Here is a 54223-nt window from a genome sequence, read left to right on the forward strand (position 1 = left end):
GCATCAACCCCATCAAGGTGAAGAAGCAGTCCACCTTCGGCCGCAGCCGCAAGATCACGGAAAAGGACATCACCATGTTCACGCGGCAGCTCGCCACCATGATGAAGTCCGGCGTGCCGCTGCTGCAGGCCTTCGACATCGTGGCCAAGGGGCACAGCAACCCGGCGGTGCAGAAGCTGCTCGGCGACATCCGCAACGACATCGCCGCCGGTTCCAGCCTGTCCCAGGCCTTCGCCAAGCATCCCCTCTACTTCGACCAGCTCTACTGCAACCTGATCAACGCCGCGGAGCAGGCCGGTATCCTGGATACCATCCTGGACCGGCTGGCCACCTACAAGGAAAAGATCCTGGCCATCAAGGGCAAGATCAAGTCGGCCCTGTTCTATCCGGCGGCGGTGATCGTGGTGGCCTTCATCATCACCGCGGTGATCATGATCTACGTGATCCCCGCCTTCAAGGACCTGTTCCAGAGCTTCGGCGCCGATCTGCCCGCACCCACCCTGGTGGTGATCGCCATCTCCGATTTCTTCGTGCAGTACTGGTGGGCCATCTTCGGCGGCATTTTCGGCGGCATCTGGGCTTTCTTCTACGCCTGGAAGCGGTCCACCAGGATGCAGGATTTCATGGACCGGCTGTTCCTCAAGCTGCCCATCTTCGGACCCCTGATCGAGAAAGCCGCCATCGCACGCTGGGCGCGCACCCTGTCCACCATGTTCGCTGCCGGCGTGCCCCTGGTGGACGCCCTGGACTCGGTGGCGGGCGCGGCCGGCAACCGGGTCTTCTACCTGGCCACCAAACGCATCCAGAACGAGGTGGCCACCGGCACCAGCCTGGCCGTAGCCATGCAGAACAGCGAGCTGTTCCCCAACATGGTGATCCAGATGACCCAGATCGGCGAGGAATCCGGTTCCCTCGACGCCATGCTGAGCAAGGTGGCGGACTATTACGAGCGGGAGGTGGACGAGGCGGTGGAAGCCATCTCCAGCCTCATGGAGCCCCTCATCATGGTGGTGCTGGGTGTGCTCATCGGTGGCATGGTGATCGCCATGTATCTGCCCATCTTCAAGATGGGCCAGGCGGTCTGAGTCCGGCAGGCCACCGGTGCCCGCACTGCCGCCGCGCGCGCCGCACCCTGGGGGCGGCGCATGAACCTCGCCGGTCTCTACACCCACAGCCCCTGGACCTTCGTCGCCACCTGCGCGGTCCTGGGGCTGGTGGTGGGCAGCTTCCTCAACGTGGTGATCCACCGCCTGCCGCGCATGCTGGAACGGGCCTGGCGGCGCCAGTGCGCCGAACTGGAAGGACGACCGGTGGAGCCGGGCGAGCGCTACGACCTCCTCCTGCCCCGCTCCACCTGTCCCCATTGCGGCCACCGCATCGGTGTGCTGGAAAACATTCCGCTCCTCTCCTACCTGTGGCTGCGCGGCCGCTGCCGGGCCTGCCGCGCCCCCATCGGTCTGCGCTATCCCGTGGTGGAAGCCCTCACCGGACTGCTCAGCGCCTACACCGCCGGGCATTTCGGTTTCGGCTGGCAGGCGGCCGCGGCGCTGGTGCTGGTCTGGACCCTGATCGCCCTCACCTTCATCGATCTCGACACCCAGCTTCTGCCGGACGATCTCACCCTGCCCCTCCTGTGGCTTGGGCTGGGCGTGAACCTGTCGGGGCTGTTCACCAGTCTTGCCTCCAGCGTCATCGGCGCCATGGCCGGCTATCTGTCCCTGTGGTCCATCTACTGGCTGTTCAAGCTGGTGACCGGCAAGGAAGGCATGGGCTACGGCGATTTCAAGCTGCTCGCGGCCCTGGGGGCCTGGCTGGGCTGGCAGATGCTGCTCGCCGTCGTGCTGCTTGCCTCCCTGGTGGGGGCGGCAGTGGGCATCGCCCTCATCCTGTTCGCCCGGCATGAACGGCACGTGCCCATTCCCTTCGGTCCCTATCTCGCGGCGGGGGGACTGGTGGCCCTGTTCTGGGGCGAGTCCCTCACCCGTTTCTATCTGATCCAGCCGTAATGCCCTTGGTCATCGGGCTCACCGGCGGCATCGGCAGCGGCAAGAGCACCGTCGCGGAACGTTTCCGCCAACTGGGGGCGACCATCATCGATACGGATGCGATCGCCCATGCCCTCACCCGCCGCGGCGCACCGGGCCATGCCGCCATCGTCGCCGCCTTCGGCCCGCAGGTGCTGGATGCCGCCGGGGAGATCGACCGCGCCGCCCTGCGCCGCCGGGTGTTCGCCGACCCGGCCGCCCGTAAACGCCTGGAAGACCTAATCCATCCCCTGATCCGCGAGGAGGTGGACCGTGCCCTCGCCGTCGCCCAAGGCCCCTACGTGATCCTGGTGGTACCCCTGCTCGTGGAAAAGCCGGGCTGGCGCGAGCGGGTGCAGCGGGTGCTGGTGGTGGACTGTCCGGAAGAGGAGCAGGTGCGCCGGACCATGGCGCGCAGCGGCCTGTCCCGGCAGGAAGTGCTGGCGATCATGGCGGCCCAGGCGAGCCGGGCCACCCGGCTGGCCGCCGCGGACGACGTGCTCAGCAACGACGGCGACCTCGCCCGCCTCGAGGAAGGCGTCCGCGCACTGGACGCCCGCTACCGCGCCCTGGCCGCCGGTCGTTGAGCCCGCCCGGTTTGTATTTTCGGGGCTTCTGGTCCAGAATACCCCATTTCCGGGCGGGCTTTCTCGTGATCGTCTACGAATATCCTCTCAACGAACGCATCCGGACGCTGATGCGGCTCGAGGATCTGTTCGCCCGCTTCGAACACTTCGCGGCCCGGGACGAAGCCCTGGACCACCATGCCGCCATGCTGGCCCTGTTCGAGGCGCTGGAGGTGGCGCGGGGCGATCTCAAGTCGGACCTGATCCAGGAGCTGGAGCGCCAAAAGGCCACCCTGGAACCCCTGCGCCACAACCCGGGGGTGAAGCAGGACACCCTGGACGAAGTGTTGCAAAGGATCAGCCGGACCGTGACCGAGCTGCAGACCCTGCCGGGCAAGCTGGGCCAGCACCTGCGCGACAACGAATGGGTGATGAGCATCAAGCAGCGCGCCTGCATTCCGGGTGGGGTGTGCGAGTTCGACCTGCCGTCCTACCACTACTGGCTGAACCTGGACGCGGAAGTGCGCCGCGCCGACCTTTACGGCTGGCTCGCACCCTTCCAACCCCTGCGCAACGCCATCGACATCGTGCTGCAAATCCTGCGCGACAGCGGCGAGCCGGTGCAGAAGATCGCGGTGCAGGGTGCCTATCAGCAGATGCTCTCGGGCCGCGTGGCGCAGATGTTGCGCGTGACCCTGCTTGCCGACCTGCCCTGCTTTCCGGAAATCAGCGCCAACAAGTACGCCATCAACATCCGCTTCACGGCCCTGGGCGGCACCGAGCGGCCCAAGGCCTGCGACGTGGACGTGCCCTTCGAACTCACGCTCTGCTCCCTGTGACGACACCCCGCCTGGTCAACTGCCCGGTATGCGGCAAGCCGACGCCGTTTGACGCCAGCAATCCCTTCCGGCCCTTCTGCAGCGAACGTTGCAAGCTCATCGATCTGGGCCAGTGGGCGAACGAGAACTACCGCATTCCCGGACCCGGGCTGCCGGAAACGCCCGCCGGGCCGCCATCGGACGAACAGGACTGACAACGCTCCCACCGCCTCGGCTGCTAACGGGTCTGGAAGGCGAAGCCCACCCGTTTGCCGTCCACGCTGAGCCACAGCACCCAGTCGCGCCGCCCGCTCACGCACACAGGCAGGGTCACCCGGGCGGTGAACCGCCCTCCGCCGGCGGACTGCAGGCGATAACGGTTCAGACCCATGTCCATGCCCACCATCACGAACTCGGCCACCACCTCGCGCGCCCCGGGCGCGACCACCGTGAGGGTGAAAGGCGTGAGGGCCGAGGGTGGGGCATCCGTGTCCACCCTCACCCCCGCGCCGGTGCAGCCCTGTTGCAGATCGGCGCAGGGCATGGCGGGTGCCTGCGGCCCGCTGCAGGCGGCAAGCCCCAGCAGGAAGGCCAGCCACGCCGCCCTCACCATACCCGCCGCATCATGGCAATGCCGTGGGCCCCATGGGCCCAGGCAGTCTCCAGCTCCTCGGGACGCATGCCGCCGATGGCATACACCGGCAGAGGATAGTCGCGCACGAGCCCGGCAAAGCCCTCCCAGCCGAGGGTGGCGGCACCCGGGTGGCTGAGGGTGGGCAACACCGGCCCCAGCACCACGTAGTCCAGTCCCAGCCGTGCCGCGTGATCCAGCTCCTCCCGGCTGTGGCAGGACGCGCCACACCAGGCCAGTGCCGGGCGTTCCCTGGACGCCATGAGCCGCCGGCTGGTGAGGTGCACGCCATCGGCTCCGAGTTTTTCCGCCATGGCCGGCTCCCCGTTGACCATCACCCGGGCACCGTGACGGTGAGCCACTGCCACGGCCTCCCGAACCAGCAGGGCGAACTGCGCCGGGGTGAGATGCTTCTCCCGCAGCTGGATGAGGCGCAGACCAGAATCCAGGGCCGCCTCGAGCCGGGCCAGAAAATCCCCCATTCCCAGCTCCGCCACGTTGCTCACCCCCATCACGGGCGGCAGGGCCAAGGCACGCAGGATGGGCCCGTTGGCGGGCAAGAGGGGGGTCACACCGGGATCTTCGGCCCGCGCCCAGGCGAGCGCCTGGCCCTCGCGCGGTGTGGGCTCGCCCAGCCAGGCGGTGACGCGGTGGAAATGCAGGCGCACGGTGGCATGGCTGTAGGCGAAGACACGGGTGAGCCAGGGATAGGCCTTTTCCACGCGAATCCCCAGTTCCTCCGCGAGTTCCCGCGCCAGCGCCTGTTCGGGCCGCTCCCCCGGCTCGATCTTGCCGCCCGGGAATTCCCACCAGCCGGCATAGGCCCGTCCGGGCGGGCGCCGGGCCAGGAGAAAGCGGCCATCCGCTGCCAGCAGCACGCCGGCGGCCACGGGCACGATGTTCACGTCCCCTGCCGTCCCACCCAGTCGCGGGCGAACTGCCAGGCCACCCGGCCGCTGCGCGAACCCCGCCCCAGCGCCCAGTTGAGGGCGGCCCGGTGCAGCGCGGCCCGGTCCGCGGGCAGCGTGCCCAGCACGCCCACCCAGTGCTCGACGATGCGCAGGTATTCCTCCTGGTCGAAGGGATAGAAGGACAGCCAGATGCCGAAGCGCTCGGACAGGGACACCTTCTCCTCCACTGCCTCGGCCGGATGCACCTCGCTGTTGACGTGGCGCGTGAGCGCGTTCTCCTCCAGATATTCCGGCATCAGGTGGCGTCGGTTGGACGTGGCATAGACCAGCATGTTGTCGCTGCTGGAGGCAATGGAACCGTCGAGCAGGGCCTTGAGGGCCTGATAGCCGGGTTCGTCCGCGGCAAAGGCGAGATCGTCGCAAAACAGGATGAAACGCTCGGGACGGTCGTAGATCAGGTCCACGATGTCCGGCAGGTCGTTGAGATGGGCCTTGTCGATCTCGATCAGGCGCAGGCCGCGCTTGGCATACTGGTGCAGCACTGCCTTGACCAGGGAACTCTTGCCGGTGCCGCGCGCACCCGTGAGCAGCACGTTGTTGGCGGGCCGGCCTTCCACGAACTGGCGGGTGTTGCGGTCGATGATCTTCTTCTGCTCGTCGATGCCCTTGAGATCGGCGAGCCGGATGCGATGGGGATGGGCCACCGGTTCAAGCCGTCCCCCGCCGGCGGACGCGCGCCAGCGGAAGGCGATTGCGCTTTCCCACGCGGGTGGCCGCGGCGCGGCGGGGAGCACGGCCTCCAGCCGGTCGAGCAGGGTCTCGGCGCGGGTGAGCAGGCGCGCGAGCTCCTCCATCAGCTGCGGTACTCCGCGTTGATTTTCACGTAGTCGTAGGAGAAGTCACAGGTCCACACGGTGGCCGAGGCGGGACCGCGCTCGAGCTCGACCCGCACCAGGATCTCCGGCGCCTTCATCACCGCCGCGCCCTGTTCCTCGCGATAGCCCGGGGCGCGTCCGCCCTGTTCCGCCACCAGCACGTCTCCCAGGTAGAGACGCAGCCGGTTCACGTCCAGATCCTCGATGCCGGCGTAGCCAATGGCGGCGAGGATGCGTCCCAGATTGGGGTCGGAGGCGAAAAAAGCCGTCTTCACCAGCGGCGAGCGGGCGATGGCGTAGGCCACCTGGCGGCATTCGCCACGGCTCCTGCCCCCGTTCACCTGGATGGTCATGAACTTGGTCGCGCCCTCCCCGTCGCGCACGATGGCCTGGGCCAGCCAGCGCGCCAGCTCCGTCACCGCCTCGCGCAGCGCGGCGTAGGCCGGGGCGTCCGTGTCGGTGATTTCCGGATTGCCGGCGCGGCCGCTGGCCATGAGGACGAAGGAATCGTTGGTGGAGGTGTCGCCATCCACCGTGATGCAGTTGAATGATTCGTCCGCCGCGTGCCGGACGAGCGCCTCCAGGGCAGCCTGGCCGATGGCCGCATCGGTGGCGATGAAACCCAGCATGGTGGCCATGTTGGGATGGATCATGCCGGAGCCCTTGGCCATGCCGGTGACGGTGATGGTGTGGCCGTCGATGGTGACGCGGGTGGACCGGGCCTTGGGCACGATGTCGGTGGTCATGATGGCCTGGGCGGCCGCGCCCCAGCGATCCGGGGCGAGATCCGCCACCGCCGCGGGCAGTCCCGCCAGCAGCCGGTCCAGGGGCATGGGCTCCAGGATCACGCCCGTGGAAAAGGGCAGGACCGCCGCCTCGTCGCAGCCCAAGAGGCGCGCCACTTCCGCGCAGGTGCGGCGGGCATCGGCCAGCCCCTGGCTGCCGGTTCCGGCATTGGCGTTGCCGGTGTTGATGACCAGGGCCCGGATGGCCTGACCCTGGGCGAGCCGCTCCCGGCACACCGTCACGGGCGCGGCGCAGAAACGGTTTCGGGTGAACACGCCAGCAACACGGCTGCCCGCGTCGAGGGCGATCACGGTGAGATCGGGTCGTCCCGGTTTCTTGATGCCGGCGGCGGCAACGCCGAGGCGCACGCCGGCCACCGGCGCCAGCTCATGGGGGGGCGTGGGTGTGAAATTGACGGGCATGGGGCTTCCTTTCCGGAAGCCGCCATTTTAGCCGAAGCGCCGTGGCCTCAGGCCCGGGTGTCGATTGTTTGGCCCAGATGGGGCGGATTGCTCGATGCCACCGGCTGCGGCGCAGGCACGGCCTTGATCAGGGCCAGCGCCGCACTGGCCTCGGCCTCCAGGGCCTTCTTCAGCACCAGCACCTGGCGCACCTGGTCAGCGGGCTGGGTGACCGCCCCACCGACGATGGAGGAAGAGATTTCCATGTTGCACTCCACGGGGACTCTGCAGGCCCATTATCGTCCCGTCCGTGGGCGTCCTGAAGGGTCGCGCCCCACGCCGAACGTAGCCAGCCCCCGTACCCGGGACCGGGGCTGCTACACTGCGGACATGCCCATCCACAACGCCGACATCGCCGCCATCTTCGAGGAAATCGCCGATCTCCTGGAAATCCAGGACGCCAACCCTTTCCGCGTGCGTGCCTACCGCAACGCCGCGCGCACCATAGGCGAGTTCGGCCGCGAGGTGGCAGGCATTCTGGCCGCCGGCGAAAAGCTGCCCAAGCTGCCGGGTATCGGCGCCGACCTCGCCGCCAAGATCGAGGAAATCGCCACCACCGGCCGCTGCCGCTTCCTCGAGGAACTGCGCAGCCAGCTGCCGCCCACCATCACCCAGCTCTTGCACATCCCGGGCCTGGGACCCAAGCGGGTGAAAATGCTCTACGACAGTCTGCAGGTGCAGACGCTCGATGAGCTCGCCCGTGCCGCCGAAGCGGGCCGCATCCGCGAACTGCCGGGCTTCGGGGAAAAGACCGAACGCGCCATCCTGGAAGCCATCCGCGCCCATGCCTCCCAGGAGCGCCGCTATTCCATTGCGGTGGCCACCCAGTATGCGGAAGCCCTGATCGCCCACCTGCGCCGGGCGCCCGGCGTAAAGCAGGCCGTCGTCGCCGGCAGCTACCGCCGCGGCAAGGAGACGGTGGGAGATCTGGACATCCTGGTCACCGCGGAGCAGGGGCCGCCGGTGATGGCCCACCTCATGGCCTACGACGAGATCGCCGATGTGCTGTCCCACGGCGACACCCGTTCCAGCGTGGTGCTGAAGAGCGGCATCCAGGTGGACGTGCGGGTGGTGCCGGCGGAAAGCTTCGGCGCGGCGCTGCACTATTTCACGGGGTCCAAGCCCCACAACATCGCCATCCGCAAACTGGGGCAGGAACGCGGGCTCAAGATCAACGAATACGGTGTGTTCCGGGGAGATGCACGCATCGCCGGCGAGACCGAGGAATCGGTGTTCGCCGCCGTGGGCCTGCCCTGGATTCCGCCGGAACTGCGGGAAGACCGGGGCGAGATCGAGGCCGCCCGCGCCGGGCGTCTGCCCAGACTGGTGGAACTGAAGCAGCTGCGGGGAGACCTGCACGTGCACAGCAAGGCCTCGGACGGCCGGCACGACCTGCGCGAACTCGCCGCGGAGGCACGCCGCCGGGGCTTCCAGTATCTGGCCATCACCGACCATTCGCCGCGCCTGGCCGTCACCCACGGGCTGGATGAGAAACGCCTGGCGCGCCAGATGGAGGAAATCGACCGCCTCAACGAGGAACTGCAGGGCATCCGCCTGCTCAAGGGCATCGAGGTGGACATCCTCGAGGACGGCTCGCTGGATCTGCCGGATGCCGTGCTGGCCCGGCTGGATCTGGTGGTGGCCGCGGTGCACAGCCATTTCAACCTGCCGCGGGACAGGCAGACCGCGCGCATCCTGCGCGCCATGGACCATCCCCACTTCACCATCCTCGCCCATCCCAGCGGCCGGGAGATCGGCGGACGCGCCCCCATGGACGTGGACATGGAACGCATCATCCGCCACGCGCGGGAGCGGGGCTGTTACCTCGAGCTCAATGCCCAGCCGGAACGGCTCGATCTCACGGATCTCCACTGCCAGCTGGCGAAGGCGGAAGGCGTCCTGGTGGCCATCAATTCCGATGCCCACACCCTGCTCGATTTCGATCACCTGCGCTTCGGCGTCGGCCAGGCGCGCCGCGGCTGGCTGGAAGCCGGCGACGTGCTCAACACGCGCACGCTCAGGCAGCTTCTGCCGCTGCTCAGGAAGACGATGTAGTCAGGCGAGCCGCAGCGTCGCCGCCCCGGCAGCGACCAGCAGCGTGGCCAGCCAGCGCACCGGTCCGAAGCGCTCCCGGAGCACCACGGCACCGATCAGCAGGCCGAAGATCACGGCCGTCTCGCGCAGCGCCGCCACCAGGGCCACGGGCGCGCGCGTCATGGCCCAGAGGGCCAGCCCATAGGAGGCCACCGCCAGCGCCCCGCCGAGCAGGCCGCCGCGCCACGCAGCCAGCACCGCCGGCAGGTGCCGACGCTTCTCCTGGGCAAGCAGCGTCCAGAGGAGAAACGGCACGGCGTTGAGCAGGAACATCCACAGCGTGTAGCTCAGGGCCCCGCCCACGCCAGTTCCCGCAAGCCGCACACCGCTGCCGTCGATCACGGTATAGCCGGCGATCACCCCCGCATTGGCGAGGGCGAAGCCCGCGCCGCCGCGCCCCCCGGCGGCCAGCACCAGCAGGCCCCCGCTCAGGAGCAGCAGCGCGAGCCAGCCCGGCGCCGAGAGGGTTTCATCCAGGAAACACAGGGCCACCAGGGCCGTGACCAGGGGCGCACTGCCGCGCATCAGGGGATAAGACCGCGACAGTTCCCCGCGCTGGTAGGCGCGGGCGACGAGGATGAAATAGACGAAATGGGTAACCACGGAGGCGGCGATGAAAGGCCGGCTCGCCGCGGCCGGCGCCGGCAGGAAAGGCAGCGCGACGGCGGCCACGGCGGCGCTGCCCAGGGTGAGCGCCACCATTTGCGCGAACTTGTCGGGCGCGGCCCGGATCGAGGCATTCCATGCCGCGTGCAGCAGCGCCCCCAGCAACACCAGCAGCATCACCTCGGTCGCCATGCCGGCGTGGGCCCCTCACGCGATGAGCCAGACCGTCATCGTCAGCCAGGCGAGGAAGGTCGCCACCATGTGCGGATCGAGCAGCAGGTCCGAGGCTGGATCCTCCCCCCGCTGGCGATGGTGCAGCAGGTGGATGTAGCGGAAGATGCCGTAGAGCACCAGGGGCACGGTGTAAACCAGGCCGGTGGTGCCATGGCGGGCGATGGTCTCCGGGCTCATGGTGTAGAGACTGTAGCTCATCACCACGCCCGCCGCCGCCACCGACAGCATGTGGTCGAGCAGCTCCGGGCCGTACTGGGCGAGCACCCTGCGCTGGGCCGCGCCGCTGCCGGCCGCGGCCGTCCATTCCGCGCGCCGCTTGGCAAAGCCCAGAAACAGGGTGAGGAACAGGCCGGTGAGCAAAAGCCACTGGGAAGGCGCGATGCCCACCCCCAGCGTGCCCGCCAGGATGCGCAGCATGAAACCGGCGGCGATGAGGAACACGTCCAGGATCACCACCTGCTTGAGCCCCGCGGAATAGGCGAGGTTGAGCACGGCATAGGCGGCGGTGAGCCATAGCACGGTGGAGGAGGCCCAGGCCGCGACCGACGCCGCCGCCACGGTGAGCAGCGCCGCCAGCAGGAGGGCGGCAGGCACGCCGACCGCGCCGCTCGCCAGGGGCCGGTGCCGCTTCACGGGATGGCGGCGGTCCGCCTCGCGGTCGGCGAGATCGTTGATCACGTAGATGGCGCTCGCCATGAAGCTGAAGGCCACCGCCGCCGCCACCACGCGCAGCACCAGGGCGGTATCGCCCCAGGCATGGGCAAACAGCAGGCCCGTGAACACGAACAGGTTCTTCACCCACTGGCATGGGCGCATCAGGCGCAGAAGGGGCGGCATCGCCACGGCGTTCACCTCTGCGGTGCCCGGCAGGCTTCCCCGGGAAAATACTTCTCGCAGAAGTAGCAGCCCCCCATGGGCAGGAAGCGTGGCACCGCGTAGTACCGCTCCTTGACCGGTCGCAGCACCTGCTCCCGGTAACGCGGGTAATCGAAGCCCTCACCCAGCACCAGGTAGAAGCGCGCCCCCTCCACGTCGAAGCTTTGGAAGCTCACGCGCCGGAAGTAGGGGCCGAACTTGTCGAACTCCGGCTCCTTCTTGAGCAGGACGAGGACGTTGCGCCCGTCCAGGGCGCGAAAATCGGTGGCGATGTCATCGTGGCGGGCATGACTGGAGGCCTCGCCAAACACCGCGAAGGGGCGCCGGGCGTGGTAGGCGATGATGGCGGAGGCGGAATACCCGTCGGTGGCGAACGCATAGCGGTCCTCGTAGGGCGCGAGTTCCGCCAGGATGGCCTGGGGACGCAGCATGAACACCATGCCGTCATACTTGCTCCAGCCCTGGAAGGCCTTGAGGGGCAGCAGGGCGAACACCAGTATGGCCAAGAGATGCAGGCCGGTGAAGGCCAGCATGAACTTCAGGGCACGGCGCAGGACAGGGGCCTCCAGCACCAGGGCGGCCGCCAGGAAGAAGAAGGCGTGGAAGGACAGCAGCCAGTGCAGGCCGATCACCTTCACGAAGGAAAGCAGTCCGAACACGGCAAAGGGCACCCCCCACAGCAGCACGAACTGGCGGCTGCCTGCCGCGGCGAGCCGGCTGCGGGCGCGCCACAGGGCGATGATCAGGGGCGGCGTGAGCAGGTAGAAAAGCAGCGCCAGGTAGATGAGCGGCCGCTGCGGCGCGAAGCCCGCATCCCCGTGCCGGTTGAACACGTTGAACATGATGTTCGCCCAGCAGTGGCCGTAATTCCAGTAGAGGTTGAGGGCGAGGAAAGGCAGGGCCGCCGCGAACAGCAGCAGGAAGCGACGGTTGCGCGCGCCATCGCGCGGGCCCAGCGCCCAGTGGACCAGATAGGCCAGGGTGAGCAGCGCTGCGAAGTATTTGGACAGCCAGGCCAGGCCCAGGAACACCCCCGCCCACAGGTAATCCGCGGTCCTGCCCTTTTGCTCGCCCCGCCACAGCAGGGCGCCGGACAGGAAACTCCAGATGATGAGGCCGGTATCGGTGGTGATGATGACGTTGAGCAGGCTCGTGGGCGCAAGCAAATAGAGCAGGGCCGCCAGCGGGGCCTTCTCCCGGTCCGCCTCGCGCAGCAAGCGATAGATGCCATAGCCCACCAGCAGGGACGCCAGCACGGCCGGCAAACGCACCACCCATTCCGCATCGGAAAACTGCAGCATCAGGGCGAGCAGCCAGCCCACCATGGGTGGATGGTCGTAATAGCCCAGAGCGGGCGTGCGGCCCCAGATCAGGAAATAGGCTTCGTCCCCGGACATGGGGGCCACCGCCGCGAGCCCCAGCTTGAGCACCAGCGACAGCCCCAGGGCCGCATGAAACGCCCGCATCAGACGCGCCTCAGCCGTGTCCATGGACCTATCCATGCTCCCCCCGCTCGAAGCGCAGCAGGCGGAAGCGTTCCCGCTTCTCCCCGGGCCGGCTGCCTTCCCAGAGGGTCACCCAGCCGGGACCCGGCCGCGTCTCCGGCGTGCGCGGGTTCCACTGCAGCAGAAACAGATCGCATTCGATGCCCTCGAAGTCCTCCACGCTGCGGGTGCGCAGTCCCGCGTGGTAATCCAGCAGGGCGCGGTGGGCGGGACTCAAGCCCGCCCCGGCGATGCAGGTGTAGCCGGCGGGCACATGGGCCTTGAGATCGGCGAACAGCCTGGCATAGCTGCGGCCGTGATTGAGCCAGGGCAACCACAGGGTGGCGAGCAGGCCCCAGAACAGGGTGATGCCGGCGGCCCAGTTCACCACGGCCCGCCGGCCCGAACGGAAGGAACGGCGCAGGGGCAGCACCCAGAACAGGGTGAAGCACACCGCCACCAGGAAGGGCAGCCAGGCAAAGCGCGGCACGTAACCCGGCGCAAGTTCGAGCAGATGGGTGGAGAAACGCGCCGGCACGCCGGTCATGAGGGCGAACCAGGCGGCCCACAGAAACAGCGCCGCGGCGCCGAAACCCATGATGCCGAACCAGCCCAGGGCATTGGCCGCCCCGCGGCGCAGGGTGTCGATGCCGGCCGCCGCCAGCAGGGCAAGCGGCAGCAGCAGAGGCAGGGCCAGGGTGTCACTGCGCTGGGGCATGCCCGCCAGCAGGAGCAGAACCACGGCGAAGAACACCAGGGGCAGCTGGTAGCGCGGCTCGGTGAACAATTTGCGCCGGTAGCCCCACAGGGTCCAGAGGGCCAGCGGCAGGGCCGGCCAGGCGAACCAGGTGAGCAGTTCCCCGTACCAGGCGAGCTGGGGCAGGACCTGATTCAGGGAAAAATGCAGCAGGCCGTGGGCGCTCTCCTGCCAGAACCGTTCCACGAGTTCCGGCGCGCGCCGGGCGAGCAGGGCGGGCCAGATCAGAAGCCAAGGCAGGCTGCCCAGGACCGCCAGGATGAGCCCCCGTCCCAGGGTCCGGCCGCGCCACTGGGGAAACGGGAGCAGAAGGAGCGCGGTGAGTCCCAGCACCACCAGGGGCACGGGTCCGCTCGCCAGGAAGGCGACCCCCATGCCCTGGCCCAGCACCAGCCCGCCGGACAGCCGGCCCCGGGCGAGCAGGGCAAAGCCCGCCAGCGCCAGGGCATAGCCCGCGAGCAGCGCCGTGTCCGGCTGCATCTCGTGCCCATTGGTGAGCAGGCCCACGCAACCCAGGAGCACCACCACGGTGGGACGCCCCAGCCCCGGGCCCATGAGCACCCGCCCGGCATGGCCCAGGGCCAGGAAGGTGCCCGCCACGAACAGGCCGCTGGCCAGCCGGGCCGCGTCGTGCACGGGCAGCCAGCCGCCCAAAAGCCGCGCCAGCATCGCCGCCACCCAGTAATAGAGCGGGCCATGCTCCAGGGTGAGCTCGCCGGCGATGGCGGGCACCAGCCAGTCGCCGCCCGTCAGCATGTGATGGACCACGCCGAAGGTGGCGGCATCCCGGGGCTTCCAGGGATCGTGTCCCACCAGGCCCGGGACCAGCCAGGCACAGGCGAGAAGGAGGAGCAGCACCAGCTTGCTGGCTTCCGTCTGCTCGGCCTGCGCCGGGGCGAAGGACGCGCCTGCCTTCATTCGCTGCCCGCCGCGGCGGCCACCGCCGGCGGAATGCGCTCGATGAGACGGGGATCGAAGGGCTTGGGCAGGATGTAATCCCGTCCAAAGGAAAGGGCGCTGAGGCCATAGGCCGCCAGGACTTCGGGGGGCACCGGCTCATGGGCGAGGGCGGCCAGGGCCTTCACCGCTGCGATCAGCATGGGCCGGGTGATGCGCCGGGCGCGGGCATCCAGGGCACCGCGGAAAATGAAGGGGAAGCCCAGAACGTTGTTCACCTGGTTGGGATAGTCGGAGCGGCCGGTGGCCATCACCAGATCGTCGCGCACCCCATGGGCCTGCTCGGGCCGGATTTCCGGGTCCGGATTGGCGAGGGCGAACACCACCGGCCGCGGCGCCATGGCGCGCACCATCTCGGGCGTCACCAGATTGGGGCCGGACACGCCCACGAACACGTCGGCACCCACCATGGCCTCGGCCAGCGTGCGCCGGTCGGTGTCGCGCGCGAAGGGCTGCTTGTAGGGATTGAGGTCGGTGCGGCCGCTGTGGATCACGCCCTTGCTGTCCACCACGAGGATGTTCTCGGGACACGCGCCCATGGCAATGAGCAGATTCAGGGACGCCAGCCCCGCCGCACCCGCCCCGAGACACACGATGCGCGCGCTGTCCAGGGTCTTGCCCTGCACTTCCAGGGCATTGATGAGGCCGGCACAGATGATCACCGCGGTGCCGTGCTGGTCGTCGTGGAAGACGGGGATGTCGAGCCGCTCCGACAGGGCCTTCTCGATCTCGAAGCAGTGGGGCGCGGCGATGTCCTCCAGATTGATGCCGCCGAAGGTGGGCGCGATGGCCGCCACCGTCTCGATGAAATGCTCGGGGGAGCGCGCCGCCACCTCGATGTCATAGACGTCGATGTCGGCGAAGCGCTTGAACAGCACCGCCTTGCCCTCCATCACCGGTTTGGAGGCGAGGGGCCCCAGGTTGCCCAGGCCCAGGATGGCGCTGCCATCGGAAATCACCGCCACCAGATTGCCCTTGTTGGTATAGCGGTAGGCGGCCTTGGGATCGCGCGCGATCTCCCGCACCGGCTCGGCCACACCGGGGCTGTAGGCCAGGGTCAAATCGGCCGCCGTGGTGCAGGGCTTGGTGGGCGTGACCGACAGTTTGCCGGGACGGGGAAACTCGTGATAATCGAGCGCGGCTTGCCGTTTGTCGAAGCCGGAATCGGGCTGACTCATGGGTGGACTTCCTGTGGCGCAAAGCCGCCATTCTAGCGTGTCCGCCCCTGCTCCGGCGGCCTAGCCCAACGCGGCCCTGTCTCAGGCGGGAATGTCGGGCGTGAGCAGCATCTTTAGCCGCACGATCTCGTCCTTGAGCCACAGCTTGCGCTTCTTCAGGCGACGCAGGCGCAGCTCATCCGGAAAGGGTGTGGCGGCGAGCGCGCTCACCACCGCGTCCAGATCGCGATGTTCCAGTGTGAGCTCGGCGATGCGCCGGCGGATGGCTTCGGCTTCTTCTTCGGTCATGGCTCCCCTGCGCCCCATTATGCGCAATGGCCCACCTGCGTCAATCCGGGGGCGTAGAATCGGAACGCCATGCGTCCCCTGTTCCATCCGCAACTGGTCAATGACCCCTTCGGCGACCCGGCGCTCTACGTGGACTGCCTGTTCGAGGGGCGCGCCCTGTTGTTCGACCTGGGCGATCTGCGTGCCCTGCCGCCCCGCAAGCTGCTGCGCGTGAGCCACGTGTTCGTCTCCCATGCCCACATGGACCACTTCATGGGTTTCGACTGGCTGCTGCGCATCTGTCTCGGTCGCGACCGCGCCATGCACCTGTTCGGTCCGCCCGGCTTCCTGGATCAGGTGGGACACAAGCTCGCCGCCTACACCTGGAACCTGGTGCACAACTACCAGACCGACTTCACCCTCCACGTCACGGAGATCGAGCCGGGACGTGTGGCGCGGCGCGCCCGTTTCCGCTGCCGCAATGCCTTCCGCCGCGAGGAGGAAGCGAGCGTGCCGGCCACCGATGTGCTGGTGGAAGAACCCCTGTTTCGGGTGCGCTGCACCCTGCTCGACCATCGCACGCCCTGCCTGGCCTTCGCCCTGGAGGAACGGGCCCACGTCAACGTCTGGAAAAACCGCCTCGCGGAAACCGGGCTGGCGCCGGGGCCCTGGCTGCGCACGGCGAAGCAGGCCCTGCTGCGGGGCGAGCCCGACGAAACCCCCATCGAGGCCCTCACCCCTGCGGGCACGCTGCGCCCCGTGACCCTGGGCGCCCTGCGTGGGGACGTGCTGCGCGTGGTACCGGGCCAGAAGATCGTGTACGTCACGGACGCGGTGTATCACGAACAGAACGCCCGGCGCATCGTCGAGCTGGCGCGGGGCGCGGACCTGCTCTTCATCGAAAGCCCCTTCCTCGACGAACTGGCGCAACGCGCCCGGGAAAAATGCCACCTCACCGCCCGCCAGGCGGGCCGTCTCGCCCGCGCCGCGGGCGTGGCCCAGGTGGTGTCCTTCCACTATTCCCCCATCTACCGCGGCCAGGAAGCGCGCCTGCGCCGGGAACTGGACGAGGCGTTCCACACCGGCGCCTGACCGGCGCCACGGCTCACAGGTTCGATGGTGGCACAAGGCTCACCGCAACGCCCGCGGGCCGGGACTCGATCTCCACCTGCAGCGGGATGAACTGGCGGAGGAGCCAGAGGGCGGTTTCCGCGTGCCGGGACAGGTGACGTGCCCGGAAGCGCGACGTCCCCTGCGCCAGGGCGAAGTACACGGGCAGTTGGTCGGCGGCGTGCACGTCCAGCGTCGCGCCGGCCGCGAGCTCGGCCAGCAGCGCCCCGGCCGCCGTCTCGCCCAGGACTTCCGCCGGCACGCCCCGGCGCGCCAGGGCGGAGGCCCCCAGCCGGGTGTGTTCGCAGTCCGCCACGAGGACGAGGCCGCCGCCCGGCCCCAGCGCGGTTTCCGGCGGCCAGAGGGTGGTCTGCACGGTCACGGGGGCGGTGAGCTGCGCCGCCAGCGTCTGGCGCGCCGCCTCCGCCATGCGCTGCGCCACATGGTCCGGCAGACGGGCGGTGTGGGCATGAATCCCGACTGCACGCAGCGCCCCCGGCCGGTCCAGCACCAGCGCCTGCAGGGGGCCGCCCGCGGCCACCTCCACCTGCACCTCCCCGCCGCCGCGGGGATAGTAGCCGCGCCGCAGGAGACGCAGGTCCAGTCGCGCACCCATGCGGGCAAGCAGGGGCAGGAGCACCTGCGCCAGGTAATCGATGGGGGGCGCATGCTCCACGTCGGTGCCCCCCGTCAGGTGAAAGGCAAAGGGCGCGCGGCTGGCCACCGCCACCGGCAGCAGGGCCTGCAGAACCAGGGCGATGCTGCCGGCGGTGCCCACGTCGAAACGGTAGCGGCCGGGGCGCACCGTTCCCGGCTCAAAGAGGATCTCGCGGGAGCCGGGCGTGAGCCCCTCCACCCTTGCCCCGCACACTTCCGCCAGGGCGCGCACGGCAGTGAGATGCTGGGCGGCCAGACCGGGCCGGGGGCGGGCGGCACGAATGTTGAAGACGCGCAGCGGCCTTCGGCACAGCACGGCCAGGGCCACCGCGGTGCGCAGGAGCTGGCCGCCGCCCTCGCCGTGGGCGCCGTCGATCGCCAGCGGTGTGCCTGCCTTCATGCCCGAAGCGTAGCAGCGAACGAACCGGGCAGGGGCCGGTCACATGGATGAGGGTCCATCCTTCCGCCGCGGCTTTATCCCATGCTGGAAATGTGGAACAATCGGACCAATAGCTGAATGAGGATTCGGAAATGATCGACCGTGACGGGTATCGCCCGAACGTCGGCATTATCCTGGCGAACGCCAAAGACGAGGTCTTCTGGGGCAAGCGCATCCGGGAGCATTCCTGGCAGTTTCCGCAGGGCGGCATCAAGCGCGGCGAGACGCCGGAGCAGGCCATGTACCGGGAACTCTACGAGGAAGTAGGGCTGCGTCCGGAACACGTGCGCATCCTGGGACGGACCCGCAACTGGCTGCGCTACGACGTGCCGAGCCAGTGGGTACGCCGCGAATGGCGCAGTACCTACAAGGGGCAAAAACAGATCTGGTTCCTGCTGCGCCTGATCGGGCGCGACTGCGACGTCTGCCTGCGGGCCAGCGCCCACCCGGAGTTCGATGCCTGGCGCTGGCACGAATACTGGGTGCCGCTGGACAGCGTGATCGAGTTCAAGCGGGAGGTGTACCGCCTGGCCCTCACCGAACTGGAGCCCTATTTGCAGCGGGACAAGCCCCACGGCCGCCGCAATTTCTCCGGGACCGCCAAGGTGGGGGCCTGAAACCTCCACCCGCCCCATCATCGTCTATGCTGAGAACGTGTGCCTGCCCCTCGGGGAGAAAGGAGCGCCCGTGCTCAGCGAGTTCCATCCCCTGCCCCGTCACCGGCTCGATGCCGGCACCGGGCTGGTCCGTCCGGACCGCCATGCCTACCACCAGACCCGTCTCACCGACCCCGCCCTGGTGGTGATGACCGACCTGCGCGTGGTACCCGCCGCCACGGTGGGGCCTGAGGTGCCCCTGGACCAGGCCCATCAGCAAATGATGCGGCGCGGCGTGCGCCTGCTGTTCGTGCTGGACGGCGACGACCGGCTGCTGGGGCTCATCACCGCCACCGACATCCTGGGCGAGAAGCCGCTGCAGCACATCGAGCAGCGGGGCGGCACCCGGGGCGACATCCGGGTCCGGGACATCATGACGCCCCACGATGCCCTGGAGGCCCTTAGCCTGGCCGACGTGCTCGCCGCCCGGGTGGGGGACATTGTGGCCACCCTCCAGGCCTGCGGGCGCCAGCACGCCCTGGTGGTGGAGCGGGAGGAGTGCAGCAGCTGGCAGCAGGTGCGGGGCATCTTCTCCTCCACCCAGATCGCCCGGCAGCTGGGCATGGAGATCCCGCTCACGCACAAGGCGCAGACCTTCGCCGAGCTGGAAGCGGAACTGGGGAAATAGATGGCGGGGCCGCCACGGCGCGCGCCGCTGCTCCTCGCCGGGGAGCCCCTTTGGAAACAGGTGCCCACCCGCGACGAGACCGGACGCCCCCTGGCGGATTTCATGATGCTCATCCCGGGGCTGCGCGACCGGCCCCGGGCGAGTCTTTCCGCCGTGCTGGCCCAGGTGCAGCTCGCCCTGGTGGAAAGCCGGGACGTGGTGTTCGCCCACCTCAACCTGCGCCTCAACCTCCTCTGGGTGTCGGTCCGGGTGCGCCGTGGCATCACCCTGGAAGTGGCGGCACGCATCCGCGAGCGGGTGCCCGAGGCGCGCCTGATTGGCGAAAAACGCTTTTACTGACAGGAGATTATCGGCAATGCCGGGGTTCGCTGCAGCCCCTCCGGTTTTCTTTGGTTTCGGCGTTGACTTCCCGTCGCGCTGGAACTATACTGCGTTCACAGTTTAGACTAAGTCTAACTGTTGAATGGTGTTCATTTCTTGATCAAGGAGAGCAACATGCCTAGCCTGAAAGGTTCCAAGACCTACGAAAACCTGAAATACGCCTTTGCCGGCGAATCCCAGGCCAACCGCCGCTATCTGTATTTCGCGGCCAAGGCCGACGTGGAAGGCTACAACGACGTGGCCGCGGTGTTCCGCTCCACCGCGGAAGGTGAAACCGGCCACGCCCATGGCCACCTGGAGTACATGGAAGCCGTGGGCGACCCCGCCACCGGCCTGCCCATCGGTTCCACCGCCGACAACCTGAAGGCCGCCATCGCCGGCGAAACCCACGAGTACACCGACATGTACCCGGGCATGGCCAAGACCGCCCGTGAGGAAGGCTTCGACGAAATCGCCGACTGGTTCGAAACCCTGGCGAAGGCCGAGCGTTCCCACGCCAACCGCTTCCAGAAGGCCCTGGACACCCTGGGTTCCTGAAGCCGCGCAGGCCTGGCAGCCCCGGCAGGGGCTGTCAACAGAAGGGCCCGCCGCGGCGGGCCCTTCTGTTGACCCATCATCGACCCGAGAAGACCCATCATGACCGTACGTGAAGGCAGCCTGGAAGCCCCGACCCGCCACCCCATCGACTGGAAGAACCCGGATTTCTACGACGAGGACAAGCTCCACCAGGAGCTGGAACGCGTCTATGACATCTGCCACGGCTGCCGCCGCTGCGTCAGCCTGTGCACGGCCTTCCCCACCCTGTTCGACCTGGTGGACGAATCCCCCACCATGGAGGTGGACGGGGTGAAGAAGGAGGACTACTGGAAGGTCGTGGACCAGTGCTACCTGTGCGACCTGTGCTTCATGACCAAGTGCCCCTACGTGCCGCCCCATGAGTGGAACGTGGACTTCCCCCACCTCATGCTGCGCGCCAAGGCCATCAAATTCAAAAAGGGTGAGGTCAAGTTCCGCGACAAGCTGTTGTCCTCCACCGACACCCTGGGCAGGCTCGCCACCATCCCGGTGGTGGTGCAGACGGTCAATGCCCTGAACCGCAACGGTGCCGCGCGCCAGGTGATGGACAACCTCCTGGGCATCCACAGGGAGCGCGTGCTGCCCGAATACGCGGCCGCCAAATTCCGGCCCAACGCCCGGCCGCGCGAGGATTTCCCGGTGCGGGACGGACAGCGCACTCCGGGCAAGGTGGCCATCTACGCCACCTGCTACGTCAACTACAACGAGCCGGGCATCGGCCACGACCTGATCCGGATCCTGGAACACAACGAGATCCCCACCCGGCTGGTGGAGAAGGAAGCCTGCTGCGGCATGCCCAAGCTGGAGCTGGGCGACCTGGAGGCCGTGGCGCGCCTGAAGGAAACCAACATCCCCCACCTGGCGAAACTCGCCCGTGAAGGCTATGCCATCCTCACCGCCGTGCCCTCCTGCACCCTCATGTACAAGCAGGAGCTGCCCCTCATGTTCCCGGACGACCCGGATGTGAAGGCGGTGCAGGAAGCCATCTTCGATCCCTTCGAATACCTGGTGCTGCGCCGCCTCGACGGGCTGCTCAAGACCGATTTCAAGCAGCCCCTGGGCAAGGTCTCCTACCACATTCCCTGCCACCTGCGGGTGCAGAACATGGGGCAGAAGACCCGCGAGATGCTCCAGCTCGTCCCGGACACCGAAGTCCACGTGGTGGAGCGCTGCTCCGGCCACGACGGCACCTGGGGCGTGAAGAGCGAGTTCTTCGCCAACTCCATGAAGATCGGCAGGCCGGTGTTCCGCGCCATGGCCGAGCCGGGCCCCGACTATGTGTCGTCCGACTGCGCCATCGCCGGCCGGCACATCATGCAGGGCATGGGAGAGGGCACCCGGGCCAAGAAGGCCCATCCCCTCACCCTGCTGCGCATCGCCTACGGACTGTGAACGCTTCGAGGAAAACACCATGCCGCAACTGACCCGTTCCGACCTGCTCACCCTGGAAGCCTATGCCAAGGCGCGGCCCCAGATCCGCGCCAGGGTGATGGAGCACAAGAAGAACCGCACCGTGCACCTGGGCGACCACATGACCCTCATCTTCGAGGACTCCCTCACCATCAGCTACCAGATCCAGGAAATGCTGCGCGCCGAGCGCATCTTCGAGGAAGAGGGCATCCAGGAGGAACTCGATGCCTACAACCCCCTGATCCCGGACGGCACCAACTGGAAGGTCACCCAGATGCTCGAGTATCCGGACCTGGAAGAGCGGCGCATCATGCTCGAGCGCCTCAAGGGCATCGAGGACCGGACCTGGGTGCGGGTGGCCGGCTTCGACAAGGTGTATGCCATCGCCGACGAAGACCTGGAGCGGGAAAACGAGGAGAAGACCTCCTCCGTCCATTTCCTGCGCTTCGAACTCACGCCGGAGATGATCGCCGCGGTGAAGGGCGGCGCCGCCATCGGCGTAGGCGTGGATCATCCGGAATACACCGCGCAGGCAGAGCCCCTGCCGGAGGCGGTGCGCGCCTCGCTCGCCAACGATCTCGCTTAAGACGGCCCGACGCACACGCTTTTCTCTATACTGTTGCCGGAACGGTTCCAAAGACGACCGGGGAGGAGAGCATGCTGCAAAGCCAGATGATCAAGCTGGTGGAAGAGCGCCTGCGGCGCCACAACCTGCCGGTGGCGCTGGAGCTATGGAACGGCCAGGCAGTGCAGCTGGCCGAAGCGCCCGCGGTGAAGGTGCGCATCAACCGCCCCAATGCCCTGCTGCATCTGGCCAAACCCAGCCTCGGCAAGCTCGCCAAGAGTTACGTCGAGCGGGACATCGATCTCACCGGCGCCACGCGCGACATCATCCGGCTGGGGGAATCCCTGTGCGACGACGTGGGGTGCGTGGACAAAAAGGGCAGCCGCTTCCTTTCCTGGTGGCGCCACTCCAAGCCGTCGGACCGCAAAAACATCAGCTACCACTACGACGTCTCCAACGACTTCTATGGTCTCTGGCTGGACGCGCGCCGGGTCTATTCCTGCGCCTATTTCCGCAGCCCGGACGATACCCTGGACGTGGCCCAGGAACAAAAGCTGGAACACATCTGCCGCAAGCTCCACCTGAAGCCGGGCGAGCGTTTCCTCGACATCGGCTGCGGCTGGGGCGGCCTCATCCTGTGGGCCGCCGAACGTCATGGTGTTCACGCCACCGGCATCACCCTGAGCCAGAACCAGTACGAATACGTGCAGCAGCAGATTGCCGCCCGGGGGCTCGCGGGGCGCGTGGAGGTGCATCTCATGGACTACCGGGACGTACCCGAGACTGAGCCCTTCGACAAGATCGCCTCGGTGGGCATGTTCGAGCACGTGGGGCGCGCCAACCTGGGCAAGTACTTCGCCAAGATCCACCGCCTGCTCAAACCCGGCGGGCTGGTGATGAACCACGGCATCACCGCCGCCAGCCGCAACAGCGGCGGGCTGGGCAGCGGCATCAGCGAATTCATCGACCAGTACGTCTTCCCGGGTGGCGAGCTGGTGCACGTCTCGGAAGTGGTGGAGAGCCTCTCGGAACAGGGTCTGGAATGCTGGGATGCCGAATGCCTGCGCCCCCATTACGCCCGCACCCTCTGGCACTGGGTGGAGCGGCTGGAAGCCAACGCCGCCGAGGCCAAGCGCCTCGTGGGGGAGGAAAAGTTCCGCATCTGGCAGATCTACATGGCAGGCTCCGCCCATGCCTTCGAACGGGGCTGGATGTCCCTGTTCCAGATCCTGGCGGGCAAGCCCCTGCCGGACGGTCGCCTGCCCTACCCCCTCACCCGCGAGCACGTGTACGCCTGACCCGCTGCGGTCGCAGGCAAGGCCATAGCGCGCCCCCAGGCGACCGGCGGCTGGCAGGGCGCCTTGCGGCAAATGCGGACTCCACCTTCGGCTGCCGGCCTGTCCGCCGTCGCGGGACGACCCGCTGATTGTTCTTTACCCGTGTAAACGAGAGCCGGCCGGGGGCCGCCTCATCCGCAACGGGCAGAAGGCACCCTGCAACGCTGCGGCGCTTTCGCAATGGGCTGTTAAAATGGGCTATGCGTTTCATCCTGCTCTCTTTTCTGGCCTGGGTGCTGCTCGCGCCTGCAAGCCGCGCCGCCTGGGGTGAGTTCGAGTACGAGTTCGACAACGAGAAACCCTGGGTGGAGCTCCAGGCCCAGCTCCCCGCCTTCCCCGTGCGGGATGCGGCCCTGCCCTTCTTCGTCTCCGCCGCCACGGACAACCGGTTTTTCATCGACCCGGCCTCCCTCTCCGTGGGGGAAGACGGCGTGGTGCGCTACACCCTGATCGTGGTGTCTCCCGCGGGCGCCACCACTATCAGCTTCGAGGGCATCCGCTGCCGCACCCGGGAGTACAAGGTGTATGCCTTTGGGCGCGATGGCCAGTGGTCGCGCAACCGCTTCGCCCAGTGGAAGCCCATCGAATACAAGGACCGCAACCGCCAGCACCACATGCTCTACGATGATTTCTTCTGCCCCGGCGGCATCATCGCCCGGGATGCGCCGGAAATCGTGTTCGCCCTCAAGCGCGGCATCCATCCCCGCGCGGAGCGGCCATGACCGGCGGCGGCGAGCTGACCCTGCGGGTGAGCGAGATCTTCCATTCCCTGCAGGGGGAATCCACCCGCGCGGGCCTGCGGACGGTCTTCATCCGCCTCACGGGCTGCCCCCTGCGCTGCGGCTACTGCGACACGTCCTATGCCTTCACCGGGGGCGAAACCGTGAGCCTCGCCGCCATCCTGGAACGGGTGGCGCCCCACGCCACACGCTACGTCTGCGTCACGGGCGGGGAGCCCCTCGCCCAGAAAAACTGCCTCCCCCTGCTTGCCGCCCTGTGCGACGCAGGCTATTCGGTGTCCCTGGAAACCAGCGGCGCCCTGGACATTGCGCCGGTGGATGCACGCGTGTCCCGCATCGTGGACATCAAGACACCGGGCTCGGGGGAAATGCACAGAAACCGCTGGGAGAACCTCGGCCACCTGCGCGAGACGGACGAGGTGAAGTTCGTGCTGTGCGACGAGGCCGACTACCGGTGGGCGGTGGAGACGGTGAAGGCCCACGATCTCGCGCGCCGCTGCACGGTCTTGTTTTCCCCCGTCTGGGAGCGGCTGCCGCCCCGCCTGCTGGCGGAGTGGATCCTGCGCGACCGTCTGCCGGTGCGCTTTCAGCTCCAGCTGCACAAGATCCTGTGGGGCAGCGAGCCGGGACGGTGAGGACGGCCCCATGACCCATCGCGACGCCATCGTGCTCCTCTCGGGCGGGCTGGATTCCGCCACCACCCTGGCCATCGCCCGCGCGGAGGGGTTTCGCTGCCACTGCCTGTCCCTGGACTATGGCCAGCGCCACCGCGCAGAGCTGGAAGCGGCCACGCGGGTGGCCCGGGCGCTCAAGGCTGCAGACCACCGCGTGGTGCAGCTCGACCTGTCCGTGTTCGGGGGCTCCGCGCTCACCGACCGCCGGCTTGCGGTGCCCACCCAGGAAAGCCCGCCGGGAGAAATTCCCATTACCTACGTGCCGGCGCGCAACACCATCATGCTTTCCCTGGCCCTGGCCTGGGCGGAGGTGCTCAGCGCCCAGGACATCTTCATCGGTGCCAATGCAGTGGACTATTCGGGTTATCCCGACTGCCGGCCGGAGTACATCGCGGCTTTCGAGCGCATGGCCAATCTCGCCACGCGCGCCGCGGTGGAGGGCCGACCCACGCGCATCCACGCGCCCCTGATCGCCCTCACCAAGGCGGACATCATCCGCCGTGGCATGGCCCTGGGGGTGGATTTTTCCCTCACCGTCTCCTGCTACCAGGCCGACGAAGAGGGCCGGGCCTGCGGCCGGTGCGACGCCTGCCGCCTGCGCCGCAAGGGCTTCCAGGAAGCCGGTGTGGCCGATCCCACCCGCTACCGCTGACGGCCGCGCCGCCAGGGCCCCGGAAGCTGGTACGTCCGTACCAAGTGCCGAATTTCATTGGGAAATTTCCCGCCCGCCGCCTTGCCCCCGCCCCGGCGCCCCCGTAAAATCCCAAGACTTGCCGGCCCACCGCCGGCACCGGCACAACTTCCAGCGAGGACACGATCATGGTTTTCGACAGCTTCGGACAAGCCCAGTCCGTCTTCCTTTGGGCGGGGTTCATCATCGCCCTCGTCATGGGCGCGGTGGTGAACAAGACCAACTTCTGCACCATGGGGGCCGTCTCCGACTGGGTCAACATGGGCGACACCGGCCGGCTGCGCGCCTGGCTGTTCGCGGCCGCCATCGCCATGCTGGGCGTCTCCGTGCTGGAATACCTGGGGCTGGCCAAACCGGACCTCGCTTTCCCGCCCTATCGTTCCAACCAGCTCGTGTGGCTGGAAAACCTCCTGGGCGGGCTGATGTTCGGCGTGGGCATGACACTCGCCTCCGGCTGCGGCAACAAGACTCTCATCCGCATCGGCGGCGGCAACCTGAAATCGGTGATGGTGTTCGCCGTCATCGCCGTGATTGCCTACTACATGATCAATCCCTTCCCGGGCAGCGACAAAACCCTGTTCACGGTTCTTTTCTATGACTGGATCCGTCCCGCCGCGGTGACCCTGTCCACCCGGCAGGATCTGGGCGCCATCGTCGGCGGCGAGAATCCGGCCCTCGCCCGCCTCGTCCTGGGGGTGGTGATCGGCCTGGTGCTGATCGGCTTCGCCCTGAAGTCGGAGGACTTCCGCAAGAGCTTCGACAACGTGCTGGGCGGGCTGGTGGTGGGGCTCGCCGTGCTCGCCGCCTGGTATGTGACCAGCAACGTCATGGTGCGCGCCGAAGGCGAGACCTACAGCCTGCAGAACTTCGTCGCCGAGCAATGGGATCTGCTCGCGGCGCCCAACGATATCAAGCCGGCCCAGGCCGCGGCCCTGTCGCCCCAGTCCTACACCTTCATCAACCCCATCGGCCAGACCCTCGGTTACGCCATGGGCGGTTTCAACAAGGCGCTGTTGACCTTCGGTGTGATGTCCGTGTTCGGCGTGATCCTGGGCTCCTTCCTGTGGGCGGTGATCTCCCGCAGCTTCAAGATCGAGTGGTTCGCCTCCGTGCGGGATTTCGTCAACCATCTGGTGGGCGCCATCCTCATGGGCTTCGGCGGCGTGCTCGCCATGGGCTGCACCATCGGCCAGGCGGTGACCGGCGTCTCCACCCTGGCCGTGGGTTCCATCATCACCTTCGTCGCCATCGTGCTGGGCAGCGCCATCACAATGAAAGTCCAGTACTACAAGATGGTGTACGAATCCGAGGCCACCTTCGGCAAGGCTTTCATCACCGCCCTGGTGGACCTCAAGCTGCTGCCTGCGGCCCTGCGCAAGCTCGAAGCCGTCTGATCGCCCGCCTGCGCGCAAGGCCCGTCACGCGCGGGCCTTGCGTTGACAGGCCCCGCCGCCCCTCCCTATAATCTCGCTTCTTTTTCGGGTCGTTAGCTCAGCCGGTAGAGCAGCGGACTTTTAATCCGTTGGTCGTTGGTTCGAATCCAACACGACCCACCAGATCGACGCAAGGGTTGGCATGCGCCAGCCCTTTTCTCTTTTGGACGGCCCGTTCCGCGCAGCTGGCGCTCTGGGTAGCGGAAATAAAGCTCCCGCGTCCCGACAGCCCGGTGCGCCTTGAGCCCGGCACAGAGCCGCGCGCGAAGGGCGTCCGATTCTGCCTGATGACGCTTGATGATTCCACGCTGCGTTCAGCGGCGGCGTGGATGTCTTCGGCGCGTTTTTTGGGTTGCCAGCGGTAACCACGCCGATCACTTTCTCGACAACTTGGGCGCCGGATGGCTTTGGGCCAGGCCCTCGCCGTTGCCCCAACCTTCGGGCTTGGTGCGCTTGAAGATGGCCGTTTTGCTGACGCCATGACACTCGGCCAGGGCGTCAAAATATGCCCCCCGCCTCCCGCTCGGCGTGGCGGCTCTCCCACTGCTCAGGGCTCAGGCGCGGCACGCATCCTGCCGCCGATTGCCCGTTTGACCATCATATCGCCTGGCGATACGATCGCAGGCATGATTGCGTCGTTCCGCGAAGAAGCCACTGAAGCGGCCTGACGACCATGCACACACTTCCCACCATCCATCCCGGCGAAGTGCTGCGGGAAGAGTTTCTGATCCCGATGGGCATCAGCCAGTACCGGCTGGCCAAGGCGATCGGGGTTCCACCCATGCGCATCAGCGAGATATGCGCCGGCAAACGTTCGATCACCGCCGACACAGCCCTGCGTCTGGCCCGTGCTTTGGGCACCACGCCGGGGTTTTGGCTGGCGTTGCAGGCCAGCTACGACACCGAAGCCGTCATGCGCGATCACGGCGACGACATCGAGCGCATCAAACCCCTTGCCGCCTGAGCCGCTGCGCTCAAGCGGGGGGACTACAGACGCCCAGGCCGTGCAGCCAGGCCAGCGGCGGCGCGGGGGCGCAGCGGGGGCACCAGCACAGGCCAAACAGAGCAAAACCCCGCGCTTCCCCGATTCGCCCCCGGGCTTCGCCATCGCCAGATGGCCGGTGTCGTGCCATTCGACCGGGCCCCGCGCCTGCCCCCCAGTATCCGCCCCAGGCTGTCAGCCCCGGCACGGCGGCAGCCCGGCACCCCCTCCGGGAAGCCTGTCAGCGCGCGCCTTGCGGCCCCCTCCCGCGCAAACATGCACAGGACGGGCCTTGCCGAGAGGAGCGTGCGGCCGCTCCCCCCCGCGGCCCCTGTGATCCTGTATCCAATTGTTTTTCCATGACTATTTTTCGGTGCGTTTTTTGGTCACCGGCAAAATTTCCTTGCCGCAGGGACGCTTAAGCCGCGTTCCTACAAGCTGTCCACAGGCTTGTCCACAGATTCTGTGGACAGTCCGGGCCGACGAACGGCAGCCTGCATGGCACCCGCCCGTCATAAAATGGGAAGCGGAAAATCAGCCGGCAAGCAGGGCCCGCACGGGCGCCTGCGGGGGGATCGGGCATGGCCAGCGTCGTTCTTACCCTGGATGGGGAAATCGTCGGGGAGTACACCCTGACCCAGGCGCGCACCACCATCGGGCGCCGCCCCTATCACGACATCGTGATCGACAATCTCGCCGTGAGCGGCGACCACGCCGTGATCGTCCGCACGCCCAACGGCTGGATCATCGAAGACAGCGGCAGCACCAACGGCACCCTTTACCGGGGCGAGCCCATCACCCGGCACGTGCTCAGGGATGGGGACCTGCTGCAAATCGGACGTTACCGGCTGCGTTTCGTCGCGGGCCCGGAGCCGCCGGCGGTGCAGGAACTGGAAAAGACCGTGGCCCTGAAAAGCCCCTTTGCCGGCAAGACCCTGGCCCAGCTCAAGGGCGAGGCGCCCGCGCTGGACGCCGCCACCGAGCGTTTCCCCACCACCCTGGCCCCGGAGCTTTCGCCCCGCGCCCATGGCGGCGTGGTGACCGTCACCGGACGGGAGGCGGCCAGCCACCCGGCGGTGCTGAAGGTCCTCTCCGGCCCCCAGGCCGGGCGGGAAATCCCCCTGGACAAACCGCTGCTGTCCCTGGGCAAGCCCGGTGTGGCGGTGGCCCTCATCACCCGCAAGCCCCTGGGCTGGTTCCTCGCCCACGTGGAGGGGCCGCGACATCCCCTGGTCAACGGCAACCCCATCAACGACAAACCCTGCCCCCTCAACCACCAGGACCTGATCGAACTGGGGCCGGTGAAAATGCAGTTCTGTCTGCGTTAGAACAGGCGCGCCTGCGCAGGAAGCCGTCAGGCCGTGTCAGACGCAAAGGGCCCCTGGCACCGGCGGCCTGGCGCCGCCCCGTACCTGCCAATCCCGGCCCGGAGGTTCCCGGCACCGCCCCGGGGCGGCCAAAACTGCCGCAGAGCGTCAGCCGAAAGCCGCGGGGGCGGGCCCCCGCCCCGGTGTACGCTCAACGCCCGCGGTGGCATAGCACGCCACGGGGCCGCTTCCGGGCGCAAAAACCCCTCAAGCCCGCCGGCCAGCTGCCGATGAAGCAACTGGCACGGGGTTTGCTTGAACACCGCTGCACACCTGATCGTGTGGACTTTCCCCAACTGCAACAAGGAGCACTGCCATGAAACGCGTTCAACAAGGCTTTACCCTGATCGAGCTGATGATCGTGGTGGCGATCATCGGCATCCTGGCCGCGATTGCCATTCCCGCCTATCAGGACTACACCATCCGGGCTCGCGTGTCGGAAGGGCTCAGTCTCGCCTCCTCGGCAAAAACCACTGTGTCGGAGAACGCCATGAACGGCAACGCGGACCTCTCAGCGGGCTGGACCCCGCCGACCGCCACCGCCAATGTAGCGAGTGTGGCCGTCGATTCGGGCAACGGCACGATCACAATCACTTACACCGCCCGTGCCGGCGGCGGCACCATTGAGATGGTGCCCCAGGCGGGCGGCGCAGGATTGACTGCCGGCACGGTGCCGACCGATTCGATCACCTGGAGCTGCACCGGCGGCACCTTGGCTCAGCGTTATCGGCCTGCAGAGTGCCGTTCGTAATAGGCGCATTACCAGAGCAACCCGACCCCGCTGGGGTCGGGTTTTTTTATTGGTGCGCCTTCCCGGGCGCACGAAACAATAAAGGGGCCGAAGCCCCTTTGAGATGGCGTGTCTGCCAGGTGTTCAGGCAAGACCGGGGTTCTTGCCCAGCCCGATAATGGTGGGCCGGTTGAGCTTCACCTTCTTGATGACCTTGACGCTGCGCAGGTATTCGGCCACCACGTCCCAGATGGGGGTGCCGGTGACGCCTTCCTGCACGGAGGCCCAGCCCGCGACGAGATATTTCTTGTTGGGGTCCAGGGGTTTGCCCTTGAGCCGCATGTCGCTGATGCGGCTGCCCATCTTGGCGTTGGGGTTCACGCTGTACTGGAGGCCGCCCACACGCACCATGTCGCCCCCCTGCTGGTAGTAGGGGTCCGGATTGAACAGGTTGTCGCAGACGTCTTCCATGATGTCCTTGATCTGCGCGCCGGTCAGTTCGTTGAGGGTGGTGGCGGGGTAGGTCAGGCCGGTCTGGTCCATCACGCGCTCCATGGTGATGGTATCGCCCGGGAGCAGGGTGGTCCCCCAGCGGAAGCCCGGCGAGAAGGCGATGTCCGCCCCCTTCACTTCCATCAGGGCGTCGACGATGACCTGGTCGAAGGTACCGTTGAAGTTGCCGCGCCGGTAGAGCAGTTCCTCGGTGACCGCCAGTTTCTCGTTGAGCTTGGCTTCATAGGGGGCGCGCACCTTCTTGATGTAGTCCGCCATGGCGCGGTCCGGCTCGATGAGGTTGGAGAACACCGGCAGGAGCCGGTATTTGTAACCCTGGACGCGGCCATTGCGCACGTCGAGATCCATAACGCCCAGGAACTTGCCGTTGGAGCCGGCGTTGGTGACCAGGGTCGTTCCCTTGGCATTCTTGACGGGGATGGCCTGGGGTACGGCGTCGTGGGTGTGGCCGCCGAAGATGACGTCCACGCCGGTGACGCGGCTGGCCATCTTGAGGTCCACGTCCATGCCGTTGTGGGAAAGCACGACCACCACGTGGGCGCCCTTTGCGCGCACTTCGTCCACGTATTTCTGCAGGCTTTCTTCCTGGATGCCGAAGGTCCAGTCCGGCACGAAGTGGCGCGGGTTGGCGATGGGGGTGTAGGGGAAGGCCTGACCGATGATGGCGACCGGAATGCCGTTCACTTCCCTGATGACGTAGGGCTTGAAGACCTGATCGCCGAAGTCGGCGGTCTTCACGTTCTGGGCGAGGAAATCGACGCTGCCCCTGAAGTCCTTTTCAACGATTTCCTTGACGCGCTCGGCACCCAGGGTGAACTCCCAGTGGGGGGCCATCACGTTCACGCCCAGCAGTTTCTGGGCGTCCACCATATCCTGGCCCCTGGTCCAAAGGGCCGTGGCGGAGCCCTGCCAGGTATCCCCGGAATCCATGAGCAGGGCGCCGGGACGCTGGGCACGGATGTTCTTCACCAGCGTGGCGAGGTGGGCGAAGCCCCCCACCTTGCCGTAGGTGCGCGCGGCAGCCACGAAATCGAGATAGGTGAAGGCATGGGCCTCGGGTGTGCCGGGCTTGATGCCAAAAGCCTTCAGGAAATGCTCACCCACCAGGTGCGGCGCCTTGCCCGCGGCGGAGCCAATGCCGATGTTTACGTCGGGCTCCCGGAAATAGATGGGCAGCAGCTGGGCGTGGCAATCGGTAAAGTGCATCAGGCAGACGTTGCCGAACTTGGGCAGTTCGTAGAAGTTGGCTGGGACATTGCCCGCCAGCACCTGTTTGCTGTCCATCGCCAGCCCCGCGGCCACGCCCGCTGCCAGCACCTGCATGAATTCACGACGCGTCATCGACATCTTGTTTGCTCCTGCAAAGTTTCGACTTGTTTCCGCCCCGGGGGGCACTAGTGCGCAGTGATGGCACCGGCCACAAAAAAACAAGGCTTGCCGGCGGTTGCCCACAAGCCTTGTTCCGAGCCGGCGCTCGTTATTTGCGGAATACCGATGCCTGCATCGGCAGCCCGTTGCTGATGTAGGAGTGGAAATACTCCAGATTGTTGTATTCTTCGCTGCCTTCCTTGTAGGGCACGGCACGCACCTGACGGTTGCAGCCCACATAGCGGTTCTGCAGCGTGACCAGATTGTTGCCGCCGCGGAAGACCGGCCAGTGGGTCGCCTGTCCCAGCACCGGGGAGAGATACTCCGTGCGCAGGATGTTGCCCGCATTCTGGATGTGGCAGGTGGCGCAGGAGAAGTTGAGCTGGCCGCGACGCTGGAAGAAGTGCTGTTTGCCGTGCTCGTAGGCTTGCAGCGCCTTTTCACCTTCGACTTTGATCTGCATCTTCATGCCGTCGGAGAGCGTGCGCGCGTAGGCGGTCAGCACCCCCATGGTCTTCATGTCGCTGTAGGAGAGCTCCTCCTCGCCATTTGCCTTGCGGCAGGCATTGATGGCCATTTCAAAGGTGACCACCTTGCCCAGCTTCTCATCGAAGTAGGGATAGAGACCGGCGACGTTTTTCCCGCCATTGGGGAAACAGCTGGCGTAGGTCTTGCCATTCTTGAAGGGTGTCTCCCACATCTTTTTGCCCTGCTCGATGACCGAGACAAAGGGCGGGAAGTCCATGATGGCCTGATACTGGGCGAAGGCATCGGGCGAGTAAATGAACGCCCCGTGCACGTAATCCTCGAATTTGACGTTCGGGAACTTGTTTTTGAAGTATTCCAGGATTTCCTTGCGGTCCTGCTCCGGGTTGGCCTGTGCCGTGGTCGCAAGGCCCAGGGTGAGACTGGCGCCCAAAATCGCCATGAGCCATTTTCTCATTGTGTCCTCCTCGTCGTTTCGGGTGGGTGCGGCGGCCAAGCCGCCGCACCCTGCTGGATGTCACGCCACCGTGGCTTCGGCGCTGTTCTTGTCGCCCTTGTTGTCGGTCCAGCTCACCGTGACCTTGTCGCCGGCCTTGGCGCCCTTGACCTTGAAGCCCAGGAAGGGGTTGCGGGAGATGGCCACACTCCACTGGGCATCCAGCACCGGCTTGCCATTCAGTTCGGCCTTGACGGTCTGGATGAAATGGGCCGGGATCAGCTGGCCGGTCTTGGCATCCTTGCGCTGACCGGTTTCCATGGGGTGGTTCATGAGGACCTTGATGTCGGCCACGTCGCCGGCCATCGTCGCACGGATTCGCATCGGTTCTGCCATTTTCGTCTTCCTCGTAATCTGTTAAGGGTTCGCGGGAACGGGGCGCATCAGCCGCCGCAGCCGCCGATGGTCACTTTCACTTCCTTGACGGCGGCGTAATACTTGCCGCCGGCCTTGACCACCACGCGCACGTTGGAGGTCTGGCCCATCTTGATGCGGGTGCTCACATAACCTTCGGCACCGTTCATGAGATTGAAATCGGCCGCCAGAGGCGTCGCATTCTTCTCCACCAGCAGGGCGATGCTCTCGGTGCCGGCGATCTTGCTGGTCACCTCCACGGGCACCACGGCGCCATTCTCGGCGATGTCCGGCGCCTTGATGAGGATGTCCTTGCTGTCGGCAGAGGAGGCCACACCCATGGCCTTCAGCGCATCGGGCACCCCCTTGGCCTCGAAGGCGGCCTTGTTCCATTCGGCGGCCAGCACCTCGGTGGGCTTGAGCAGGCCCGCGGCCACCGCCACGGCCACCGTGCCGGCGGCACCCGCGCCCTTGATGAACGTTCTGCGTGCGAAATTCATGTCATCACTCCTTCTTGGTTACAGACCGTAAACGTAATCGACGACCTTGTCGATCTCCTGTTCGCTCAGGATCTTGTGCTTGCCGAAGGGCGGCATCGAGGTGTGGGGATTCGCCGCCGTTGCGTCCCAGATCTGGGCGCGCAGCTTGGCCTTGTCCGGGAAGCGCGCCTTCATGGCGATGAGGGGGGGGCCGATGTTGGCGATGGTGACAGCCTTGGGATCACCGGGGATGGAATGACAGGCCAGGCAGTTGCCCTTGCGGTTGTTGAACGCGATGTCCTGGCCGGTTTCTTCCTTTTTCTGTTCCTGGGCCAGCGCGGGAGCTGTCAACAGGGCGCCGACGATGCTGGCGGCCAGCAGCATGGCTGGGGCTTTTCGCATGTACATCCTCCTTTTACCTCTGAGTTTTTTGATCGTGCTCGACTCAATCGGCCGGGAAACGGCGGCGGCACATCGCACCTGCCCTGGCGATCCGTCGGGTTTGGATAGCATAACCAAACCTTTCCGCGCGAAGCAACCCTGGTGACGGATTTTTTGCAGCAAAATCCGGTCGTTGTAGTCTTTAAAGACTAGCCGTGGCGTCAGCGCTTGCGTGTCTCGGCATCCAGGGCGCGCAATTCTTTCAGCCGGGCCTCCACGCTGGAGAGCTGGTAGAAATCCCCTTCCCCGCTCCTGAGGGCGATCTGGAGCTGCTCGATGGCGGCAGGCAGGTTGCCGCGCAGCACCTGGGCTTCCGCCAGCGCCCGGTGCTGGGCGAGGGACTGCCCAAGCTGGGCATAACCGCGCGCCTGGAGTTCGTAGAGGCGGGGGTCGGCGGGTGTGCTGCGCAGGCGGTTTTCGACGAGCTTCAGGGCATCCCGCGCCTGGCCGGTATTGAGCAGTGCTTCCGCCTGCCCGTAGATCAACGCCCGATGAAAGGGAAAGCGCGCGAGGGCCTGCCGATAGTGCTCCAGCAGGGCCGCGGTGCGTCCCTGGGCCGTGAGAATGTCGCCGGCGAGGCTCTCCACCCAGGGATGGGGCGCGGGCAGGCGGGCGCGCAGGCGGCCCAGCTCCTCCCATGCGGCGTCGGGCTGGCGGTCGCGCAGCAGGGCCAGGGCCAGCCCGTAGCGGGTGGCGGGCTCGCTCACATACTTGTGCTCGCGCAGGCTTTCGCGGAAATAGGTGACGGCCTCGCGGCCGCTGCCCGTGGTTGCCCGCAGCTTGGCGCGCGCGAACTGGAACTCGGGGCTGTCCGGGACCTGGCGGTAGGGGAGTTCCGCCACCCGCGCTTCCATGTCGGCGATGCGTTCGGTGGTGAGCGGATGGGTGCGCAGGTAGCTGGGGGCGTTGTTGTCGTAGATGCGGTTGGCTTTCTGCAGCCGCTCGAAAAAACTCACCATGCCGCGCGGATCGAAGCCGGCCGCGAGCAGCGTCTGCAGGCCGACGCGGTCGGCCTCCCGTTCGTTCTCGCGGGTGAAGTCGAGCTGGCTCTGGATGGCGCCGGCCTGGGCGGTGGCCACGGCGGCGCTCGCTACCTGGCTGTTGGAGCGCGCGGCCAAAATGGCCACCGCCAGCGCGGCCAGGGTGGTGAGGGTGTTGCGGCTTTCCGCGGCCACCATGCGCGCGATGTGGCGCTGGGTGACGTGGGCGATCTCGTGGGCCAGCACGCCGGCCAATTCCGATTCGTTCTGGGCCGCGAGCAGGAGTCCCGTGTGCACCCCGATATAGCCGCCGGGCAGCGCGAACGCGTTGAGGGTGTCGTCGCGCATCAGGAAGAACTCGAAATCCTGGCCGCCGGCGCCGCTGTGGGCCGCGAGCCGCCAGCCGAGACTGTTGAGGTAATCGGTGACCTCGGGGTCGTCGTAATAGGCGCGGTCCAGACGCACCTCGCGCATGATGGCCTCGCCCACCTTGCGTTCGGTCTGGGCGGAAAACACGGATTGCGAGACCTCGCCCAGATCCGGCAGATTGTCGGCGGCATGTACGGGCGAGACGCATTGCAGCGCGGCCAAAAGCGCCGCGCACCAGCGGAAGCGATGGGTCATGGTGCTATGATAGCGGTCCGCGCGATAGGTTCAGGCTTGCCCCGTGAGTGAATTCACCCATTTCGACGAAGCCGGCCAGGCCCACATGGTGGATGTGGGGGAAAAGGTCGAGACGAAGCGCATGGCGCGTGCCGCCGGACGCATCCGCATGCAGCCGGAGACCCTGGCCATGATCCGCGCCGGCGGCGCCAAAAAGGGCGACGTGCTGGGCGTGGCGCGCATCGCCGCCATCCAGGCCGCAAAACGCACACCGGACTGGATTCCCCTGTGTCATCCCATTGCCCTGACCCGCGTGGCGGTGGATTTCCAGGTCCTGGATGCGGAGTCGGCCATCGACTGCATCGTCACCACCGAAACCGTGGGCCGCACGGGGGTGGAGATGGAGGCGCTCACCGCCGTGGCCGCGGCCCTGCTCACCATCTATGACATGTGCAAGGCGGTGGACCGGGGCATGCGCATGGAGGCGATTCGCCTGCTGGAGAAATCCGGGGGACGCTCCGGGCACTGGCAGGGTCCATGAGGCGGCTGCTGGCGATCCTGTGCGGCCTGCTGCTCGCCGCCGCTGCCAAGGCAGAGGACGCGCTGCCGCTGCAGGTGCCGGTGGGCGAGGTCGAGATTCCCGTCACCCGCTACCCGGCGCCGGGTCCGCGCGTCCTGCTTTGGCTGCCATCGGAATACGGCGTGCTCGCGCAGGAACACCAGGCGGCACGCCGGCTGGCCCGGGAGGGCGTTGAAACCTGGCTGGCCGATCTTTACGGCGCGCGTTTCCTGCCGGCGGTGCCCAGCAGTGCGGAAACCCTGCCCACCGAGGATGTCTATCACCTGATCCGGGCGGCCTTTGCCCGCAAGAGCGAGGTGTGGCTGGTGACCGCGGGCAGGGGCGCGAAGTACACGCTGGAGGGGGCGCGTCTGTGGCAGCAGCGGGAAGGGCGGGACAAGCCCCTCGCCGGCGCCATCCTGCTCTACCCCAATCTCTACACGGGGCAGCCCGAGCCGGGCAACGATCCCACCTATCTGCCCATCACCGGCCAGATGCGGCTGTCCATCCACATCCTGCAGGGGGAGCTGTCGCCCTGGTACTGGACGCTGGACACCCTGAAGACCGAATTGCAGCGCGGCGGCAGCCGGGTCGCCGTGCAGACTTTTCCCGGCATCCGCGACCGCTTCTATTTCCGGGAGAGCGCGACACCCGCGGAACGCGCCCTCGGCGAGCGCCTGCCGGCCCTCATCCACGCTGCCCTTTCCAACCCGCCAGCCGAGACTCCGAAATGATGCGTGCCACCCTCGCCCTGCTCTGCCTCGTCCTTTTTTCCCCGCTGCTGGCCGCGGCGGAGCTCAAGCCCGTCACCCCGCGCCCCGCCCCACCCCTCGTGCTGCAGGACCTCAACGGCACGCGTCACGACCTCGCCGACTACCGCGGAAAGGTGGTGCTGGTGAACTTCTGGGCCACCTGGTGCCCGCCCTGCCGCGCCGAGATGCCGTCGATGCAGCGGCTGAAGACCATGATGCGGGACAAACCCTTCGCCATCCTGGCTGTGGACATGGCGGAAACGGAAAAGGAAATTCGCGACTTCCTCAGGGAGTTCCGGGAGGCGACCATCGACTTCACCATCCTGCTGGACCCCCGGGGCGAGGCCATGAAGGCGTGGAAGGTGCACGTCTTCCCCACCAGCTTCGTGGTGGACGCGGAAGGCATGATCCGCTACGCGGTGGCCGGCTCCCTGGAATGGGACGAGGCCGATCCCACGGGCAAGATCGAGAGCCTGCTCCCACCGGCAAGCAGCAACGCCGGCGGCACCGGCGGCTAGACCCCGGCCGCAGCCTTGAGGACGAACTGCCAGACCGGCCCGGCCAGCGCGCACAGGCCGATCACCCGCATGATGTCGATCTTGTAGCGCCAGAGCGCTGCGCCGGCGACCACGCTAAGCGCCACTGCGAACAGATCGATCCCGCCGGCAAAGGGTGCCGCCGCGTGGCCGTGCGGCCAGAAGGTATGCCAGGCGAAGAACAGCGCGAGGTTGAAGACCACCCCCACCACCGCGGCGGTGATGGCCGTGAGCGGCGCCGTGAACCTGAGTTCGCTGCGGCTGGCTTCCACCAGCGGCCCGCCGGCCAGAATGAACAGGAAGGACGGCAGGAAGGTGAAAAAGGTCGCCACCGCGGCGCCGGCCATGCCGGCGGCGACTGGAGATTCCAACACGCCCTTGGCCACCCCACCCAGATAGCCGATCCAGGTCACCACCATGATCAGCGGCCCCGGCGTGGTCTCGCCCAAAGCGAGACCGTCCATCATCTGCGGGCCGGTGAGCCACCCGTAGTGCTCGACCGCGCCCTGGTAGACGTAGGGCAGCACGGCATAGGCACCGCCGATGGAGAGGAAGGCGGCCTTGGTGAAGAAGCTGCCCATGTCGGTGAGCGCGCGGCTGTCGCTGACGGCCAACATGGCGGCGCCCCAGATCAGCAGGAAAACCGTGAGCTTCATGATCAGCCCGCTCCAGGAAAATACGGCATGGGCGGGGGTGGGCGTGTGGTCGTCGATCAGCGCCGGACCGTAGTCCCTGTTGCTCGCGCCATGCCCGCCGCCGTGGAAACTGCCGGGCAGAAACTTTCCGCCGAGCGCGCCGAGCATGCCCGCCGCCAGCACGATCCATGGAAAGCCGATGTCGAAGAAGAACATCCCGACGAAGGCCAGCGCCGCCATGGTCCACAACACTTCATTCTTCAACGCGCGCGAACCGATGCGCCATGCGGCGAACAGCACCACCGCCACCACCGCCGGCTTGATGCCGTAGAAGATTCCTTGCACCAGCGGTACGTCCCCGAACGCCAGATAGAGGCCCGCCAGCAGCGACAGCAGCAGGAACGCCGGCAGGAAGAACAGCACGCCGGCGACCACCGCGCCGCGCACGCCGTGCATCAGCCAGGCAATGTAGATCGCGAGCTGGATGGCCTCCGGCCCCGGCAGCAGCATGCAGTAGTTGAGGGCATGCAGAAAGCGCCGCTCGGAAATCCAGCGCCGCTTCTCCACCAGTTCCTGATGCATCATGGCAATCTGCCCGGCGGGGCCGCCGAAGCTGATGAAGCCGAGCTTGAACCAGTACCTGGAAGCCTGGCCCAGGGTCACCGGCACCCGGGTTTGGTGTTCCGCCATCCGCCCCTCCCTCGTCGCAGTCCTACTCTACCCCGCCCTCCGCGCCAGCGCGAGGGGCTGATTGCACGGCATTAAGACATTTGCTTGAATTGTGCGATGAACACGCCGCTGCCACCCAAGAAACGCCTGTACGAACAACTCGCGCGCGTCGCCAAGGCGCTGGCCCAGCCCGGCCGGCTGGAACTGCTGGAGGCCCTGGGCCAGGGCGAGCGCAGCGTGGAAGGACTGGCCCAGGCCAGCGGCATGTCGGTGGCGAACACCTCCCACCACCTGCAGATCCTGCGCGACGGCGGTCTGGTGACCTCGCGCCGCGACGGGCTGCAGGTGATCTACAGCCTGAGCGATCCGTCAATTCCCAAGCTGCTGTCCTGCCTGCGCAGCGTGGCCGAGCGCCAGCTGGCCGAGGTGGAGCGCATCGTGCGTGAGAACTTCGACAACCGCGACGGCCTCAAGCCGGTCAGGCGCGAAGAACTGCTCCAGCTGGTGAAGAAGGGGGAGGTCATGGTGATCGACGTGCGGCCCCCGTCGGAATTTGCCGCCGGGCACATCCCTGGCGCCGTCAACATTCCCATCGACCTCCTGCCCAAGCGCCTCAAAACCCTGCCCAAGGACCAGGAAATCGTCGCCTACTGCCGCGGCCCCTACTGCATGTTCGCCCTCGATGCGGTGATCACCCTGCGCAAGAAGGGCTACCGGGCGCGTCGGCTGGAAGAAGGCTTCCCCGAGTGGAAGGCCGAGCGCCTGCCGGTGGAACGGGGCCCCTAGCTTCGCTCCCCGGCACGTCCGCGGCCAGCCGGGCCACCGCCCTCTCCTCTTGACGCCATGCCGTCCATTGCTTATGGTTGTGTTCAAATATTCATTTGATTACTGTGCCGCCGGCGCACAAGGAGCGCAACATGTTCTTCAAGCAACTCGCAACAAAAGAGGCTTCCCTATCCTATTTCTTCGGCTGCGGCTCGCTGGGCAAGGCCGTGGCGGTGGACGTGGTGGCCGGCGACGAGGACTGGTTCGTCCAACAGGCGAAGGATGCCAACGTCACCATCACCCACGTCATCGACACCCATGTGCACGCTGACCACTACTCCGGCGGCCGTGCGCTGGCCAGGCGCGTCGGTGCCCAGTACTGCCTGCATGAAAGCGACAAGGACTTCGTGCAGTTCGAATTCACGCCGCTGAAGGACAACGAGACCATCGAGGCAGGCAACGTGGTGATCAAGGTGCTGCACACCCCGGGCCACACCCTGGACAGCGTGTGCCTGCTGGTCACCGACAAGCGCCGCGGCGAGCAGCCGTGGTTCGTGCTCACTGGCGATACCCTGTTCGTCGGCAGCGTGGGCCGTCCCGACCTGGCCGGGCGCGAGCAGGAGATGGCGGGCATGCTGTTCGACAGCTTGCATGCCAAGCTTGTGAGCCTGCCCGACGAGACCGAGATCTTCCCCGGCCATCAGGCGGGGAGCGTGTGCGGCGCCGGCATTTCCGGCAAGCCCTCCTCGACCATCGGCTTCGAAAAGCGCTTCAACCCCGGGTTGAAGATTTCCAGGAAGGACGAGTTCGTGAAACTCGTCACCGGCAACATCCCGCCACGACCGGCTGAGATGGACAGGATAGTCGCAGCGAATCGCGGCCTGGGCGAGAAAGGCATCAGACCCTGAGGTCGCGGAGGGCGTTGAGCAAGTCACGTCGGCCTTGTCTCTGCGTTCCTGCGCGCCCTCAGCGTTTGAAGCCTTCGGCACCGGAATATCCCATGAACGCAACTTACATGCCCGCCGAACGCGCATACCTGCACGGCATCCGCGACAACCTCGGCCAATTCCTGCACCAGCTGTTTCAGGTGTTCCTGGTCGGCCTGACGCTGGGCATGATGCGCACCGTGGTGCCCGCGCTGGCGGAATCCGAATTCGGCGTGCCCAAAGGCTCGTTCGGCCTGCTGATGGCCTTCGTGGTGGCCTTCGGCTTCGTCAAGGGCGCACTCAATTTCGTCGCCGGCCGGCTGTCGGAACGCATGGGCCGCAAGACCGTGCTGCTGCTCGGTTGGGCCTCGGCCATCCCCATTCCCTTCATCATCCTCTACGCACCGAGCTGGAACTGGATCGTCGCCGCCACCGTGCTGCTGGGAATGAACCAGGGCTTCACCTGGTCGATGACACAGACCTCGAAGCTGGACCTCACCCGAGCCGACCAGCGCGGGCTGGCCATCGGCCTCAACGAATTCGCCGGCTACGTCGGCGTGGCAATCGCCGGCATCGTCACCGGCTATTTGGCGGCTGCGCTCGGTCCGCGCATGGGGCTGTTCGTATTCGGCGCGGTGGTGATCGCAGGCGCGTTGCTGCTGACCGCGCTGTGGGTGAAGGAGACCCTGCCCTGGGCCAAGGCCGAGGGTGCGCGCCATGCGGCGGGCAAGACCAGCGGTCCGAAACCGCGTTATCCCCAAAACATCTCCGATCAGCCCACCACCTGGGAAGTGTTCACACTGATGAGCTGGCGCGACAGGCGCATGGCCGCTCTCAGCCAGGCCGGACTGGTGGAGAAATTCGTCGATGCCCTGATCTGGGTGGTGTACCCGCTTTACCTGTACGAGCGCGGCCTGAGCCTTGCCCACATCGGCTGGGTGGTCGGCGTGTACGGCTTCGTCTGGGGCGGCTCGCAGTTCTTCACGGGCAGGCTGTCCGACGGCATCGGCCGGCAGCGGCCCATCGTCTGGGGCATGTGGCTGTGCGGCGCGGGTGTGGGCATGATGCTGCTGGGCGACCACATCGCCATTTGGCTGGCCTCCGCGGCGGTCACTGGCTTCGGCATGGCCCTGCTCTACCCCAACCTCTCCGCCGCGGTGGCCGACATCGCCCATCCCAACTGGCGCGGCTCGGCGATCGGCATCTACCGCTTCTGGCGCGACAGCGGCTACGGCGTCGGCGCGCTGCTGCTGGGCTGGGTGGCGCATGCCAGCGGCAGCCTGGCCTCCGGCTTCTGGTTCGTCGCCGGCGCCATGTTCGTGTCGGGCCTGATCGTACGGCTGGCGGGCGAAGAGACCCACCCCCGGCTCAATCCGGCGCAATGAAGGCGGCCGGACCGCGGCTGTCGGCCGCCCGCCGGGCGGGACGTGCGCGCCGCCGCGCCTCGGCATGACCTGGACCTGAGCATCGTGCCCGACGTGTCGCCGTCGATGCGCGCCCATGGCCGACCGCCACAGCCGCCAACCCTGCGCCACTGGAATGCACTGGTGGAGGCGCCGGAACGCCGGCAGTTCGGCCGGGTGGAAGGAGCGGACCTGGCCGCGATCCGACAGCGCTGGCTCGCAGTGCTGAACCGGCTGCCGCTTACTTGATGATCTTGAGGTGCCCGCCGCGGGGAGGTCTGGGCGGTTGGGGCGGCTCACCGCCGGGCGTCATCGGCGAGGTTCCACCCCCGGCCGCGGGATGCCCCCCGCCGGCCTCAGGCTGGGGCGCCTGTTCCGGGACCTGGAAAAACATCCCCTGCCCGGTTTCCTTGGAAAAGATGCCGGAAACGGCCTCGATGGGGATTTCCAGCTCGCGGGAGACGCCGTTGAAACGCGCCGCGAAGCGGATGAAGTCGTTGTCGATCTTGAGCTTGTGGGTGGCCGTGTAGCTGATGTTGAGCACGATCTGGCCGTTTTTCACGTACTCCATGGGCACGCGGGTGCGGGCATCCACCTGCACCGCCAGGTAGGGCGTGTAACCCTGGTCCACGCACCACTCGTAGATGGCACGGATCAGGTAGGGCTTGGTGGAAGGCTCAAACATGGGTGTAGGCTTAGACGCGCGCAGGGCAGCGGCCGCCGGGGCCTGGGTCGGGAAAGCCGCGCAGGGCCGCATGAGCGGCCGGGTGAAGCCTGCATGCCCTGCGTCTGCCGGTCATCGCCTTACCTTTCCGCCGGGCGCCCCGGATGCCCAGCCTCATTTCCGCATCGCCTTTTCCGACGGCGTCATGGCCTCGATGAAGGCCGGCCGCGAGAACAGACGCTCGGCGTATTTGAGCACGGGAGCAGCCTGCTTGGGCAGCTGGATGCCGTAATAGTCGAGGCGCCACAGCAGGGGGGCGATGGCCACGTCCAGCATGGAGTATTCGTCGCCCAGCATGTATTTCTGCTTCTGGAACACCGGCGCGATCAGGGTCAGGTGATCGCGGATGATGGCACGCGCCTTGTCCGCTTCCTTCTTGGGACCCTTTTCCAGCGTGTCGATGTGGCAGAACAGTTCGTTCTCGAAGCGGAACAGGAACAGCCGCGCCCGCCCGCGCATCACCGGATCCGCCGGCATGAGCTGGGGATGGGGGAAGCGTTCGTCGATGTACTCGTTGATGATGTTGGCTTCGTGCAGCACCAGGTCGCGCTCCACCAGCACCGGCACGCGGTTGTAGGGGTTCATCACCGCGATGTCTTCCGGCATGTTTTCCACGTCCACGTCGATGACCTGGAAATCCATGCCCTTTTCGTAGAGCACGATGCGGCAGCGTTGGCTGAAGGGGTCCGTGGTCCCCGAATACAAAGTCATCATAGGCGTTTACCTGTAGCGTATGCTCACTGGCCCCATTAGATGGGGCAGGGCGGCGCGGGTTCAAGGGCGGGGCCACAATGGACGAGGGGCGGAACCGCCGTTCCGCCCCCGCCCGGCCAGGCCCTGCATGGGCCGTTCGCGGTGCCTTCAGTGCACGTCCTTCCAGAACTCCTTCTTCAGGTAGTAGGTGAGGACCGCCAGGCCCAGCAGGAAGAAGATCACGATGATGCCCAGCTGCTTGCGCTGGGCCTGGGCCGGCTCGCCCATGTAAACCAGGTAGTTCACCAGGTCACCCATGGCGGCATCGTACTCGGCACGGCTCATCTTGCCCGGCTTGACCAGCTCGAACCGGTCGAACACGTGCTGCTCGCGGCCTTCGTGATCCTTGACCGTCTTGAAGCGGGCCACCTGTTCTCCCTGGAGCTCCCACAGCACGTGGGGCATGCCCACGTTGGGGAACACAGTGTTGTTCCAGCCGGTGGGACGCGACGGATCCCGGTAGAAGCTGCGCAGGTAGGTATAGAGCCAGTCCGGATCCCGCGAGCGGGCGATCACGGTGAGGTCCGGCGGCGTGGCGCCGAACCAGGCCTTGCCGTCCGCCGGGCGCAGGGCGATGGTCATGGGCTCGCCCACCTTCTCCCGGGTGAACAGCAGGTTGTCGGCGATCTGCTGCTCGGTCAGCCCCAGGTCGGTCAGGCGCGAGTAGCGCATGTAGTTGGCGCTGTGGCAGTTGAGGCAGTAGTTGACGAACAGGCGGGCGCCCTTCTGCAGGGAGATCCTGTCGTTGACGTTGACGGGCGCGCGATCCAGATGCACCGCCGCACCGCTGGCGAAAGCAACGGCCGGAAGCCACGCGAGCATGAAGAGGATCAGTTTGCGTTTCATTATCCAGTCACCCTTTCCGGTTCCGGTTTGGTCTTGTCGATCCTGGTGTACCAGGGCATGAGCAGGAAGAACAGGAAGTAGATCACACTGAACACCCGTGCCAGCACGGTGTACACCGGCGTGACCGGCTGCATGCCCAGATAGGACAGCCCGATGAAGGAGATGGCGAACAGGGTGAGGGCGGTCTTGTAGAGCACGCCGCGGTAGCGGATGGATTTCACCGGCGACTTGTCCAGCCAGGGCAGGAAAAACAGCAGCACGATGGCCGCGCCCATGGCCACCACCCCGGGGAACTGGGAGCCCAGGATGGGCGGCACCGCCCGCAGGATGGAGTAGAAAGCCGTGAAATACCACAGCGGGGCGATGTGCTCCGGCGTCTTCAGGGGGTCGGCCGGGATGAAGTTGTTGGCCTCGAGGAAATAGCCCCCCATTTCCGGCGCGAAGAAGATGATGGCCGAGAACACGATCAGGAACACCACCACGCCGAAGATGTCCTTCACCGTGTAGTAGGGGTGGAAGGGAATGCCATCCAGCGGCTTGCCGGTATTCGGATCCTTTTTCTTCTTGATCTCGATGCCGTCGGGGTTGTTGGAGCCCACCTCGTGCAGCGCCACCAGGTGCACGAACACCAGGGCGATCAGCACCAGCGGCAGGGCGATCACGTGGAAGGCAAAGAAGCGGTTGAGGGTGGCGTCGGAGATCACGTAGTCACCCCGGATCCACACCGCCAGATCGGGACCGATCACGGGAATGGCGGCAAACAGGTTGACGATCACCTGGGCGCCCCAGAAGGACATCTGGCCCCAGGGCAGCAGATAGCCCAGGAAGGCCTCGGCCATCAGCGCCAGGTAGATCAGCACGCCGAAGATCCAGATCAGTTCGCGCGGCTTGCGATAGGAGCCGTACATGAGACCGCGGAACATGTGCAGATACACCACCACGAAGAACATGGAGGCGCCGGTGGAGTGCATGTAGCGGATCAGCCAGCCCCAGTCCACGTCGCGCATGATGTATTCCACCGCGGCGAAGGCCAGGCCCGCATCCGGCTTGTAGTTCATGGTGAGGAAGATGCCGGTGACGATCTGGATCACCAGCACGAGCAGGGCGAGCGAACCGAAGAAATACCAGAAGTTGAAGTTCTTCGGCGCGTAGTACTCGGAGAGATGGGCCTTCCAGGTGGCGGTGAGGGGGAAGCGCTCGTCCACCCAGGCGAGGAGTTGCTGCATCTTGGTCATGTTCTTACGCTCCCTTGGTATCTTCGCCGATCAGGATGCGGGTATCGGTCACGTAACGGTGGGGAGGCACCACCATGTTGGTGGGCGCGGGCGAGCCCTTGAACACCCGCGCCGCCAGGTCGAAGCGGGAACCATGGCAGGGACAGTAGAAACCGCCGTGCCAGTCGGGGCCGGTCTCGTTGTCCGAAACGGGTTTGAGCTTGGGACTCGGCGAGCAACCCAGGTGGGTGCAGATGCCGATGACCACCATGTACTGGTCCTTGATGGCCCGGTGATTCTTGCAGTACTCGGGCTGGATGGAGCTTTCGGATTTGGGGTCGGACAGGCGGTCGTCGTGTTTGTCCAGGAGTTCCAGCATTTCCTTGGTGCGGTAGATCACCCACACCGGCTTGCCGCGCCATTCCACGGTGGCGTAGCTGCCGGGCTCGATCTTGCTGATGTCCACCTCCACCGGGGCGCCGGCGGCCTTGGCCCGCTGACTGGGGTTCATGCTGGCGATGAACGGCCAGGCCGCCGCCAGCACGCCCGCCCCACCCACCACCGAGGTGGCGACGATGAGACGGCGGCGGGTGCGATTGACTCCTTGGTTGCTCATATCCCGTCCTGTCGAAATGGTGAAAAGGCAAAAGCGGCATTCTAACCAAAAGCCCTGGGCAATTAGAAGCCCCATTCCCGTATCTTTTTGATTTTCATCAAGTTAGACAGGGTTGGGGAGGTCGATAAAACGATGTTCGAGCCCGAATTGGGCGGCCAGATGCTCCCCCAGGGCGCGGATGCCGTCCCGCTCGGTGGCATGGTGCCCGGCGGCGAGGAAGGCCACGCCGGATTCCCGGGCGAAGTGCACGTTGTGCTCGGAGGCTTCGCCGGTGAGATAGGCGTCCACGCCCAGAGCCGCCGCCGTCTCGAACCAGCCCTGGGCGCCGCCGCTGCACCAGGCGATGCGCCGGATGGGCTGTTGGGGCGCCCCCACCACCAGGGGCGCCCGCCCCAGGGCCTGGGTCACCCGTGCCGCGAATGCCTCGAGCACGCAGGGTGTTTCCGGCTCGCCCACGGCGATCAGGCCCTGCTCCCCCGCCCATTCCTGCACCCTAAGGCCAAGCCGCCGCCCCAGCTGCGCGTTGTTGCCCAGCTCGGGATGGGCATCCAGGGGCAGGTGGAAGGCAAACAGGCTCACGTCATGGGTCAGCAGCAGGCGGATGCGCGCGCGCTTGACGCCGACGATGGGGGCCGGCTCGTTTTTCCAGAAATAGCCGTGGTGCACCATGACCGCGTCGGCCCCCGCTTCGATGGCCGCTTCCAGCAGGGCGCGGCTTGCGCTCACCCCGGTGACGATGCGCCGCACCTCGGGCCGGCCCTCCACCTGCAGACCGTTGGGGCAGTAGTCCCGGAAGCGGGCGGTGTCCAGCAGCGTGCGCGTATAATGGTCCAGGTCTGCCAGCCGCATTGCCTCGTCTCCCAATGAAAAAGCTCTGGCTGCTGTTCGCCCAGTTCACCACCCTGTGCGTCGCGGCCCTGTTCGTGATCAGCGTGTTCCGGCCGGAGCTCCTGCGGCGCGAGGCCGCACCGGTGGCCCAGCGCGCGCCGGTGGCCGTCGCGCCGGCAGGGTCCCTGCCGGCGCCCGCATCCTACCGCCACGCGGCGAAAAAGGCGATGCCGGCAGTGGTCAACATCTACACCAGCAAGGAGGTGCGGTCCGCGCCCCACCCCCTGCTGGACGATCCCCTGTTCCGCCGCTTCTTCGGCGACCGCTTCCCCAGCCGTCCCCAGCGGGTGGCCAGCCTGGGCTCGGGCGTGATCGTGGACCGCCGCGGCTACATCATCACCAACCAACACGTGATCGAGTCCGCGGACGCCATCGAAGTGCTGCTCGCCGATGGCCGTACTGCGCCGGCCAGGATCGTGGGCTCCGATCCGGAGACGGACCTCGCCGTGATCCGGATCGATCTGCCCGATCTGCCCACCATCGAGTTCGGCCATGCCGACCGGCTGGAAGTGGGCGACGTGGTGCTCGCCATCGGCAATCCCTTCGGCGTGGGCCAGACAGTGACCATGGGCATCGTCAGCGCCCTGGGACGCAGCCACCTGGGCATCAACACCTTCGAGGATTTCATCCAGACCGACGCCCCCATCAACCCCGGCAACTCCGGCGGTGCTTTGGTGGACACCAACGGTGCCCTGGTGGGCATCAACAGCGCGATTTTCTCCCGCACCGGCGGCTCACTGGGCATCGGCTTCGCCATTCCGGAGACCCTGGCGCAACAGGTGATGACCCAGATCCTGGAGCACGGCGCCGTGGTACGCGGCTGGATCGGCGTCTCCATGCGCGATCTCTCCCCCGAACTGGCCCAGAGCCTCAAGCTGCCCGAAGTGCGGGGCACCCTGGTGGTGGGTGTGCTGCGCGGCGGGCCTGCCGACCAGGCGGGCGTGCAGCCGGGCGACGTGTTGCTCCGCATCGACGGCAAACCCCTGCCGGATGCCAACGCCGCCCTGTCCACCATCGCCCAGCTTGCGCCGGGGCGACGCGTCAGCGCCACGCTCCTGCGTCAGGGACGCGAACGGGAAGTGCAGATCGTGATCGCCCGCCGTCCTCCCATGCCGCGCCGCGACCTGGAGGAAGATCAGCCATGAGAAGGGCCGCCATCCGGGGCTTCTCCCTGATCGAGATGGCGGTGGTGCTGTTCATCGTGGTGCTGCTCTTGGGCAGCCTGCTGGTCCCTTTCGCGACCCAGGTGGAGCAGCGGCGCATCGCAGAGACGCAGAAGACAATGGACGAGATCAGGGAGGCGCTGATCGGCTTTGCCGTCGCCCATGGCTGGCTGCCCTGCCCTGACCAAATGACCGGCCCGGCAGGCAACGACGGGGTGGAAGACCGCACGGGCACCGCCTGCGCCGTGGCGGAAGGCAACCTGCCCTGGGCCACCCTGGGTGTCGGCGCCCAGGACGCCTGGGGGAATCACTTCCGCTATCAGGTCACACCCGCCTTCGCCGATTCCGGCACACCCTTCGCCCTCTCCACCACCGGCACCCTGAGGGTGTGTTCAGCGGCCAACTGTGCCGGCGGCGCCGCACTGGCCACAGACCTTCCCGCCGTAATCGTCTCCCACGGCAAAAACGGCTACGGCGCGGTATCTGCCAACACCGAGCCGGGGGCCAACGCCACTTCACCCGCCCCCACCAGCCCGGACGAGCTGCAGAACACCCATGCCCCGGGCTATGCGACCGGCGCTTTCGTCAGCCGCGCCGCGACACCCACCGGCACACCCGCGGGTGAATTCGACGACATCGTCGTCTGGCTCTCCCCCTACGTCCTGTTCGATCGCATGGTCGCCGGGGGCCGTCTGCCCTGAGCCCGCCGTCAGGAGGCCGGCGCCGGATGGTCGTTGGCCACTACCAGCCGCAGCGCAGGGCGCAGCTCGAAGCATACCCGTCCCACTTCGTTGTGCAGGAGCCTGAGCTGATAGCCCAGGGCCTCCGCCTGGCGCGCGGCCTGGTAAAGGCCGATGCCGAAACCCGTGGTGGAGGCCACGGGGGCTTCCAGCAGGCGTGCCGCCGTCTCGCGGCTCATGGGCAGTCCCGTGTCACACACGGTGAGGGCGCGGCGGGGGCCGGCGGCGAAGCGCACCCGGATCAGGATGCCCTGCTGCTGGGCGCGTTTCTTCAGGGCGTTTTGCAGGAGGTTGTCGGCCACGCTGTCGAACAGATCCACCGGGATGGGTGTGTCGTCCGGCTCGCCCTCGGCTTCGAAGCTGATGTCCGCGTCTTCGTAACGGGTGCACAGGGCGGCCCACCACTGGCGCGCCGGCGCCTCCTCCTTGCCCACCAGCTGGGGCGCGCGCAGTTTCTTCAGGGTCTGGTCCAGGCGCGCCGTGATCAGGGGCAGCTGGCGCTTCATGAGGGCCTGCAGCGCCTCGGCCTGGTCCGCCTCGCTGGACTCCGCCGCCCGGCACAGGGTGGTGAGGGACTGCAGCAGATTCTTCACGTCGTGGGTGAGACGCGCCCCGGTCTCGTGAATGGCCTGCATGTAGGCGTTCTGGCGCTGTTCGCGTTCGCGCAGCTTGGCTTCGTAAAAGAACTCGATCAGTTCCACCAGCAGCCGGGTGTGCATAATCAGGGCAGGGGCGGGATGGCTGCGCGTGTAGAGATCCACGGCAAGCCGGCGCAGGGAGATTTCCAGGCAGTGGGCGGTGGGCAGACCGAATTCGCCCTCGAGTTCCGGAGTCCGCCAGCTGCCGCCGGACACCCAGGGCAGTTGCTCGATCTCCCCCATGGCCCGCCTGAGAAACGCCTCGGGCTCGCGCTCGGCTTCCGCCAGCCGGGCCAGATTGCGCAGCCAGTCCTCGAAGGGCAGGCCCACACTCAGAAGATAACGGGACAGGAGCTGGCCAAAGCCGGCGAAACCCGCGCGCGGCTGCCACAGCCAGGCCAGCACGAGAAGCAGGGCGGCCAGGGCGAGCAGCGTGCCGGCCAGCGCCAGCAGGTAGTGGTTGCCGCTCACCACCTTCAGAGCGAAGCTGCCCAGCACCAGCACCAGCACCAGCAGGAACAGCATCAGGCTGTAGATGAAATCCACCAGGTGGGGGCGTTCCGGGGCCGCCGCCTCGCTTCCCAGGAACAAAAGCAGAAGGGGAAAGACGGGCAGGCCGAAGCGCACGAGGGCCGTTACGGGCGCCGGCACGGGCTCGGCTTCGAACAGGTGGGGCACCACCCAGGTGAGGAGGATGCCCAGGAGATAGGTCACGGCCAGCAGGGCGGCAAGCCGCGTGCGCCGATCCTCGATGCCAAAGGCGCGCCCCCCGACGAGCCCCACCAGCACACCGATCCACAGCACGGCCGTCCACCAGTTCGTGCCCAGCACCAGCAGGGCGGCGAGCAGGGCCAGCGCCGCGCCGGAGAGGGGGCCCACCGCCTGGTCCGTGCGCCATACCGGCTGCCAGAGCAGGAAAAACCCCAGATGGGTCAGCATGAAGGCCCGTGCCCACCAGGGCTCCACCCCCCAGGCCAGGGAGGCGTGCAGGCTGAGGAGCATCAGCCCCAGCCAGAAGTGGGGCCGGTCACGCAGCCAGTCCGGTCGGCCCGGCCGGGGGGATTCGGTCATGCCTGGGTCCATTTCGTTGCGGGCGCGCCGGGGCGCGGCCCGTTTTGTTACCATCGGCGAGGTCGCCCATGAGCCAGATCCTCGCCATCGTCCGTCACACTGCCCTCGAAGCCCTGCGGGCACGCAGTCTCCTGTGGGCGCTTCTGACGCTCATCGTCCTGTTCGGCGTCAGTCTCTTCCTGCGCGAGCTCGCCCTCACCGACAGCCAGCGCCTGCAAATGACGTTCCTGGCCGCGACCAGCCGGCTCGCCTGCGCCCTGGTCACGGCGGCGCTCATTATCGGCGCCGTGGTGCGGGAGTTCAACGAACAGGGACATTTGCTGCTCCTCTCCCTGCCCCTGCCGCGCACGCGCTATCTGCTGGGCAAGTTCCTGGGCTTCGCGGCGGTGACGCTGGTGTTCGCCCTGGCGAGCGGCTTTCTGCTTGCCCTGAGCGCGCCGCCGAGGCTGGTGCTGGGCTGGAGTGTGAGCCTAATGCTGGAGCTTTGCATCGTCGCGGCCATGGCGGTGTTCGCCGCTTTCAGCCTGCGCCAGTGGCTGCCGGCCCTGCTGCTCACCCTGGGGTTCTATCTGCTCGCGCGCAGCATCGGGGGTCTGCAGCTCCTCGCCCACGGCGGGGGAGCGAGCACCCCGTGGCTTGTCCCCCTCACCGACGCAGTGGCCTGGCTGCTGCCGCGGCTGGACGGCTTCGCCGCCTCGGCGCGCCTGCTGGGTGAAACCGGCGGGCTGGCGGCAGCGCTCGTACAGAGCCTCCTCTACTGTGCCCTGCTGCTCACCGCGGCGGCCGTCGATGTCACCCGGCGCGACCTGTGAACGCCCCCCCCACCGGGGGCTCGTTTTGCTGCTCATCCTGCTTGTGGCAGGCCAGCTTGCCTTGCGCATGGCCGAGCCGCTGCCGGCGCCCCGCCCGGGCGCCCTCGGCCCACCGCCGCCGGCGCCGGTCCTGCGCGCCCTGAGTCTGGGGGAACCGGTGCCCCTGGCGGGTCTGCTCGCCCTGTGGCTGCAGACCGCGGACGACACCCCGGGCGCGAGCACACCCTTCGTGCAGCTGGACTACACGTCCCTGGAAGCGTGGCTCGCCACCCTGCTCGCCCTGGACCCCCACGCCGACTATCCCCTGCTGTTGGCCAGCCACGTTTACAGCCAGGTTCCCGACCCGGCCAGGGTGCGGCAGATGCTAGAATTCGTGCGCCGCGCCTTCGGGGCCGATCCCGACCGGCGCTGGCGCTGGCTCGCCCACGCCTCCCTGGTGGCCCGCCACCGGCTCGGGGACGCGCGCCTGGCACTTACCTACGCGCGCGAAGTGGCGCAACGGGCACGGGAACCCGGCGTGCCCCACTGGGCGCGCCAGATGCCCATCTTCATCCTGGCCGACCTGGGAGAAGTGGAAGCCGCGCGCATCGAGCTCGGGGCCTGGCTCGCCTCGGGCGCGGTGACCGACCCCCGGGAACGCCACTTCCTCACCCAAACCCTGCTGGAGCTGGAACGCCGGGGCGCCGACGAAAATCCGTCATCCCCGTCGAAAACACGACAGCCGCCGGACGCCGCGCCGTGAACGGGCGGCACCCATTCCCCGAAATGCCGTCGTGCTGCCGTGGCATGAAACTTGCGTGGCTAGCGCACCACAACCACAACAATCCTGGAATGACTGTGATGAAGGCAAGGCAGAGCGGCTTCACCCTGATCGAAATCGCCATCGTCCTGGTGATCATCGGCCTGCTCCTGGGCGGCGTGCTCAAGGGTCAGGAACTGATCCAGAATGCCCGGGTGCGCAACATCATCGCCCAGCAGGACGGCATCAAGGCCGCCTTCTTCGGCTTCCAGGACCGCTACCGGGGCGTTCCCGGCGACTATCCCGCCAACCTCGCCAACCAGAACATCCCGGGGGCCGGCACGACGTGCGGGGGTGATGGCAACAGTCTGATCGAGAACAAGACCACCACCGGCTCGCCGGAATACATCTGCGCGTGGTACCACCTCTCCAAGTCAGGTTTCATTACCGGCAATTACACTGGCACCGGCACCTCCGCCGATGCCAACAACTCGCCGGCCAACCCTTTCGGCGGCCTGATCCAGCTCATCTTTGACAACAACTACATGGCCACCGCGGCCAATCCGCCGGCGGTGCACAACATCAAGACCGGCATCAACATTCCCAGCACGGTGCTGGCCGAGGTGGACCGCAAGATCGACGACGGCAATCCGGCCAGCGGCAGCTTCCGCTATTCCGGCTGGAACGTGCCGAGCAGCTCCACCTGCGTGACCAGCGCCACCCCTCCTGCCTGGGACAACACGGGCGCCCAGACCGTGTGCGGCGGCGTCACCCTGTTCTGAGCGTCCCCGCTAGCCGCGGGTGAGCCTGAGCTCGGCCAGGGCGAGGTCGTCCGGCAGGCCCATGAGGATCAACGAATCCCCCGCCTCCAGCCGCAGGTCCGGTCCGGGCTCGACGCCACGCACCCCGCGGCGCCGCACTGCCGTGACCTGCACGCCCAGGCTGTCCAGCTCCAGCTCGCCCAGGGTGCGCCCCAAAGTGGGGGCGTGTTCCGGCAGCGTGACGGTGTAGAGCCGCGGCTGCACGGTCTCGGCCCCCTCCTCCGTCGCCTCACTCAAACCCAGGAAGAAAGCCTTGAGCAGGCTGTAGCGCTGCTCCCGCACCTGGCGCACACGCTTGACCACCCGTGACGGCGGCACGCCCAGCAGCATGAGGGCATGGGAGGCCAGCATGAGGCTGCCCTCCAGCACCTCGGGCACCACTTCCTGGGCACCGGCGGCGATGAGCTGGTCCATGTGGGCATCGTCCAGGGTGCGCACCACCACGGGCAGACCCGGCCGGGCCTGTTGTACCACGCCCAGCACCTTGAGGGCGGAGGGCACCTCGGCATAGGTCACCACCACCATGCGCGCCCGGGACAGGCCCGCGGCCATGAGCACTTCCAGCCGTCCGGCATCGCCGTACACCACGCTCTCGCCGGCGGCGGCGGCCTGCTTGACCCGCACTGGGTCCAGGTCCAGGGCGATGAAGGGGACCTGTTCCTGATCCAGCAGGCGCGCCAGGATCTGCCCGCTGCGCCCGTAGCCGCAGATGATGACGTGGCCGGTGCGGCCGAAGCTGGTGGCGGCGATGGCATGCAGCTCGGCGGCGCGGCTCATCCATTCGCTGGCGCACAGCCGGCGCACCAGGGCGTCGCTGTGCTGGATCACCAGGGGCGCGGCGACCATGGACAAAAGCATCGCCGCCAGCACCACCTGGCCCACGCCGGCGGCGAGCAGCCCGTGCGCCGTGGCCAGGGCGAGCAACACCAGGCCGAATTCACCCGCCTGCGCGAGCGACAGCCCCACCCGCCAGGCATCGGCGGTGCTGGCGCCCATGAGTCGCGCAAGTCCCGCCACGATCGCCAGCTTGCCCAGCACCAGCGCCAGCGTGACGGCCAGCACCCAGCCCAGCTGGTGCATCACCTGGGCGGGGTCGAGCTGCATGCCCATGGTGATGAAGAACAGGCCCAGCAGCACGTCGCGGAACGGTTTGATGTCCGCCTCCACCTGGTAGCGGTATTCCGTCTCGGAGATGAGCACGCCGGCCAAAAACGCGCCCAGCGCCAGGGAAAGATCGGCACGCTCCGTGAGCCAGGCCAGTCCCAGGGTGACCAGGAACACGTTGAGCATGAACAGCTCCGGGGTCTTGCGCGCGGCCACCAGACCGAACCA

General features: G+C 67.1%; 59 protein-coding genes, 1 tRNA gene and 1 pseudogene (2 of these 61 only partly in view). 34 read left to right on the plus strand and 27 right to left on the minus strand.

Annotated features, from left to right (window positions below; translation table 11 throughout):
- The 5 genes from ACZ42P_RS07330 to ACZ42P_RS07350 all read left to right on the plus strand — a co-directional run.
- Positions 1 to 1085: the 3' portion of a type II secretion system F family protein gene (locus tag ACZ42P_RS07330; protein ID WP_464896904.1), read on the plus strand. It extends 136 nt beyond the left edge of the window; the window shows 1085 of its 1221 coding nt (coding positions 137–1221); its start codon lies off the left edge, out of view; it ends in the stop codon at positions 1083 to 1085.
- Between the two features lie 60 nt (positions 1086 to 1145).
- Positions 1146 to 2006, plus strand: a complete 861-nt coding sequence (locus ACZ42P_RS07335) for a prepilin peptidase (protein WP_464896905.1) — start codon at positions 1146 to 1148, stop codon at positions 2004 to 2006.
- Positions 2006 to 2611: a dephospho-CoA kinase gene (coaE, locus tag ACZ42P_RS07340; protein ID WP_464896906.1), complete on the plus strand. Its 606-nt coding sequence runs from the start codon at positions 2006 to 2008 to the stop codon at positions 2609 to 2611. Before ACZ42P_RS07335 ends, coaE begins: the two co-directional genes overlap by 1 nt.
- Positions 2612 to 2676: 65 nt before the next feature.
- The gene (zapD, locus tag ACZ42P_RS07345; protein WP_464896907.1) at positions 2677 to 3429 is read left to right on the plus strand and encodes a cell division protein ZapD; all 753 of its coding nucleotides are present in this window, start codon (positions 2677 to 2679) and stop codon (positions 3427 to 3429) included.
- Positions 3426 to 3623, plus strand: coding sequence for a DNA gyrase inhibitor YacG (locus ACZ42P_RS07350; RefSeq protein WP_464896908.1), 198 nt, complete (start codon positions 3426 to 3428; stop codon positions 3621 to 3623). The genes zapD and ACZ42P_RS07350 overlap by 4 nt, the downstream gene beginning before the upstream one ends.
- Before the next feature lie 23 nt (positions 3624 to 3646).
- Here the strand turns inward: ACZ42P_RS07350 and ACZ42P_RS07355 are convergent, their stop codons facing one another.
- From ACZ42P_RS07355 to ACZ42P_RS07375, 5 genes are read right to left on the minus strand one after another with little or no spacing between them, the layout of a single operon-like run.
- A complete protein-coding gene (locus tag ACZ42P_RS07355) occupies positions 3647 to 4021 on the minus strand; it encodes a hypothetical protein (protein WP_464896909.1) in 375 nt (124 codons plus the stop codon).
- Positions 4015 to 4944, minus strand: a complete 930-nt coding sequence (locus ACZ42P_RS07360) for a Nudix family hydrolase (RefSeq protein ID WP_464896910.1) — start codon at positions 4942 to 4944, stop codon at positions 4015 to 4017. The genes ACZ42P_RS07355 and ACZ42P_RS07360 overlap by 7 nt, the downstream gene beginning before the upstream one ends.
- The gene (locus ACZ42P_RS07365; RefSeq protein WP_464896911.1) at positions 4941 to 5804 is read right to left on the minus strand and encodes an ATP-binding protein; all 864 of its coding nucleotides are present in this window, start codon (positions 5802 to 5804) and stop codon (positions 4941 to 4943) included. Before ACZ42P_RS07365 ends, ACZ42P_RS07360 begins: the two co-directional genes overlap by 4 nt.
- Positions 5804 to 7033, minus strand: coding sequence for a bifunctional glutamate N-acetyltransferase/amino-acid acetyltransferase ArgJ (gene argJ / locus ACZ42P_RS07370; RefSeq protein ID WP_464896912.1), 1230 nt, complete (start codon positions 7031 to 7033; stop codon positions 5804 to 5806). The genes ACZ42P_RS07365 and argJ overlap by 1 nt, the downstream gene beginning before the upstream one ends.
- A gap of 47 nt (positions 7034 to 7080) precedes the next feature.
- Complete coding sequence (locus tag ACZ42P_RS07375) at positions 7081 to 7278, minus strand: putative motility protein (protein WP_464896913.1); 198 nt, start codon at positions 7276 to 7278, stop codon at positions 7081 to 7083.
- A 124-nt stretch (positions 7279 to 7402) separates the two neighbouring features.
- Here ACZ42P_RS07375 and polX point away from each other — a divergent pair, with 124 nt between their 5' ends.
- Positions 7403 to 9127 (plus strand): DNA polymerase/3'-5' exonuclease PolX, encoded by a 1725-nt coding sequence (gene polX, locus ACZ42P_RS07380; protein ID WP_464896914.1) that lies wholly within the window; start codon positions 7403 to 7405, stop codon positions 9125 to 9127.
- Here polX and ACZ42P_RS07385 read toward each other — a convergent pair whose 3' ends face one another.
- The 6 genes and pseudogenes from ACZ42P_RS07385 to ACZ42P_RS07410 form a co-directional block, all read right to left on the minus strand.
- Positions 9128 to 9964, minus strand: a complete 837-nt coding sequence (locus tag ACZ42P_RS07385) for an EamA family transporter (RefSeq protein WP_464896915.1) — start codon at positions 9962 to 9964, stop codon at positions 9128 to 9130.
- A 15-nt stretch (positions 9965 to 9979) separates the two neighbouring features.
- Entirely contained in the window at positions 9980 to 10843 is an 864-nt protein-coding gene (locus ACZ42P_RS07390) for a decaprenyl-phosphate phosphoribosyltransferase (protein WP_464899381.1), read from the minus strand.
- A gap of 11 nt (positions 10844 to 10854) precedes the next feature.
- On the minus strand, positions 10855 to 12372 hold the full coding sequence (locus ACZ42P_RS07395; RefSeq protein WP_464896916.1) for an ArnT family glycosyltransferase: 1518 nt from the start codon (positions 12370 to 12372) through the stop codon (positions 10855 to 10857).
- A gap of 4 nt (positions 12373 to 12376) precedes the next feature.
- The gene (locus ACZ42P_RS07400; RefSeq protein ID WP_464896917.1) at positions 12377 to 14041 is read right to left on the minus strand and encodes an ArnT family glycosyltransferase; all 1665 of its coding nucleotides are present in this window, start codon (positions 14039 to 14041) and stop codon (positions 12377 to 12379) included.
- 8 nt (positions 14042 to 14049) lie between these two features.
- Positions 14050 to 15258 (minus strand): annotated as a pseudogene (locus ACZ42P_RS07405) (malic enzyme-like NAD(P)-binding protein); the annotation flags it as partial.
- 81 nt (positions 15259 to 15339) lie between these two features.
- On the minus strand, positions 15340 to 15546 hold the full coding sequence (locus tag ACZ42P_RS07410; protein ID WP_464896918.1) for a YdcH family protein: 207 nt from the start codon (positions 15544 to 15546) through the stop codon (positions 15340 to 15342).
- A 69-nt stretch (positions 15547 to 15615) separates the two neighbouring features.
- Here ACZ42P_RS07410 and ACZ42P_RS07415 point away from each other — a divergent pair, with 69 nt between their 5' ends.
- Entirely contained in the window at positions 15616 to 16617 is a 1002-nt protein-coding gene (locus ACZ42P_RS07415; protein ID WP_464896919.1) for a ribonuclease Z, read from the plus strand.
- Positions 16618 to 16630: 13 nt separating this feature from the next.
- Here ACZ42P_RS07415 and rtcA read toward each other — a convergent pair whose 3' ends face one another.
- Positions 16631 to 17692 carry an RNA 3'-terminal phosphate cyclase gene (gene rtcA, locus ACZ42P_RS07420; protein WP_464896920.1) on the minus strand — a complete coding sequence of 354 codons (1062 nt, stop codon included), beginning with the start codon at positions 17690 to 17692 and terminating at the stop codon, positions 16631 to 16633.
- Positions 17693 to 17823: 131 nt separating this feature from the next.
- On the opposite strand from rtcA, the gene ACZ42P_RS07425 reads away from it, so the two are divergent.
- The 15 genes from ACZ42P_RS07425 to ACZ42P_RS07495 all read left to right on the plus strand — a co-directional run bounded on the left by ACZ42P_RS07425 (position 17824) and on the right by ACZ42P_RS07495 (position 29922).
- Positions 17824 to 18348 carry an RNA pyrophosphohydrolase gene (locus tag ACZ42P_RS07425; RefSeq protein WP_464896921.1) on the plus strand — a complete coding sequence of 175 codons (525 nt, stop codon included), beginning with the start codon at positions 17824 to 17826 and terminating at the stop codon, positions 18346 to 18348.
- A 70-nt stretch (positions 18349 to 18418) separates the two neighbouring features.
- Positions 18419 to 19015, plus strand: a complete 597-nt coding sequence (locus tag ACZ42P_RS07430) for a CBS domain-containing protein (RefSeq protein WP_464896922.1) — start codon at positions 18419 to 18421, stop codon at positions 19013 to 19015.
- Positions 19016 to 19354, plus strand: coding sequence for a hypothetical protein (locus ACZ42P_RS07435; protein WP_464896923.1), 339 nt, complete (start codon positions 19016 to 19018; stop codon positions 19352 to 19354).
- A 156-nt stretch (positions 19355 to 19510) separates the two neighbouring features.
- Positions 19511 to 19933: a rubrerythrin family protein gene (locus ACZ42P_RS07440; RefSeq protein WP_464896924.1), complete on the plus strand. Its 423-nt coding sequence runs from the start codon at positions 19511 to 19513 to the stop codon at positions 19931 to 19933.
- Positions 19934 to 20032: 99 nt separating this feature from the next.
- Positions 20033 to 21364: a heterodisulfide reductase-related iron-sulfur binding cluster gene (locus ACZ42P_RS07445; protein WP_464896925.1), complete on the plus strand. Its 1332-nt coding sequence runs from the start codon at positions 20033 to 20035 to the stop codon at positions 21362 to 21364.
- Positions 21365 to 21383: 19 nt separating this feature from the next.
- A complete protein-coding gene (locus ACZ42P_RS07450) occupies positions 21384 to 21968 on the plus strand; it encodes a DUF3501 family protein (RefSeq protein WP_464896926.1) in 585 nt (194 codons plus the stop codon).
- Positions 21969 to 22039: 71 nt separating this feature from the next.
- Positions 22040 to 23245, plus strand: coding sequence for a class I SAM-dependent methyltransferase (locus ACZ42P_RS07455; RefSeq protein ID WP_464896927.1), 1206 nt, complete (start codon positions 22040 to 22042; stop codon positions 23243 to 23245).
- Between the two features lie 239 nt (positions 23246 to 23484).
- Positions 23485 to 24006, plus strand: a complete 522-nt coding sequence (locus ACZ42P_RS07460; RefSeq protein ID WP_464896928.1) for a CNP1-like family protein — start codon at positions 23485 to 23487, stop codon at positions 24004 to 24006.
- On the plus strand, positions 24003 to 24659 hold the full coding sequence (queE, locus tag ACZ42P_RS07465) for a 7-carboxy-7-deazaguanine synthase QueE (RefSeq protein ID WP_464896929.1): 657 nt from the start codon (positions 24003 to 24005) through the stop codon (positions 24657 to 24659). Before ACZ42P_RS07460 ends, queE begins: the two co-directional genes overlap by 4 nt.
- Before the next feature lie 10 nt (positions 24660 to 24669).
- Entirely contained in the window at positions 24670 to 25350 is a 681-nt protein-coding gene (queC, locus tag ACZ42P_RS07470; RefSeq protein ID WP_464896930.1) for a 7-cyano-7-deazaguanine synthase QueC, read from the plus strand.
- A gap of 167 nt (positions 25351 to 25517) precedes the next feature.
- The gene (locus ACZ42P_RS07475; protein ID WP_464896931.1) at positions 25518 to 26783 is read left to right on the plus strand and encodes a YeeE/YedE family protein; all 1266 of its coding nucleotides are present in this window, start codon (positions 25518 to 25520) and stop codon (positions 26781 to 26783) included.
- Positions 26784 to 26869: 86 nt separating this feature from the next.
- Positions 26870 to 26945: transfer RNA gene (locus ACZ42P_RS07480), tRNA-Lys, on the plus strand.
- 550 nt (positions 26946 to 27495) lie between these two features.
- Positions 27496 to 27786, plus strand: a complete 291-nt coding sequence (locus ACZ42P_RS07485) for a HigA family addiction module antitoxin (RefSeq protein WP_464896932.1) — start codon at positions 27496 to 27498, stop codon at positions 27784 to 27786.
- Positions 27787 to 28385: 599 nt separating this feature from the next.
- Positions 28386 to 29132 carry an FHA domain-containing protein gene (locus ACZ42P_RS07490; protein WP_464896933.1) on the plus strand — a complete coding sequence of 249 codons (747 nt, stop codon included), beginning with the start codon at positions 28386 to 28388 and terminating at the stop codon, positions 29130 to 29132.
- A gap of 355 nt (positions 29133 to 29487) precedes the next feature.
- On the plus strand, positions 29488 to 29922 hold the full coding sequence (locus tag ACZ42P_RS07495) for a pilin (RefSeq protein ID WP_464896934.1): 435 nt from the start codon (positions 29488 to 29490) through the stop codon (positions 29920 to 29922).
- A gap of 123 nt (positions 29923 to 30045) precedes the next feature.
- Here the strand turns inward: ACZ42P_RS07495 and soxB are convergent, their stop codons facing one another.
- The 6 genes from soxB to ACZ42P_RS07525 all read right to left on the minus strand — a co-directional run bounded on the left by soxB (position 30046) and on the right by ACZ42P_RS07525 (position 35642).
- Positions 30046 to 31755 (minus strand): thiosulfohydrolase SoxB, encoded by a 1710-nt coding sequence (gene soxB, locus ACZ42P_RS07500; protein ID WP_464896935.1) that lies wholly within the window; start codon positions 31753 to 31755, stop codon positions 30046 to 30048.
- A gap of 136 nt (positions 31756 to 31891) precedes the next feature.
- Entirely contained in the window at positions 31892 to 32725 is an 834-nt protein-coding gene (soxA, locus tag ACZ42P_RS07505) for a sulfur oxidation c-type cytochrome SoxA (RefSeq protein ID WP_464896936.1), read from the minus strand.
- Between the two features lie 60 nt (positions 32726 to 32785).
- Positions 32786 to 33100 carry a thiosulfate oxidation carrier complex protein SoxZ gene (gene soxZ, locus ACZ42P_RS07510; protein ID WP_464896937.1) on the minus strand — a complete coding sequence of 105 codons (315 nt, stop codon included), beginning with the start codon at positions 33098 to 33100 and terminating at the stop codon, positions 32786 to 32788.
- 47 nt (positions 33101 to 33147) lie between these two features.
- Positions 33148 to 33618: a thiosulfate oxidation carrier protein SoxY gene (gene soxY / locus ACZ42P_RS07515; protein WP_464896938.1), complete on the minus strand. Its 471-nt coding sequence runs from the start codon at positions 33616 to 33618 to the stop codon at positions 33148 to 33150.
- An 18-nt stretch (positions 33619 to 33636) separates the two neighbouring features.
- Positions 33637 to 33999, minus strand: a complete 363-nt coding sequence (soxX, locus tag ACZ42P_RS07520; protein WP_464896939.1) for a sulfur oxidation c-type cytochrome SoxX — start codon at positions 33997 to 33999, stop codon at positions 33637 to 33639.
- A 200-nt stretch (positions 34000 to 34199) separates the two neighbouring features.
- Positions 34200 to 35642, minus strand: a complete 1443-nt coding sequence (locus ACZ42P_RS07525; RefSeq protein ID WP_464896940.1) for a M48 family metalloprotease — start codon at positions 35640 to 35642, stop codon at positions 34200 to 34202.
- A 43-nt stretch (positions 35643 to 35685) separates the two neighbouring features.
- On the opposite strand from ACZ42P_RS07525, the gene moaC reads away from it, so the two are divergent.
- The 3 genes from moaC to ACZ42P_RS07540 are packed head-to-tail and all read left to right on the plus strand — an operon-like array spanning position 35686 to position 37450.
- Positions 35686 to 36162: a cyclic pyranopterin monophosphate synthase MoaC gene (moaC, locus tag ACZ42P_RS07530; protein WP_464896941.1), complete on the plus strand. Its 477-nt coding sequence runs from the start codon at positions 35686 to 35688 to the stop codon at positions 36160 to 36162.
- Complete coding sequence (locus tag ACZ42P_RS07535; RefSeq protein ID WP_464896942.1) at positions 36159 to 36914, plus strand: hypothetical protein; 756 nt, start codon at positions 36159 to 36161, stop codon at positions 36912 to 36914. The genes moaC and ACZ42P_RS07535 overlap by 4 nt, the downstream gene beginning before the upstream one ends.
- A complete protein-coding gene (locus tag ACZ42P_RS07540; protein WP_464896943.1) occupies positions 36911 to 37450 on the plus strand; it encodes a TlpA disulfide reductase family protein in 540 nt (179 codons plus the stop codon). Before ACZ42P_RS07535 ends, ACZ42P_RS07540 begins: the two co-directional genes overlap by 4 nt.
- Here ACZ42P_RS07540 and chrA read toward each other — a convergent pair.
- On the minus strand, positions 37447 to 38793 hold the full coding sequence (gene chrA / locus ACZ42P_RS07545) for a chromate efflux transporter (RefSeq protein WP_464896944.1): 1347 nt from the start codon (positions 38791 to 38793) through the stop codon (positions 37447 to 37449). The genes ACZ42P_RS07540 and chrA overlap by 4 nt on opposite strands.
- A 96-nt stretch (positions 38794 to 38889) precedes the next feature.
- Between chrA and ACZ42P_RS07550 the strand changes: the two genes are divergently transcribed.
- From ACZ42P_RS07550 to ACZ42P_RS07565, 4 genes are all read left to right on the plus strand, one after another.
- The gene (locus ACZ42P_RS07550) at positions 38890 to 39558 is read left to right on the plus strand and encodes an ArsR/SmtB family transcription factor (protein WP_464896945.1); all 669 of its coding nucleotides are present in this window, start codon (positions 38890 to 38892) and stop codon (positions 39556 to 39558) included.
- A 131-nt stretch (positions 39559 to 39689) separates the two neighbouring features.
- The gene (locus tag ACZ42P_RS07555; protein WP_464896946.1) at positions 39690 to 40445 is read left to right on the plus strand and encodes an MBL fold metallo-hydrolase; all 756 of its coding nucleotides are present in this window, start codon (positions 39690 to 39692) and stop codon (positions 40443 to 40445) included.
- Positions 40446 to 40537: 92 nt separating this feature from the next.
- Positions 40538 to 41848 carry an MFS transporter gene (locus tag ACZ42P_RS07560; protein ID WP_464896947.1) on the plus strand — a complete coding sequence of 437 codons (1311 nt, stop codon included), beginning with the start codon at positions 40538 to 40540 and terminating at the stop codon, positions 41846 to 41848.
- A 42-nt stretch (positions 41849 to 41890) separates the two neighbouring features.
- Entirely contained in the window at positions 41891 to 42115 is a 225-nt protein-coding gene (locus ACZ42P_RS07565) for a hypothetical protein (RefSeq protein WP_464896948.1), read from the plus strand.
- On the opposite strand, the gene ACZ42P_RS07570 is transcribed toward ACZ42P_RS07565, so the two are convergent.
- From ACZ42P_RS07570 to ACZ42P_RS07595, 6 genes are all read right to left on the minus strand, one after another.
- Complete coding sequence (locus ACZ42P_RS07570; RefSeq protein ID WP_464896949.1) at positions 42108 to 42551, minus strand: ClpXP protease specificity-enhancing factor; 444 nt, start codon at positions 42549 to 42551, stop codon at positions 42108 to 42110. The genes ACZ42P_RS07565 and ACZ42P_RS07570 overlap by 8 nt on opposite strands.
- Before the next feature lie 153 nt (positions 42552 to 42704).
- Positions 42705 to 43304 (minus strand): glutathione S-transferase N-terminal domain-containing protein, encoded by a 600-nt coding sequence (locus tag ACZ42P_RS07575; protein WP_464896950.1) that lies wholly within the window; start codon positions 43302 to 43304, stop codon positions 42705 to 42707.
- A 147-nt stretch (positions 43305 to 43451) separates the two neighbouring features.
- A complete protein-coding gene (locus ACZ42P_RS07580) occupies positions 43452 to 44165 on the minus strand; it encodes a cytochrome c1 (RefSeq protein ID WP_464899382.1) in 714 nt (237 codons plus the stop codon).
- A gap of 23 nt (positions 44166 to 44188) precedes the next feature.
- Positions 44189 to 45424, minus strand: a complete 1236-nt coding sequence (locus ACZ42P_RS07585; RefSeq protein ID WP_464896951.1) for a cytochrome b — start codon at positions 45422 to 45424, stop codon at positions 44189 to 44191.
- 4 nt (positions 45425 to 45428) lie between these two features.
- Positions 45429 to 46019 carry a ubiquinol-cytochrome c reductase iron-sulfur subunit gene (gene petA / locus ACZ42P_RS07590; RefSeq protein ID WP_464896952.1) on the minus strand — a complete coding sequence of 197 codons (591 nt, stop codon included), beginning with the start codon at positions 46017 to 46019 and terminating at the stop codon, positions 45429 to 45431.
- 102 nt (positions 46020 to 46121) lie between these two features.
- Complete coding sequence (locus ACZ42P_RS07595) at positions 46122 to 46868, minus strand: Nif3-like dinuclear metal center hexameric protein (RefSeq protein WP_464896953.1); 747 nt, start codon at positions 46866 to 46868, stop codon at positions 46122 to 46124.
- Between the two features lie 14 nt (positions 46869 to 46882).
- Here ACZ42P_RS07595 and ACZ42P_RS07600 point away from each other — a divergent pair, with 14 nt between their 5' ends.
- Both ACZ42P_RS07600 and ACZ42P_RS07605 read left to right on the plus strand, forming a co-directional pair.
- Entirely contained in the window at positions 46883 to 48052 is a 1170-nt protein-coding gene (locus ACZ42P_RS07600) for a trypsin-like peptidase domain-containing protein (protein ID WP_464896954.1), read from the plus strand.
- Positions 48049 to 48771 (plus strand): prepilin-type N-terminal cleavage/methylation domain-containing protein, encoded by a 723-nt coding sequence (locus tag ACZ42P_RS07605; protein ID WP_464896955.1) that lies wholly within the window; start codon positions 48049 to 48051, stop codon positions 48769 to 48771. The genes ACZ42P_RS07600 and ACZ42P_RS07605 overlap by 4 nt, the downstream gene beginning before the upstream one ends.
- 8 nt (positions 48772 to 48779) lie before the next feature.
- Here the strand turns inward: ACZ42P_RS07605 and ACZ42P_RS07610 are convergent, their stop codons facing one another.
- On the minus strand, positions 48780 to 50519 hold the full coding sequence (locus ACZ42P_RS07610) for a sensor histidine kinase (protein WP_464896956.1): 1740 nt from the start codon (positions 50517 to 50519) through the stop codon (positions 48780 to 48782).
- A 68-nt stretch (positions 50520 to 50587) separates the two neighbouring features.
- On the opposite strand from ACZ42P_RS07610, the gene ACZ42P_RS07615 reads away from it, so the two are divergent.
- From ACZ42P_RS07615 to ACZ42P_RS07625, 3 genes are all read left to right on the plus strand, one after another.
- Positions 50588 to 51331, plus strand: coding sequence for an ABC transporter permease subunit (locus ACZ42P_RS07615; RefSeq protein ID WP_464896957.1), 744 nt, complete (start codon positions 50588 to 50590; stop codon positions 51329 to 51331).
- Between the two features lie 25 nt (positions 51332 to 51356).
- The gene (locus tag ACZ42P_RS07620; protein ID WP_464896958.1) at positions 51357 to 52073 is read left to right on the plus strand and encodes a hypothetical protein; all 717 of its coding nucleotides are present in this window, start codon (positions 51357 to 51359) and stop codon (positions 52071 to 52073) included.
- Positions 52074 to 52171: 98 nt separating this feature from the next.
- Complete coding sequence (locus tag ACZ42P_RS07625; RefSeq protein WP_464896959.1) at positions 52172 to 52852, plus strand: prepilin-type N-terminal cleavage/methylation domain-containing protein; 681 nt, start codon at positions 52172 to 52174, stop codon at positions 52850 to 52852.
- A 9-nt stretch (positions 52853 to 52861) separates the two neighbouring features.
- Here ACZ42P_RS07625 and ACZ42P_RS07630 read toward each other — a convergent pair whose 3' ends face one another.
- Positions 52862 to 54223, minus strand: the 3' portion of a protein-coding gene (locus ACZ42P_RS07630) for a monovalent cation:proton antiporter family protein (RefSeq protein WP_464896960.1). 609 nt of this gene lie beyond the right edge of the window; the window shows 1362 of its 1971 coding nt (coding positions 610–1971); its start codon lies off the right edge, out of view — the gene reads right to left on this strand; it ends in the stop codon at positions 52862 to 52864.

It is taken from the genome of Thiobacter subterraneus (genome assembly GCF_055379455.1).

Bases quoted from the DNA above. Each gene is read 5' to 3' on its own strand.
- petA (WP_464896952.1), bottom strand. From the start codon at position 46,019: ATGAGCAACCAAGGAGTCAATCGCACCCGCCGCCGTCTCATCGTCGCC.
- soxA (WP_464896936.1), bottom strand. From the start codon at position 32,725: ATGAGAAAATGGCTCATGGCGATTTTGGGCGCCAGTCTCACCCTGGGC.
- ACZ42P_RS07365 (WP_464896911.1), bottom strand. From the start codon at position 5,804: ATGGAGGAGCTCGCGCGCCTGCTCACCCGCGCCGAGACCCTGCTCGAC.
- ACZ42P_RS07555 (WP_464896946.1), top strand. From the start codon at position 39,690: ATGTTCTTCAAGCAACTCGCAACAAAAGAGGCTTCCCTATCCTATTTC.
- ACZ42P_RS07610 (WP_464896956.1), bottom strand. From the start codon at position 50,519: ATGACCGAATCCCCCCGGCCGGGCCGACCGGACTGGCTGCGTGACCGG.
- ACZ42P_RS07490 (WP_464896933.1), top strand. From the start codon at position 28,386: ATGGCCAGCGTCGTTCTTACCCTGGATGGGGAAATCGTCGGGGAGTAC.
- ACZ42P_RS07485 (WP_464896932.1), top strand. From the start codon at position 27,496: ATGCACACACTTCCCACCATCCATCCCGGCGAAGTGCTGCGGGAAGAG.
- ACZ42P_RS07455 (WP_464896927.1), top strand. From the start codon at position 22,040: ATGCTGCAAAGCCAGATGATCAAGCTGGTGGAAGAGCGCCTGCGGCGC.
- ACZ42P_RS07550 (WP_464896945.1), top strand. From the start codon at position 38,890: ATGAACACGCCGCTGCCACCCAAGAAACGCCTGTACGAACAACTCGCG.
- ACZ42P_RS07605 (WP_464896955.1), top strand. From the start codon at position 48,049: ATGAGAAGGGCCGCCATCCGGGGCTTCTCCCTGATCGAGATGGCGGTG.
- ACZ42P_RS07415 (WP_464896919.1), top strand. From the start codon at position 15,616: ATGCGTCCCCTGTTCCATCCGCAACTGGTCAATGACCCCTTCGGCGAC.
- ACZ42P_RS07355 (WP_464896909.1), bottom strand. From the start codon at position 4,021: ATGGTGAGGGCGGCGTGGCTGGCCTTCCTGCTGGGGCTTGCCGCCTGC.
- ACZ42P_RS07425 (WP_464896921.1), top strand. From the start codon at position 17,824: ATGATCGACCGTGACGGGTATCGCCCGAACGTCGGCATTATCCTGGCG.
- queC (WP_464896930.1), top strand. From the start codon at position 24,670: ATGACCCATCGCGACGCCATCGTGCTCCTCTCGGGCGGGCTGGATTCC.
- ACZ42P_RS07385 (WP_464896915.1), bottom strand. From the start codon at position 9,964: ATGGCGACCGAGGTGATGCTGCTGGTGTTGCTGGGGGCGCTGCTGCAC.
- soxX (WP_464896939.1), bottom strand. From the start codon at position 33,999: ATGCGAAAAGCCCCAGCCATGCTGCTGGCCGCCAGCATCGTCGGCGCC.
- rtcA (WP_464896920.1), bottom strand. From the start codon at position 17,692: ATGAAGGCAGGCACACCGCTGGCGATCGACGGCGCCCACGGCGAGGGC.
- ACZ42P_RS07475 (WP_464896931.1), top strand. From the start codon at position 25,518: ATGGTTTTCGACAGCTTCGGACAAGCCCAGTCCGTCTTCCTTTGGGCG.
- ACZ42P_RS07335 (WP_464896905.1), top strand. From the start codon at position 1,146: ATGAACCTCGCCGGTCTCTACACCCACAGCCCCTGGACCTTCGTCGCC.
- ACZ42P_RS07540 (WP_464896943.1), top strand. From the start codon at position 36,911: ATGATGCGTGCCACCCTCGCCCTGCTCTGCCTCGTCCTTTTTTCCCCG.
- ACZ42P_RS07585 (WP_464896951.1), bottom strand. From the start codon at position 45,424: ATGACCAAGATGCAGCAACTCCTCGCCTGGGTGGACGAGCGCTTCCCC.
- soxZ (WP_464896937.1), bottom strand. From the start codon at position 33,100: ATGGCAGAACCGATGCGAATCCGTGCGACGATGGCCGGCGACGTGGCC.
- queE (WP_464896929.1), top strand. From the start codon at position 24,003: ATGACCGGCGGCGGCGAGCTGACCCTGCGGGTGAGCGAGATCTTCCAT.
- ACZ42P_RS07395 (WP_464896916.1), bottom strand. From the start codon at position 12,372: ATGGACACGGCTGAGGCGCGTCTGATGCGGGCGTTTCATGCGGCCCTG.
- ACZ42P_RS07400 (WP_464896917.1), bottom strand. From the start codon at position 14,041: ATGAAGGCAGGCGCGTCCTTCGCCCCGGCGCAGGCCGAGCAGACGGAA.
- ACZ42P_RS07435 (WP_464896923.1), top strand. From the start codon at position 19,016: ATGGCGGGGCCGCCACGGCGCGCGCCGCTGCTCCTCGCCGGGGAGCCC.
- soxB (WP_464896935.1), bottom strand. From the start codon at position 31,755: ATGACGCGTCGTGAATTCATGCAGGTGCTGGCAGCGGGCGTGGCCGCG.
- ACZ42P_RS07625 (WP_464896959.1), top strand. From the start codon at position 52,172: ATGAAGGCAAGGCAGAGCGGCTTCACCCTGATCGAAATCGCCATCGTC.
- ACZ42P_RS07445 (WP_464896925.1), top strand. From the start codon at position 20,033: ATGACCGTACGTGAAGGCAGCCTGGAAGCCCCGACCCGCCACCCCATC.
- ACZ42P_RS07580 (WP_464899382.1), bottom strand. From the start codon at position 44,165: ATGCTCGCGTGGCTTCCGGCCGTTGCTTTCGCCAGCGGTGCGGCGGTG.
- ACZ42P_RS07595 (WP_464896953.1), bottom strand. From the start codon at position 46,868: ATGCGGCTGGCAGACCTGGACCATTATACGCGCACGCTGCTGGACACC.
- soxY (WP_464896938.1), bottom strand. From the start codon at position 33,618: ATGAATTTCGCACGCAGAACGTTCATCAAGGGCGCGGGTGCCGCCGGC.
- ACZ42P_RS07525 (WP_464896940.1), bottom strand. From the start codon at position 35,642: ATGACCCATCGCTTCCGCTGGTGCGCGGCGCTTTTGGCCGCGCTGCAA.
- ACZ42P_RS07450 (WP_464896926.1), top strand. From the start codon at position 21,384: ATGCCGCAACTGACCCGTTCCGACCTGCTCACCCTGGAAGCCTATGCC.
- polX (WP_464896914.1), top strand. From the start codon at position 7,403: ATGCCCATCCACAACGCCGACATCGCCGCCATCTTCGAGGAAATCGCC.
- ACZ42P_RS07615 (WP_464896957.1), top strand. From the start codon at position 50,588: ATGAGCCAGATCCTCGCCATCGTCCGTCACACTGCCCTCGAAGCCCTG.
- chrA (WP_464896944.1), bottom strand. From the start codon at position 38,793: ATGGCGGAACACCAAACCCGGGTGCCGGTGACCCTGGGCCAGGCTTCC.
- ACZ42P_RS07495 (WP_464896934.1), top strand. From the start codon at position 29,488: ATGAAACGCGTTCAACAAGGCTTTACCCTGATCGAGCTGATGATCGTG.
- ACZ42P_RS07570 (WP_464896949.1), bottom strand. From the start codon at position 42,551: ATGTTTGAGCCTTCCACCAAGCCCTACCTGATCCGTGCCATCTACGAG.
- ACZ42P_RS07575 (WP_464896950.1), bottom strand. From the start codon at position 43,304: ATGATGACTTTGTATTCGGGGACCACGGACCCCTTCAGCCAACGCTGC.
- coaE (WP_464896906.1), top strand. From the start codon at position 2,006: ATGCCCTTGGTCATCGGGCTCACCGGCGGCATCGGCAGCGGCAAGAGC.
- ACZ42P_RS07600 (WP_464896954.1), top strand. From the start codon at position 46,883: ATGAAAAAGCTCTGGCTGCTGTTCGCCCAGTTCACCACCCTGTGCGTC.
- argJ (WP_464896912.1), bottom strand. From the start codon at position 7,033: ATGCCCGTCAATTTCACACCCACGCCCCCCCATGAGCTGGCGCCGGTG.
- ACZ42P_RS07410 (WP_464896918.1), bottom strand. From the start codon at position 15,546: ATGACCGAAGAAGAAGCCGAAGCCATCCGCCGGCGCATCGCCGAGCTC.
- ACZ42P_RS07375 (WP_464896913.1), bottom strand. From the start codon at position 7,278: ATGGAAATCTCTTCCTCCATCGTCGGTGGGGCGGTCACCCAGCCCGCT.
- ACZ42P_RS07440 (WP_464896924.1), top strand. From the start codon at position 19,511: ATGCCTAGCCTGAAAGGTTCCAAGACCTACGAAAACCTGAAATACGCC.
- ACZ42P_RS07460 (WP_464896928.1), top strand. From the start codon at position 23,485: ATGCGTTTCATCCTGCTCTCTTTTCTGGCCTGGGTGCTGCTCGCGCCT.
- ACZ42P_RS07560 (WP_464896947.1), top strand. From the start codon at position 40,538: ATGAACGCAACTTACATGCCCGCCGAACGCGCATACCTGCACGGCATC.
- ACZ42P_RS07535 (WP_464896942.1), top strand. From the start codon at position 36,159: ATGAGGCGGCTGCTGGCGATCCTGTGCGGCCTGCTGCTCGCCGCCGCT.
- ACZ42P_RS07390 (WP_464899381.1), bottom strand. From the start codon at position 10,843: ATGCCGCCCCTTCTGCGCCTGATGCGCCCATGCCAGTGGGTGAAGAAC.